The organism is Agreia sp. VKM Ac-1783, assembly GCF_900177765.1.
GTDB lineage: Bacteria > Actinomycetota > Actinomycetes > Actinomycetales > Microbacteriaceae > Agreia.
This window is the reverse complement of record NZ_FXWI01000004.1, coordinates 113,302-169,756: the sequence shown is the minus strand read 5'-3', so window position 1 is coordinate 169,756 and position 56,455 is coordinate 113,302. Positions and strand designations below refer to the sequence as shown.

Annotated in this window: 53 protein-coding genes (2 of these 53 running past the window's edge); 20 read left to right on the top strand and 33 right to left on the bottom strand. The window is 66.6% G+C overall.

The window, feature by feature from the left end; all coding sequences use genetic code 11:
• Together CCK87_RS14920 and CCK87_RS14915 are read right to left on the bottom strand one after the other, a co-directional pair.
• Positions 1–269 carry the 5' end (the start) of an aldo/keto reductase gene (locus CCK87_RS14920; protein ID WP_249273924.1) on the bottom strand. The gene continues 688 nt to the left of window position 1, outside the view, so only the first 269 of its 957 coding nucleotides appear in the window; its start codon is at positions 267–269; its stop codon lies beyond the left edge, outside the window.
• A 29-nt stretch (positions 270–298) separates the two neighbouring features.
• Positions 299–1,222 (bottom strand): cytochrome c oxidase assembly protein, encoded by a 924-nt coding sequence (locus CCK87_RS14915; protein ID WP_086462210.1) that lies wholly within the window; start codon positions 1,220–1,222, stop codon positions 299–301.
• Positions 1,223–1,336: 114 nt separating this feature from the next.
• Between CCK87_RS14915 and CCK87_RS14910 the strand changes: the two genes are divergently transcribed.
• The gene (locus CCK87_RS14910) at positions 1,337–2,014 is read left to right on the top strand and encodes an AIM24 family protein (RefSeq protein ID WP_086462209.1); all 678 of its coding nucleotides are present in this window, start codon (positions 1,337–1,339) and stop codon (positions 2,012–2,014) included.
• A gap of 109 nt (positions 2,015–2,123) precedes the next feature.
• Here CCK87_RS14910 and CCK87_RS14905 read toward each other — a convergent pair whose 3' ends face one another.
• Entirely contained in the window at positions 2,124–3,308 is a 1,185-nt protein-coding gene (locus CCK87_RS14905) for an epoxide hydrolase family protein (protein WP_086462208.1), read from the bottom strand.
• A 98-nt stretch (positions 3,309–3,406) separates the two neighbouring features.
• Between CCK87_RS14905 and CCK87_RS14900 the strand changes: the two genes are divergently transcribed.
• Complete coding sequence (locus tag CCK87_RS14900) at positions 3,407–4,648, top strand: cytochrome P450 (RefSeq protein WP_170927312.1); 1,242 nt, start codon at positions 3,407–3,409, stop codon at positions 4,646–4,648.
• A gap of 1 nt (position 4,649) precedes the next feature.
• Here the strand turns inward: CCK87_RS14900 and CCK87_RS14895 are convergent, their stop codons facing one another.
• Positions 4,650–5,663 (bottom strand): sugar phosphate isomerase/epimerase family protein, encoded by a 1,014-nt coding sequence (locus CCK87_RS14895; RefSeq protein ID WP_086462206.1) that lies wholly within the window; start codon positions 5,661–5,663, stop codon positions 4,650–4,652.
• A 20-nt stretch (positions 5,664–5,683) separates the two neighbouring features.
• Complete coding sequence (locus tag CCK87_RS14890; protein ID WP_086462205.1) at positions 5,684–6,874, bottom strand: Gfo/Idh/MocA family oxidoreductase; 1,191 nt, start codon at positions 6,872–6,874, stop codon at positions 5,684–5,686.
• Positions 6,875–7,001: 127 nt separating this feature from the next.
• Between CCK87_RS14890 and CCK87_RS14885 the strand changes: the two genes are divergently transcribed.
• The gene (locus CCK87_RS14885; RefSeq protein ID WP_140162881.1) at positions 7,002–7,664 is read left to right on the top strand and encodes a pentapeptide repeat-containing protein; all 663 of its coding nucleotides are present in this window, start codon (positions 7,002–7,004) and stop codon (positions 7,662–7,664) included.
• Between the two features lie 18 nt (positions 7,665–7,682).
• Here CCK87_RS14885 and CCK87_RS14880 read toward each other — a convergent pair whose 3' ends face one another.
• A complete protein-coding gene (locus CCK87_RS14880; RefSeq protein WP_086462203.1) occupies positions 7,683–8,036 on the bottom strand; it encodes a DUF4342 domain-containing protein in 354 nt (117 codons plus the stop codon).
• Positions 8,037–8,141: 105 nt separating this feature from the next.
• Complete coding sequence (locus tag CCK87_RS14875) at positions 8,142–9,197, bottom strand: SDR family NAD(P)-dependent oxidoreductase (protein ID WP_086462202.1); 1,056 nt, start codon at positions 9,195–9,197, stop codon at positions 8,142–8,144.
• A gap of 62 nt (positions 9,198–9,259) precedes the next feature.
• On the opposite strand from CCK87_RS14875, the gene CCK87_RS14870 reads away from it, so the two are divergent.
• Both CCK87_RS14870 and CCK87_RS14865 read left to right on the top strand, forming a co-directional pair.
• The gene (locus CCK87_RS14870; protein ID WP_086462201.1) at positions 9,260–9,850 is read left to right on the top strand and encodes a helix-turn-helix domain-containing protein; all 591 of its coding nucleotides are present in this window, start codon (positions 9,260–9,262) and stop codon (positions 9,848–9,850) included.
• 130 nt (positions 9,851–9,980) lie between these two features.
• A complete protein-coding gene (locus tag CCK87_RS14865; protein ID WP_086462200.1) occupies positions 9,981–10,307 on the top strand; it encodes a hypothetical protein in 327 nt (108 codons plus the stop codon).
• Positions 10,308–10,338: 31 nt separating this feature from the next.
• On the opposite strand, the gene CCK87_RS14860 is transcribed toward CCK87_RS14865, so the two are convergent.
• From CCK87_RS14860 to CCK87_RS14845, 4 genes are read right to left on the bottom strand one after another with little or no spacing between them, the layout of a single operon-like run.
• Positions 10,339–10,659 carry an SMR family transporter gene (locus CCK87_RS14860; RefSeq protein ID WP_086462199.1) on the bottom strand — a complete coding sequence of 107 codons (321 nt, stop codon included), beginning with the start codon at positions 10,657–10,659 and terminating at the stop codon, positions 10,339–10,341.
• Positions 10,659–11,027, bottom strand: coding sequence for an SMR family transporter (locus CCK87_RS14855; protein ID WP_086462198.1), 369 nt, complete (start codon positions 11,025–11,027; stop codon positions 10,659–10,661). Before CCK87_RS14855 ends, CCK87_RS14860 begins: the two co-directional genes overlap by 1 nt.
• A gap of 51 nt (positions 11,028–11,078) precedes the next feature.
• Positions 11,079–12,425, bottom strand: a complete 1,347-nt coding sequence (locus CCK87_RS14850) for an alpha-hydroxy acid oxidase (RefSeq protein WP_086462197.1) — start codon at positions 12,423–12,425, stop codon at positions 11,079–11,081.
• Positions 12,418–13,194 (bottom strand): FCD domain-containing protein, encoded by a 777-nt coding sequence (locus CCK87_RS14845; protein WP_249273923.1) that lies wholly within the window; start codon positions 13,192–13,194, stop codon positions 12,418–12,420. The genes CCK87_RS14850 and CCK87_RS14845 overlap by 8 nt, the downstream gene beginning before the upstream one ends.
• A 235-nt stretch (positions 13,195–13,429) precedes the next feature.
• Here CCK87_RS14845 and CCK87_RS14840 point away from each other — a divergent pair, with 235 nt between their 5' ends.
• Complete coding sequence (locus tag CCK87_RS14840; protein WP_086462196.1) at positions 13,430–14,428, top strand: hypothetical protein; 999 nt, start codon at positions 13,430–13,432, stop codon at positions 14,426–14,428.
• A 32-nt stretch (positions 14,429–14,460) separates the two neighbouring features.
• Complete coding sequence (locus CCK87_RS14835; protein WP_086462195.1) at positions 14,461–14,988, top strand: YbhB/YbcL family Raf kinase inhibitor-like protein; 528 nt, start codon at positions 14,461–14,463, stop codon at positions 14,986–14,988.
• Positions 14,989–15,007: 19 nt separating this feature from the next.
• Here CCK87_RS14835 and CCK87_RS14830 read toward each other — a convergent pair whose 3' ends face one another.
• Positions 15,008–15,370 carry a hypothetical protein gene (locus CCK87_RS14830; protein WP_086462194.1) on the bottom strand — a complete coding sequence of 121 codons (363 nt, stop codon included), beginning with the start codon at positions 15,368–15,370 and terminating at the stop codon, positions 15,008–15,010.
• Between the two features lie 74 nt (positions 15,371–15,444).
• On the opposite strand from CCK87_RS14830, the gene CCK87_RS18465 reads away from it, so the two are divergent.
• On the top strand, positions 15,445–16,077 hold the full coding sequence (locus CCK87_RS18465; protein WP_086462193.1) for an LppP/LprE family lipoprotein: 633 nt from the start codon (positions 15,445–15,447) through the stop codon (positions 16,075–16,077).
• 8 nt (positions 16,078–16,085) lie between these two features.
• On the opposite strand, the gene CCK87_RS14820 is transcribed toward CCK87_RS18465, so the two are convergent.
• The 5 genes from CCK87_RS14820 to CCK87_RS14800 form a co-directional block, all read right to left on the bottom strand.
• Complete coding sequence (locus CCK87_RS14820; RefSeq protein WP_086462192.1) at positions 16,086–17,624, bottom strand: HNH endonuclease signature motif containing protein; 1,539 nt, start codon at positions 17,622–17,624, stop codon at positions 16,086–16,088.
• Between the two features lie 121 nt (positions 17,625–17,745).
• Positions 17,746–18,036, bottom strand: coding sequence for a hypothetical protein (locus tag CCK87_RS14815; protein ID WP_086462191.1), 291 nt, complete (start codon positions 18,034–18,036; stop codon positions 17,746–17,748).
• Between the two features lie 45 nt (positions 18,037–18,081).
• Entirely contained in the window at positions 18,082–19,518 is a 1,437-nt protein-coding gene (locus CCK87_RS14810; protein ID WP_086462190.1) for a rhamnulokinase family protein, read from the bottom strand.
• Between the two features lie 142 nt (positions 19,519–19,660).
• A complete protein-coding gene (locus tag CCK87_RS14805; RefSeq protein WP_086462189.1) occupies positions 19,661–21,709 on the bottom strand; it encodes a bifunctional aldolase/short-chain dehydrogenase in 2,049 nt (682 codons plus the stop codon).
• 178 nt (positions 21,710–21,887) lie between these two features.
• Positions 21,888–22,649, bottom strand: a complete 762-nt coding sequence (locus CCK87_RS14800; protein WP_086462188.1) for a DeoR/GlpR family DNA-binding transcription regulator — start codon at positions 22,647–22,649, stop codon at positions 21,888–21,890.
• Positions 22,650–22,717: 68 nt separating this feature from the next.
• Here CCK87_RS14800 and CCK87_RS14795 point away from each other — a divergent pair, with 68 nt between their 5' ends.
• From CCK87_RS14795 to CCK87_RS14775, 5 genes are all read left to right on the top strand, one after another.
• The gene (locus tag CCK87_RS14795) at positions 22,718–23,596 is read left to right on the top strand and encodes an AraC family transcriptional regulator (protein ID WP_249273922.1); all 879 of its coding nucleotides are present in this window, start codon (positions 22,718–22,720) and stop codon (positions 23,594–23,596) included.
• 304 nt (positions 23,597–23,900) lie between these two features.
• Complete coding sequence (locus CCK87_RS14790) at positions 23,901–24,848, top strand: substrate-binding domain-containing protein (protein WP_086462351.1); 948 nt, start codon at positions 23,901–23,903, stop codon at positions 24,846–24,848.
• Between the two features lie 87 nt (positions 24,849–24,935).
• The gene (locus tag CCK87_RS14785; protein WP_086462187.1) at positions 24,936–26,435 is read left to right on the top strand and encodes a sugar ABC transporter ATP-binding protein; all 1,500 of its coding nucleotides are present in this window, start codon (positions 24,936–24,938) and stop codon (positions 26,433–26,435) included.
• On the top strand, positions 26,432–27,499 hold the full coding sequence (locus tag CCK87_RS14780; protein ID WP_212638247.1) for an ABC transporter permease: 1,068 nt from the start codon (positions 26,432–26,434) through the stop codon (positions 27,497–27,499). Before CCK87_RS14785 ends, CCK87_RS14780 begins: the two co-directional genes overlap by 4 nt.
• 68 nt (positions 27,500–27,567) lie before the next feature.
• Positions 27,568–30,519 (top strand): DUF5107 domain-containing protein, encoded by a 2,952-nt coding sequence (locus tag CCK87_RS14775; protein ID WP_140162880.1) that lies wholly within the window; start codon positions 27,568–27,570, stop codon positions 30,517–30,519.
• 23 nt (positions 30,520–30,542) lie between these two features.
• Here the strand turns inward: CCK87_RS14775 and CCK87_RS14770 are convergent, their stop codons facing one another.
• The 10 genes from CCK87_RS14770 to CCK87_RS14720 all read right to left on the bottom strand — a co-directional run bounded on the left by CCK87_RS14770 (position 30,543) and on the right by CCK87_RS14720 (position 44,279).
• Positions 30,543–31,259 (bottom strand): alpha/beta hydrolase, encoded by a 717-nt coding sequence (locus CCK87_RS14770; protein ID WP_086462185.1) that lies wholly within the window; start codon positions 31,257–31,259, stop codon positions 30,543–30,545.
• Between the two features lie 10 nt (positions 31,260–31,269).
• On the bottom strand, positions 31,270–32,985 hold the full coding sequence (locus CCK87_RS14765; RefSeq protein WP_086462184.1) for an MFS transporter: 1,716 nt from the start codon (positions 32,983–32,985) through the stop codon (positions 31,270–31,272).
• Positions 32,982–33,203, bottom strand: coding sequence for a hypothetical protein (locus CCK87_RS14760; protein ID WP_086462183.1), 222 nt, complete (start codon positions 33,201–33,203; stop codon positions 32,982–32,984). The genes CCK87_RS14765 and CCK87_RS14760 overlap by 4 nt, the downstream gene beginning before the upstream one ends.
• A complete protein-coding gene (locus CCK87_RS14755) occupies positions 33,200–34,033 on the bottom strand; it encodes an alpha/beta hydrolase (protein ID WP_170927310.1) in 834 nt (277 codons plus the stop codon). The genes CCK87_RS14760 and CCK87_RS14755 overlap by 4 nt, the downstream gene beginning before the upstream one ends.
• Complete coding sequence (locus CCK87_RS14750; RefSeq protein ID WP_086462181.1) at positions 34,030–34,815, bottom strand: YoaK family protein; 786 nt, start codon at positions 34,813–34,815, stop codon at positions 34,030–34,032. The genes CCK87_RS14755 and CCK87_RS14750 overlap by 4 nt, the downstream gene beginning before the upstream one ends.
• The gene (locus tag CCK87_RS14745) at positions 34,812–36,197 is read right to left on the bottom strand and encodes a threonine/serine exporter family protein (RefSeq protein ID WP_086462180.1); all 1,386 of its coding nucleotides are present in this window, start codon (positions 36,195–36,197) and stop codon (positions 34,812–34,814) included. The genes CCK87_RS14750 and CCK87_RS14745 overlap by 4 nt, the downstream gene beginning before the upstream one ends.
• The gene (gene fumC / locus CCK87_RS14740; RefSeq protein ID WP_086462179.1) at positions 36,197–37,660 is read right to left on the bottom strand and encodes a class II fumarate hydratase; all 1,464 of its coding nucleotides are present in this window, start codon (positions 37,658–37,660) and stop codon (positions 36,197–36,199) included. The genes CCK87_RS14745 and fumC overlap by 1 nt, the downstream gene beginning before the upstream one ends.
• A gap of 56 nt (positions 37,661–37,716) precedes the next feature.
• A complete protein-coding gene (locus tag CCK87_RS14735) occupies positions 37,717–38,433 on the bottom strand; it encodes an alpha/beta hydrolase (RefSeq protein ID WP_086462178.1) in 717 nt (238 codons plus the stop codon).
• Positions 38,434–38,532: 99 nt separating this feature from the next.
• A complete protein-coding gene (locus CCK87_RS14730) occupies positions 38,533–40,716 on the bottom strand; it encodes a LuxR C-terminal-related transcriptional regulator (protein WP_249273921.1) in 2,184 nt (727 codons plus the stop codon).
• 728 nt (positions 40,717–41,444) lie between these two features.
• Positions 41,445–44,279, bottom strand: a complete 2,835-nt coding sequence (locus CCK87_RS14720) for an AAA family ATPase (protein ID WP_086462175.1) — start codon at positions 44,277–44,279, stop codon at positions 41,445–41,447.
• 201 nt (positions 44,280–44,480) lie between these two features.
• Here CCK87_RS14720 and CCK87_RS14715 point away from each other — a divergent pair, with 201 nt between their 5' ends.
• Genes CCK87_RS14715 through CCK87_RS14705 form a run of 3 tightly spaced genes read left to right on the top strand, consistent with a single transcriptional unit; the run spans position 44,481 to position 47,252 of the window.
• Positions 44,481–45,878, top strand: coding sequence for a hypothetical protein (locus CCK87_RS14715; RefSeq protein WP_086462174.1), 1,398 nt, complete (start codon positions 44,481–44,483; stop codon positions 45,876–45,878).
• A 33-nt stretch (positions 45,879–45,911) separates the two neighbouring features.
• Positions 45,912–46,538 (top strand): hypothetical protein, encoded by a 627-nt coding sequence (locus CCK87_RS14710; protein WP_086462173.1) that lies wholly within the window; start codon positions 45,912–45,914, stop codon positions 46,536–46,538.
• A 57-nt stretch (positions 46,539–46,595) separates the two neighbouring features.
• Positions 46,596–47,252, top strand: a complete 657-nt coding sequence (locus tag CCK87_RS14705) for a hypothetical protein (protein WP_086462172.1) — start codon at positions 46,596–46,598, stop codon at positions 47,250–47,252.
• 40 nt (positions 47,253–47,292) lie between these two features.
• Here the strand turns inward: CCK87_RS14705 and CCK87_RS14700 are convergent, their stop codons facing one another.
• Both CCK87_RS14700 and rhaI read right to left on the bottom strand, forming a co-directional pair.
• Complete coding sequence (locus CCK87_RS14700; protein WP_086462171.1) at positions 47,293–48,825, bottom strand: DHA2 family efflux MFS transporter permease subunit; 1,533 nt, start codon at positions 48,823–48,825, stop codon at positions 47,293–47,295.
• A 243-nt stretch (positions 48,826–49,068) separates the two neighbouring features.
• Entirely contained in the window at positions 49,069–50,232 is a 1,164-nt protein-coding gene (gene rhaI, locus CCK87_RS14695) for an L-rhamnose isomerase (RefSeq protein WP_086462170.1), read from the bottom strand.
• A gap of 100 nt (positions 50,233–50,332) precedes the next feature.
• Here rhaI and CCK87_RS14690 point away from each other — a divergent pair, with 100 nt between their 5' ends.
• Positions 50,333–51,343 carry a LacI family DNA-binding transcriptional regulator gene (locus CCK87_RS14690; RefSeq protein ID WP_086462169.1) on the top strand — a complete coding sequence of 337 codons (1,011 nt, stop codon included), beginning with the start codon at positions 50,333–50,335 and terminating at the stop codon, positions 51,341–51,343.
• 559 nt (positions 51,344–51,902) lie between these two features.
• Here CCK87_RS14690 and CCK87_RS14680 read toward each other — a convergent pair.
• On the bottom strand, positions 51,903–52,097 hold the full coding sequence (locus tag CCK87_RS14680) for a DUF2795 domain-containing protein (protein WP_086462167.1): 195 nt from the start codon (positions 52,095–52,097) through the stop codon (positions 51,903–51,905).
• A gap of 50 nt (positions 52,098–52,147) precedes the next feature.
• On the bottom strand, positions 52,148–52,516 hold the full coding sequence (locus CCK87_RS14675; RefSeq protein ID WP_140162879.1) for a hypothetical protein: 369 nt from the start codon (positions 52,514–52,516) through the stop codon (positions 52,148–52,150).
• A gap of 181 nt (positions 52,517–52,697) precedes the next feature.
• Between CCK87_RS14675 and CCK87_RS14670 the strand changes: the two genes are divergently transcribed.
• The gene (locus tag CCK87_RS14670; RefSeq protein WP_086462165.1) at positions 52,698–52,970 is read left to right on the top strand and encodes a hypothetical protein; all 273 of its coding nucleotides are present in this window, start codon (positions 52,698–52,700) and stop codon (positions 52,968–52,970) included.
• A gap of 9 nt (positions 52,971–52,979) precedes the next feature.
• Here the strand turns inward: CCK87_RS14670 and CCK87_RS14665 are convergent, their stop codons facing one another.
• Entirely contained in the window at positions 52,980–54,242 is a 1,263-nt protein-coding gene (locus CCK87_RS14665; protein ID WP_086462164.1) for a D-arabinono-1,4-lactone oxidase, read from the bottom strand.
• Positions 54,243–54,460: 218 nt separating this feature from the next.
• On the opposite strand from CCK87_RS14665, the gene CCK87_RS14660 reads away from it, so the two are divergent.
• On the top strand, positions 54,461–55,324 hold the full coding sequence (locus CCK87_RS14660) for a carboxylesterase family protein (protein ID WP_170927308.1): 864 nt from the start codon (positions 54,461–54,463) through the stop codon (positions 55,322–55,324).
• Positions 55,281–55,757 (top strand): carboxylesterase family protein, encoded by a 477-nt coding sequence (locus CCK87_RS14655; RefSeq protein ID WP_086462162.1) that lies wholly within the window; start codon positions 55,281–55,283, stop codon positions 55,755–55,757. Before CCK87_RS14660 ends, CCK87_RS14655 begins: the two co-directional genes overlap by 44 nt.
• 123 nt (positions 55,758–55,880) lie before the next feature.
• Here CCK87_RS14655 and CCK87_RS14650 read toward each other — a convergent pair whose 3' ends face one another.
• Positions 55,881–56,455 carry the 3' portion of a Gfo/Idh/MocA family oxidoreductase gene (locus tag CCK87_RS14650; RefSeq protein WP_086462161.1) on the bottom strand. The gene runs 562 nt beyond the window's last position, so only the last 575 of its 1,137 coding nucleotides appear in the window; the start codon falls outside the window, past its right edge — the gene reads right to left on this strand; the stop codon is at positions 55,881–55,883.

The window sequence follows — 56,455 nt, the reverse complement described above, 5'->3', positions numbered from 1 at the left end:
TCGCGGTGCCCCGGATGCTCGGCGAGCCACGATCCGAGGAACTGCTCGGCGAGTCCGTAGGAGCGGGCCGCGTCGAGGTACCGGATGCCCAGCCACCACGCGGCGTCGAGCAGCTTGTGGGCCCGGGCTCGCATCGCATCCACGCTTCTCTCCGCGCCCTCGCCGAGGTCTTTCGCGCGACCACCCGTGATGTAGGCGGGGCGCCCGATGGCGGCGAGTCCGAGCCCCAGACGTGACGCGATGCTGTCTTCGATCTCGATGTCATCCACGATTCGAGCCTACGCGCACGTTCTCGCGCTCAGCCGCGGCGGTCGAGGTGTTCGCGGGTCAGGGCGTCCATCTCGTCGTCGCTCAGCGCATCCATCTTCTTCGCATCGCGGCGGTCGAGACGCGACCAGCGCACGAACAGCAGAATCAGAATGGGAACGTCGGCGATCTCGGCGATGAACCAGAGCAGGTCGCCTGCGAGGTGCTGATCGTGCAGCGGGTTCGGCCACCATCCGGGCAGCGCCTGTGACGCGACAGCGCCCACCCCGCTGGCGATCCCGGGGCCCACGCCATCCAGAATGCCGTCGTTCAGCCGCATCAGCACGCCCGGAATCGCGTCGAGAACCAGCTCCACGAAGGCCAGCAAAAACTCGGCCGTGATGAACAGGGTGCTGCGCGCCGCCGAATTCTCGACCAGGGGCAGAGCGAAGAGCAGCCCGATGGCGGGCACCAGGATGCCGATGGCCGGCTCCGCGATCGGGCTCAGTCTGAGCACGCCGGCGAGCGGGGTGAGGAACACGCAGAAGGCGAGCGCGGCGAACAGAGTCGCGAATGCGGCATTGCCGGTGACGCGCACGATCCAAGACGACAGCACGCGTTCGAGTCGGGCGGCGCCTCGAGGACCGAGCGAGCGTCTGGCGAGTTCGACGGGGCGGCCCAGCACCATCAGCGCGGGAACGACGAAGAGGAGCACCGCGATGCGAGTGGTGAAGGCGAGTCTGAGCTCCTCGCTGTAGGTGCCGAGAAAACCGAACGAGACCACGGCCCACGAGCCGAGACCGGCGACCACGAAGAAGACGGTTCGCGAGACCGGCCAGCGGCCGCCGCCGCGATGGATGCGTGAGACGCCGATCGCATAGAGCGCGGCGCTGGCGAGTATCGCCACGAGGGCCACGGGGTCGAGCGACCACGAGCCGAGCAGGATGTCGAGGGGAGGCGTCGGCGTGCCTTTCATGGCGAAGGTGCGTGAGGCGCAAGGCCGGGAACGAATCGGATATTACTCCGCGTCTCTGGGGGTGGCCCCTAAGCTGGGGCCACCACATTCCAACGCACGAGAAGGACACTCCCCATGCGCTCGACACTCTTCAGCCAAGAGAACAACGAGGTCGAATCCGACGCTCTGATGGCCCTGCAGAACCCCTACATGCTGCGCTCCCGCGTGAGCCCGGGTCGCGACATCATCACTCGCAAGGGCGCGATGGTCGCCTACCAGGGCAACGTCGAGTTCAAGCACGAGGGTGCGCGGGATGCCGGTGCCCTGTTGCGCAAGATGGTCTCGTCGGATGACCAGCCGTTGATGCGCGTCTACGGACACGGCGATGTGTTCTTCGCGCACCACAGCGCGAACATCCACCTGATTCAGCTCGAGGGAGAGGGCGTCACGATCAACGGCACCTCCCTGCTGGCCTTCCAGGCCGACCTCGGTTACGACCTGACCCGCCTCAAGGGTGCGAGCATGCTGGCCGGCGGTTTCTGGAACACGACCGTGCACGGCCACGGTCACCTGGCGGTCGCAACCCAGGGCACGCCGATGATCCTCGACTGCTCGCAGCAGCCGACGTTCACCGACATCAACGCCACCGTCGCGTGGAGCGCCAACCTGCAGCCGACAGTGAAGTCGTCGCTGAGTGCGGGCGCGTTCATCGGGCGTGGATCAGGCGAGGCGTTCCAGTACGCGTTCCACGGACCGGGCTGGGTCATCATCCAGCCGTCGGAGTTCACGGGCGCGACGACCGCCACCGCGTAGTGGAGTTCGCGCTGGTTGAGTAGGTCCCCCCGCGCTGGTCGAGTAGGTCGCCCAGCGACCCTATCGAGACCGGTGGGTGGTCTCGATACGCCCGCTCGTTCCTCGCGGGCTACTCGACCGGCGCTGATCGATATGGGCGGAAGAAGTCGCGCAGCTCCTGCGCGTAGAGCTCGGGCTCCTCGAAGGCCGCGAAGTGTCCGCCGCGCGGGGGTTCGCTGACGTGCACCGTATTCGCGGTGCGGTCGAGCCACTCGCGTGTCGGGTGCAGGATGTCGCCGGGAAACAGGGCGAAGCCCGACGGCACCTCGACGCGGCGCGCGAGTTGTTCAGGCGTGGTCGCGGAGTTCGCCGTGTACATGCGCATCGACGAGCCGATGGTGCCGGTGAACCAGTACATGCTGATGAGAGTCAGTATCTCGTCTTTCGAGTAGCTGCTCTCGAGGTCTCCATGGCAGTCGCTCCAGGAGCGCAGCTTCTCGACGATCCACGCGGCCAGGCCGGCGGGAGAGTCGGTGAGCCCGACGGCCGCGGTCTGCGGCTTCGTGCGGTGCATCGCCGCGTACGCGCCCTCGCTGAGATTCCAGGCTGCGGCCTCGTCGACGAAACTCCGCTCGCGCGGTGTGAGTTCGAGACCGGGAAGAGCAACGGGGATCCCGGCGTCGGTGCGGTGCACCGCCAACACCCTCTCGGGAAAGTCGAGCGCCAGGTAGCGGCTCACGTGGCTGCCGATGTCGCCACCGGCGGCGCCGAAGCGGTCGTAACCCAGCGCATCCATCAACCCTGCCCAGAGGCCGGCGACATCGATCGAGCTCAGCGGCGCACCGGCGGGTTTGTCTGAGTAGCCGAAGCCGGGCATATCGGGCACGACGACGTCGAACGCGTCGGCGCGGTCTGCCCCGTGCGCGGCGGGGTCGGTGAGCAGCGGGATCACCTTGGAGTAGCGCCAGAACGAGTCGGGCCAGCCGTGGCTGAGGATCAGCGGCATGGCGGGCCTGGCGCCGGTCCGGTCGGCGTCGCCCGACTGCGCCGCTCGTATGTGGGCGAAGTGGATGCCGAGGCCGCCGAGCTCGATCCGAAAGCGAGGGATGCGCGCGAGCGCCTTCTCCTGCGCAGGCCAGTCGAACTCCTCTGCCCAGTAGTGCACGAGCTCGCGCAGGTAGTCGACATCGGTGCCCAGCGACCACCCCGCGTCTTCGGGAGCGTCGGGCCACCGGGTCGCTCGGAGGCGCGTGCGCAGGTCGGCGAGCTCCTCGGCCGTCACCTGTGCACTGAAGGGTGTGGGAATGGAGGGCATGCGCGACACGCTACTCCCTCACCGCTCTCACGGCGATCGGCCGTGGATGACCGATGTCAAGTCCTCGAAATGCTCGCACCCGTTCTACATTCGGGCAGATGCAGAACCTTCGCAGCATTGACAGCGCCCTCTCCTTTCTCGCCGACGGCTACCTGTTCGGCACCCGTCGATTCGACGCCCTGCAGACCGATGCGTTCCGCACGCGGCTGCTCGGCGTGCCCGTGGTGGTGATGCGGGGCTCGGATGCGTGCCGTTTCTTCTACGAGCAAGGTCGCTTCACGAGGTCGGCAGCCCTCCCGCCCTCGATCACGCACCTGCTGCAGGACGTGGGCAGCGTTCAGACCCTCGAGGGCGCCGATCATCGCGACCGCAAGCATCTGTTCGTCGATGCGCTGATGTCGCGCGAGGCTCTCGACGGGCTCGCGGACGCGGTCGAGATCGAGTGGATGTCCGCCGCCGCGGACTGGGCGTACCGCGATCGTGTCTCCCTGAGCGCCGAGATCCCGAAGATCCTGTCGCGCGCCATCCTGTCGTGGTCGGGCATCGAATCCACGCCCTCGGGCGCCGACGAGCGCGCGAGCGAGTTCGTGTCGATGATCGAGAACGCGGCCCGCATCGGTCCGCCCAACTGGGCGGCTCGAGCGCGCCGCCGCCGCACCGAGAAGTGGGCCGGCAGACTCGTCGTCGACGCCCGGGCAGACCCCGCGGCGAGCGAGGGCACCGTTCTGGGCGCCGTGGCCGCGAAGACCTCACGTACGGGGTCGCCTCTGCCGGTCGAGGTGGCGGCTGTCGAGCTGATCAACGTGCTGCGGCCGTTCGTCGCCATCTCGCGTTTTCTCCTCTTCGCCGTGCTCGGGTTGCGCCGCCGGCCAGACCTGGCCGAGGCCTTTCGATCGGGCGACGAGTCTCTGCTCGAGGATTTCGCGCAGGAGGTGCGCCGGTTCTATCCGTTCTTTCCCGTGATCGCGGGTCGCGCGAGTAGACCGCTCGAGTTCGACGGGCATCCGATCGCTGCGGGCTCGCTGGTGATGCTCGATCTCTACGGCACCGACCACGACAAGGGCTACTGGGGCGATCCGGAGGTGTTTCGGCCGGAGCGATTCGCCGAGAAGGGGGTCGATCCCAATCATCTGATCGCGCAGGGCGGCGGAACGTACCTCGACGATCACCGCTGCCCCGGCGAGCCGGTCACGGTGCGAGTGATCATGCGTACGGTACAGATTCTGACGCAGCGCATGGACTACCAATTACCCCCGCAGGACCTGCGGGTGAGCCTGCGCGCCTTTCCGGCCATACCGGAGAGCGGTGTTCTGCTCTCCGGCGTGACCGTGCGGGCGTGAGTCAGTCGACCTTCGTCGAGAAGGCGGCGTCGAATGATGCCGTGGGCCGGTCCCAGAGCAGCGACCGAACGAAGGCGAGGGCCTCGGGCGCTCCGCGCAGGCGATCCATGCCGGCGTCTTCCCACTCCACCGAGATCGGTCCCGTGTAGCCGATGTAGCCGAGAGCTCGGAACGCGTCCTCCCACGGCACGTCACCGTGCCCGGTCGACACGAAGTCCCAGCCGCGGCGTGGGTCGGCCCAGGGGAGGTGTGAGCCCAGGACGCCCGCGCGCCCCGAATTGGCGTTGCGCATGCGGGTGTCCTTGCAGTCGACATGGTAGATCAGCTCGGCGAACTCGGTGATGAATTCCACCGGGTTGATGCCCTGCCAGACCATGTGGCTCGGGTCCCAGTTGAGTCCGAACGACGTGCGGTGGTCGATGGCCTCGAGGGCGCGCACGGTCGACCAGTAGTCGTACGCGATCTCAGACGGGTGCACCTCGTGAGCGAAACGCACGCCCTCGCCGTCGAACACGTCGAGAATCGGGTTCCAGCGGTCGGCGAAGTCCTGGTAGCCGGCGTCGATGACGTCTTGGCCCACCGGTGGGAACATGGCCACGTACTGCCAGATGCTCGAGCCGGTGAAGCCCACGACGGTATCGACGCCGAGCTTGCGCGCCGTGATCGCCGTCTTCTTCATCTCTTCGGCGGCCCTTTGGCGCACGCCCTCGCCGTCTCCGTCGCCCCACACCTTCGCCGACACCATGTCTTTGTGGCGGAAGTCGATGGGGTTGTCGCAGACCGCCTGTCCCTTGAGGTGGTTCGAGATGGCGTACACCTTGAGGTTGTTCTTCTCGAGGATGTCGAGGCGCGACTGCACGTAGGCGTCGTCTTCGGCTGCGCGCCAGGGGTCGAGGTGATCGCCCCAGCAGGCGATCTCGAGGCCGTCATAGCCCCACTCGCCGGCGAGTCGGGCCACCTCCTCGAAGGGCAGGTCCGCCCATTGGCCGGTGAACAGGGTTACGGGGTGCGTCATTGCTTCTCCTTCAGTGGTGATTAGAGCGTGATGGATGCGCCGCCTGCGGCGGCGGACTCCTCGACGGCGGCGAGAACCTTCTGCACCCGCAGACCGTCGGCGAACGACGGCTGCGACTCGGTGTCGTCGCGAATGGAGTTCAGGAAGTCGGCGAACTGGTGCACGAACGTGTGCTCCCAGCCGATGATGTGACCGTCGGGCCACCAGTGATTCACATACGGATGCCCGGCCTCGGTCACGAGGATGCGGCGGAAGCCCTGCTCCCCGGACGCATCACTGCCGTCGAAGAATCTCAGCTCGTTCAGGTTCTCGAGATCGAACGTCAGGCTGCCCTTCTCGCCATAGATCTCGAGCGTGAGTCCGTTCTTGGCGCCGAGCGCGAAGCGCGAGACCTCGAGCTGAACGATGCCGCCGCCGGAGAGCCGACCCGTCGCCCACGCGGCGTCATCCACGGTCACGTCTTCGAGCGCGACGTCGCCGGAACGCGACCCAGCGCTGCCGCCGATCGCACCGTCGCCGCTGTCGCCCGTGGGGCGCTGAGTCACGAAGGTATGCACTCCGCCGGTGAGGCTGTCGATGTTCTCGCCGGTGAGGTGCAGAACGAGGTCTGTGGCGTGCGAACCGAGGTCTCCGAGCGCTCCCGAGCCGGCCTCCTCGCGGCGCAGACGCCAGCTCATCGGTGAGTCGGGATCGCTCAGCCAGTCCTGCAGGTAGCTGATGCGCACGTGCCGGATCGGGCCTACGCGGCCGTCGTCGATGAACTTCTTTGCGAGGGCTATCGCGGGCACGCGCCGGTAGTTGAAGTTGACGATCGCGTGCTGCCCATTGGCGCGGGCCTTCTCGAACGCGGCCTCCATCTCTGCAGCCTCATCGACGGTGTTGGCCAGAGGCTTCTCCACGATCACGTGCTTTCCGGCGGCGAGGGCGGCGAGCACGATCTCGTGGTGCAGGATGCCGGGGGTGCAGACATCGATGATGTGCACGTCGTCGCGCTCCAAGACCGCGCGCCAATCGGTGGCGCTCTCCTTCCAACCGAACTTCTTCGCAGCAGCGGCGACCTTCGCCGCGTCGCGACCGACGAGCACGGTCTGCTCGACCTCGGGAACATCGAAGTACGCCGCCACGTTGCGCCAGGCACCGGAATGGGCCTTTCCCATGAAGGCATATCCGATGACGGCGACGCCGAGGGGTGTAGGGGGAGATGTGCTCACGTCTGCTCCATTCGCTTCGTTGCGGTTCTTGGGGATGAATCTATTCTGCAAGGTCGACGAGCTTGCCTAGACTTCAGCGGTGCGGTTCTTCGGCCGCCAATCCGATGCCACTCACAGAGAGGCCACCATGGCGCGCAAACCCGGTACGCAGGCTCCGAGACTGGATGCAATCGTGCTCGACGATCTCGTCGAAGGCGATTCCGAGACGCTCCGACCCCACGACGTCTACGAGGGTCTGCGCTTCGACGGCCTCGACATTTCGGGTCGGGAGCTGTCGGGCATCCAATTCAGAGAGTGCGTCTTCGATGACGTTCGGGCGCACGATGCGGTTCTGCGCGGGGCGACTTTCTCTGACATCGAGTTCACGCGGCTCAACGCGCCGATCTTCTCGGCTCCTCGCGCCGAGCTGCGCTCCGTCACGGTCGACGGCTCGCGGCTGGGGTCTGCAGAGCTCTACGAATCGGCGCTCTCGTCGGTGCACATCTCGTCGACCAAGCTCGGCTTCGTCAACCTCTCTGGCGCCAGTCTGCTCGATGTGCTCTTCACGGGCTGTTCGATCGATGAACTCGATCTCAGCAGCGCAAAGCTCAACCGCGTCGCGTTCGTCGACTGCACCATCGGCGTGCTGAGCCTCAACCACGCCACTCTGACGAACGTCGACCTGCGCCGTGCCGAGTTCTCGCGCCTCGACGGCTTCAGCGCCCTGAAAGGCGCCACGCTCTCGCACGGGCAGGTCGCCGACCTGGCCTCGGCCTTCGCCGAACACCTCGGCATCCTCGTCGAGGACTGACCGGAACGGGCATCGTGGTCAGATGGATGCCGCCGGGTCCTGGTCTGCGGAGCCGCCTGCGGTGCCGGCGGTCGGCGTCGTCGTCGGCGCGTCGACCGAACCCGCCGCATCCGCTCGCCGTTCGACGACAAGCGTGACCTGCGAGACGACCGCGGCGATGGCGCCGATGGCGAGCAAAACGGGGGCGATAGCAACCGTGAGCGCGAGGCCGACGAGGCCCGCGTTGACGGGGATCTCGAGCAGCGCGCTGCCGTCTTCGCGCTTGAGGATGATGCGGCGAACGTTGCCCTCGTGGATGAGGTTCTTGACCGTCTCGACCAGCTTGTCGCCGGCAACCTCGAACTGTTCGAACGTGGATTTCTTGTCGCTCATGTCGATGCGTCCTGTCTGACGTTGATGCTCGTTCGACGATCCGGTTCGGAGCGCCTCCCTCTCATTCTTGCCCGGACACTCCGAACGCGCATCAGTCTGCGGTGCCTAGGCCACCGACCAGCCGCCATCCGACGGGAGGATGACGCCGTTCACGTTGACCCCGTCGTCGCTCAACAGGAACGTGATGGAGGCGGCGAGTGCATCGCTCTCGACCGCTTCGGGCATCACGCTCATGCCCACGCGAACCCGCGCAGCGCCCAGCTTCGAGCCGAACTTCGCCTCGATGTTGGTGATCGTGGGGCCGGGGGCGACGGCGTTGACCCGGATGCCGCTGGGTCCGTACATGAAGGCGCTGCTCTTGGTGAGCCCGGCCACGGCGTGCTTCGACGCGGTGTAGGCCGCCCCTGCGGCGGAACCTCGGAGCGCGGCCTCGGATGCGGTGTTCACGATCGATCCCGACGCCTGGGCGAGCATCGTCGGCAGAACCGCGCGCATGAGCTTCATGGTTCCGTCGACGTTGATCGAGAACACGCGCTTCCACACCTCGTCGGACATGTCGCCGACGGGGGTCATGTCGTCCATGATGCCGGCGATGTTGGCGAGGCCGTCGATGCGCTCGCCCGCAGCAGAGATGATCTGGGCCACGGCCGCGTCGTCGGTGATGTCGGCCACCACGGTCACGATGTCGGCGCCGGGCGTCTTCGCCACGAAGTCGTCGAGGCGCTCCTGCGAGATGTCGACGGCGACGACGCGGCCGCCCTCGCGGGCGATTCTGGATGCCGTGGCGCGTCCGATGCCCGACCCCGCTCCGGTGACGATGATCGTCTTGCCCGAGAAGCGGCCGATGTCGATGCGTTCGATCCACTCGGGGATCGCGACGGTCGGCTCGTCTCCGCCGCCGACCACGACAGACACCGGCGTTCCCTCGGGAACCTCACCAGCAGCGGCGCGGCGCACGAGGTCGTCGATCAGTTCCTGGCTGAAGGCCCCCTGGCTCATCTCGACCAACCGGTCGAGCGAGAGCTTGCTCACGGTGCGCAAGGCGCTCGCATCCTGACCGGCCTTCGCGAGCAGGTCGTTCATGATCGGCCCACCCACGGGGTGCGAGAGCCACGTGCCGATGGTCGACGAGCTGGTGAGGGGCGTGTTTTCTGACGTCATGGGGTGCGCTTCTTTCTTTGGGAACATAACCGGACAACAGTGTCCGCACGTAGGCTACACCCGTGACATCACCCGACGCTGAGCCGCGCAAGGCCAATCGAGGACCCAGTGCGGGGCCCGAGAATCGACGCGCCCTCATCGCTGCGGCACGGGAGGTGTTCGCCGATGGCGGCTACAACGCCCCGCTCAGTTCGGTCGCGAAGCTGGCCGGCGTCGGACAGGGAAGCCTCTATCGACACTTTCCCGATCGGCTGTCGTTGGCGATCGCGGTCTTCGACGAGAACCTCGAAGAGCTGGAGCGCATCGCCGAGCGCCTCGACAGCACCCTCGACGAGCTGCTCGGCTCGATCATCGCTCAAGCGCTCGTATCGACGGCCATGATCGACATGATCACCGCCGATCTCGACGACCCCCGGGTGCAGCACCTCGAGACGCGTATCGAGGGCGTGGTCGGGATCATCGTGCAGCGCGAACGTGTGGCTGGCCGCATCGGGGACGGTGTCGAGACAGCGGATGTGCTCCTCGCGATCTCGATGCTCGCGGGAGTGGTCGCCCGGACGCCCGCCGACCGACGCGACGCTGTGGCGCGCAGAGCGTGGTCGCTCTTCCACGTCGCATTCGTGCGCGACGAGATCGGCTCGAACGCGCCCTAGAGCGACTCAGGTACTACGCCGGCGGTAAGAGAAGTCATCCCTGCGCAGGATTCGCGCGGCGCTCGGAGCGGGAAAGCTGAGGTCATCGCCTCGAACAGGCGACCCGCGAACAGCCGAAAGGACGCGACAGATGACCACCATCCCCTTCCTCGCCCGCCCCACCGACGACTCGGCAGAGCCGCTCACGTGGCTCTCGCCCGAGGCGAAGCTCTGGGTGGCGTCGCGCGACGGCGACTTCGCGGGGTTCGTCGAGTTCACCGATGGTCACTACAGCGTGACGGATGCGCGCGGCGCGACCATCGCATCCTGCGGCACCCTCAGCCAGGCCCAGGACACGGTCGAGTTGTCGATGCGACGCGCGTCGACCCTCAGAACGCTCGCGTATGTCGCCGTCGGCACGGGTGCCGTCGCCGTGAGCGCGCTCGCCATCGGATTGGGCATGATCAACCTGAGCTGACCGCCAGCCAGGTCAGTGCGCGGCGGTCGGGTCAGTGCGCGGCGCCCGCCTCGACCAGAAGCACACCGCCCATGACCAGGGCGATGCCGACCGCCATGACCCAGGTGAACGGCTCGTTGAAGATGAGCCGCCCTGCCACGGCTGTGAGCGCGACGCCCGCCGCAGCCCAGATGCCGTACGCCACGCCGAGGGCCATGCCGTTCTGAAGGGTGAACGAGAGGCAGGTGAAGGCGATGCCGTAGCCGAGTGCGACGGGGATGTACCAGAGCTTGTTGCCCGTGACCGCCGCCTTCAGGGAGAGCGTGGCGGTGACCTCGGTGAGGATCGCGCCGATGAGGAAGACCCAGGCCATCAGTGAGCCTCTCCGCTCTTGCGAGGGCGCGCTTCGCGGATCGTCTCAGCTCGCTGTCGGCCGAGCTCGATGCAGAGCACACCGCCGATGATCAATAGCAGTCCCGCTCCCATGATCGGAGTCAGCGGCTCGCCGAACAGCAGCGCCGACAAGAGAGCGGTCAGCGCGACTCCGAGTGCGCCCCAGATGCCGTATGCGACGCCGAGCGGCAGCCCCGCCCGCAGCACCAGCGAGAGAAACACGAAGGCTCCCGCGAATCCGAGCGCCATCAGCGCGTACCACCCCGGATGCTCGAGCGCGGCTTTCAGTGACAGCGACCCGGTCACTTCGCTCAGGATGGCGCCGGCCAGAAACAGCCACTTCTTCACGATCGGGCCTTCGTCATGTCGCCAGTGTGCCAGAGGGCGGCCTCGTCGAGGTTACGCGTCGGCGGGCGTCGCCTCGACCTTCTTCGCGGCGGCCTTGGCGACCGCTGAGGTGCCTCGGGCCGGCCGAGAGGCGGCCTTCTCTGCCACGGCGGCGGTCTGCGCCGACACCGCACGCGGGGCGAGACGCTGCAGCTGCGTGACGTGGGCCGGAGTCAGCTCGTCGATCGACGCGACCTCGAGCAGCTTCATCGTGCGCACGATCTGCTCCGACAGAATCGAGATCGTGCGGTCCACGCCCGCGCGGCCTCCAGCCATGAGTCCGTAGAGGTAGGCGCGGCCGATCAGCGTGAACTTCGCGCCGAGGGCGAGCGAGGCTACGATGTCGGCGCCGTCCATGATGCCCGTGTCGACCATGACCTCGACGTGGCCTCCGACCTCGCGGGCCACATCGGGCAGCAGATGGAACGGGATCGGGGCGCGGTCGAGCTGGCGGCCTCCGTGGTTCGACAGCAAGATGCCGTCGACGCCGAGGTCGGCGAGACGCTTCGAGTCTTCGAGGTTCTGAACGCCCTTGATCACGATCTTGCCGGGCCACATGCTGCGGATGAAGGCGAGATCGTCGAAGTCGATCGAGGGGTCCATCGCCGAGTCGAGCAGTTCGCCGACGGTGCCGCCGGTCGACGACAGCGAGGCGAACTCCAGAGGGGGAGTCGTGAGGAAGTCGTACCACCACCACGGACGGGGGATGGCGTTGATGATGGTGCCCGCGGTGAGCTGCGGCGGAATCGAGAAGCCGTTGCGCTTGTCGCGCAGGCGCGCGCCCGCCACGGGGGTATCGACGGTGAACATCAGGGTGTCGAAGCCCGCCGCCGCCGCCCGCTCGACGAGCCCGTACGAGATGTCGCGATCGCGCATGACATAGAGCTGGAACCAGTTGCGCCCGGTGGGATTGGCCGCCTTGACGGCCTCGATCGACGAGGTTCCGAGGGTAGAGAGCGTGAACGGGATGCCTGCGGCACCGGCAGCTCCGGCCCCAGCGATCTCGCCCTCGGTCTGCATCAGGCGCGTGAAGCCGGTGGGGGCGATACCGAACGGCATGGTCGAGGTGCCACCCAGGATCTGCGTGGTCGTATCGAGCTTCGACACGTCGCGCAGGATCGACGGGTGGAACTCGATGTCCTGAAAGGCCTGGCGCGCACGCTTGAGCGAGATCTCGCCCTCGGCTGATCCGTCGGTGTAGTCGAATGCGGCCTTGGGTGTGCGGCGCTTGGCGATGGTGCGCAGATCGTCGATCGTCAGCGCTCCCTGCAGCCGACGCTTCTTGCCGTCGAACTGCGGCTTCTTGAACTGCATGAGGGGCAGCAGCTCTGCGGGGTTCGGAAAGCGACGTTCAACCATGGGGCAGTCCTCTATCTGGTTCGGCGGGGGCGGAGATGAAGTTCGTCTCGGTGTAATAGCCGGTGATGTGGGCGTTCACGAGGTCGCGCGCCCGCTCGGCGTCGCCGGCCTCGATGGCGTCGACGATGGCTCGGTGCTCGTGGCGCAGGCGGCCGGATGTCTCGGGCCACGACGGCAGATTCGGCACGCCGGCCAGAACGTAGCTCTCGATCGAGTTGCGGAGGCCCGCCATCATCGAGGCGATCACGGCGTTTCCCGAGAGCTCGGCGAGGGCGAGGTGGAAGGCCGCATCGAGAGCGAGGAACTCGGCCTCGGAAATCCGGTCATCGGCATCCATCGCGTCGAGCAACCGAGTGGCGGCGCCGAGGTCGAGGGGCGCGGCGGAGGCAACTTCGGCCAGTTCGGTGACGACTGCCGCCTCGAGTACGAGTCTGGTCTTCACGACGTCGCGTACGTCGAAGCCCTGTGCCGCGACCTGCAGCCGCATCAGCGACGACATGCCGCCGGAGGGGCGAGCCACGATGATGGCGCCGGACTGCGGCCCCGACCCGGTCTGGGTGCGGATGAGTCCGAGCGCTTCGAGCACCCGCAGCGCCTCGCGAACCGACGATCGGCCGACTCCGAGGTCGGTAGAGAGCGTGCGCTCGGCGGGCAGATGATCGCCCGGAGCGAGTCGTCCCGCGAGGAGGTCGCCCTCGATGTGCTGCAGAACGACCTCCCACGCACGGCGCGAGTCGATCGGTGCAACAGAGGTGTCGACGGTGGTCACGTTGCGCCCTTCCCGATCGTCGGATGCCTGTGGTCAGGCCATGTGGTCAGACCACACTCTAAGACCTGAATGACACCCTGTCCAGCATCGAGCGGTAAAGGCTTTCGTCAGAGAGCACCGCATCGGCTCTGTTCGCCGCTACGGATTGCCGGTACTCTGATCGCCTGACGGGTAGGTGGGCACCGTCGCGAGATGTGCACGGCCGCTCGCTCCTCGTGAATCCTAAGGACCCCGTATGTCTCGTCGAACGGCAATCCTGCTGTCACTTCCCGTCGTTGTCGTGCTCAGCGCCCTGTCTTTGACCGTCGCTGCTCCCGCATCCGCCGCCCCACTACCCGATGGCGCAACGATCTCGGTCGTTCGTGCCGCTTCCGGTCAGGTCTACGATGTCGACCCGACAACGGCAGTCATGCAGACGGTCGGAGCGCCTAATCCTGGAGCCGAATCGATTTCGGGCCTCGACGCGGACGATACCGGTGCGGGATGGGCGGTCGGCGCACAGGGTCTCTATTCGGCCGACCTCGTGACTGGCGTTCTGACCTTCGTCGCTCCCGTCACCCTTCTCGACGATCCCGAGCAGCAACTCGATTGCCAGTCGCTCGACCTGAGCCCGAGCGGGATTCTTATGGCGTCGTGCGAGGGTGTCGAGTCGAGCGTGACGGGGACGATCGACACGAGCACTGGCGCCTTCACGACGCTGGTCGACGAAGCGCCGCTTTTCTACAGTCTTGCGACGAACCCGGTCGACGGCGTGCTGTACGGCCTCACGCTCGGTGGCGCCGCCTACAAGGTCGACTCGGCCAGCAACGCGGCGACACTGGTCGGCCAGATCTCCGAAACGAACGGCACCTACGACGCGGACTTCGACAGCGCGGGTCAGCTCTGGCTGACGAGTGAGGCCGGCGGCGTCGGGTCGATGTCAGTCTTCCACCTGGATTCACTCTTCACTGTCGACCCGGCCACCTGGAAAGCCACTTTCATCCGACAATTCACGAAGCCGGAATTTGGGACGGAGTTCAGAGCCATAGACAGCCTCTCGGTGTGGGGAACCACGACTTCCACGTCTGTTCCTGATACCGAGACGCCGGTTGCGCCCGCGGACGTATCGGTGCCGAAGCTCGCGGACTCCGGCCTGGATACGGGTCCTCTCGCCCTCGCAGGCGGCCTTGCGTTGATGCTCGGCTTGGGCCTGGTGGCACTTCGCCGAGTTCGCAGGTGGCGCGGTTACCGTTGACGGACTCGAACCTCGACACAAAGGATTGAATCATGAGCGCGAACCCCTACGATCAGCTACCGAAACTGCCCTCCTTCCAACTGACGTCGTCCGATGTGCGACAGGGTGAGCGGCTCTCGGATCCGCAATTGGGCGAGTCGGCGGGTGGCGGAGACGTGTCGCCCCAGCTCAGTTGGTCGGGCGCGCCCGAGGCGACCAAGAGCTACGTCGTGACGGTCTACGACCCCGACGCGCCCACGGCATCCGGATTCTGGCACTGGGCGGTTCTCAACATCCCTGCCGATGTGACGAGCCTCGCCGCCGGTGCCGGAACGCCCGGAAGCAGCGCGCTCCCCGAGGGTGCGATCACCCTGCGCAACGACGCCGGGGTCGCGGGCTTCGTCGGCGCGACGCCACCGCCCGGGCACGGCGACCACGAGTATTACTTCGTGGTGCACGCGGTCGACGTCGAGAAGCTCGAGGTTCCTGAGGATGCGTCGCCGGCCCTGCTCGGGTTCAACCTCTTTATGCACGCCGTGGGTCGTGCGGTTATCAGCGCCCCCTATGGAGTCAGCGCATAGCGCTTGCTCGCGTGAGCGGTCACGATAGCTGCGACCGCACGTAGTCGAACGACTCCTTGGCGAGCGCCGACCAGGTCTCGAGCGTTGTCGCCGGGTTGTCTGTGTGCAGGTCGTCGCCCGCCGGTACCTCGATCCATTCGCGCATTGTGCGTCTGCCCATCGAGAGACTGGCGGCGGCGCCCTGCTCGATAAGGGCGAGTGCGCGCTCGCGAGGCACCTTCACGATGAGGCGATCGTCGGAGCCGAGGAACGCGACGATCTTCGTCTCGGTGCGGATGCCGGGGCTGCGAAACATGGTTCCGAGCTCGACCGGCCCCGCCTGGCTCAGGCCGGCAGCGATCTCGTGCAGCAGTTCGACCGCCTCGTCGGATGGCTTGCTCATGGGGATCACGGTACTCCTGCGGGCAGACGCCGAGGCGGGTAGACGAGAACGGCTGTCCGTAGGAGGCTGGAGGCATGATGAAGGAGACAACAGCCCAGCAGCGCTCGCCGCGAGCCGTCGGTCGTGCATCAACCGGTCTGGCTCTCGTGGCTCTCGTAGCAACGCTGATGGTGGGGTGCGCGAGCAGCGCCGATTCGGGGTCGACGACCGCGGGGACCACTCCGGTCTCGAGCGGGCGTGCGACGCCAACACCGACACCGACACCGACGCCGACACCGACGCCGACGCCTGATGCGTGCGGCCCGTCGACGGGCCAGGAGGCCGCGGCGGGTGCGATCGCCCAGCTCCCTGCTCCGTCGGGCCTCGAGGGAGTTCCTTGGGACGCCGCGAACGCCGACTACAGCGGCTACGACCCTTGCGCGGCACTGTCGTGGTCGCTTGTGACGCTGCAGGGCGCTACGGCGAGCACCCCTACGGCGGTTCTCTTGTTCCACAGCGGTGAGTACCTCGGCACGGCAACCAAGACCGCCTACGGCTTCACTCCGACGGTTGAACGCACGGCCGACGATGCGATCAGTGTGACCTACCGATTCCCGCAGGGCATGGAGTCGAACGCCGAAGCCTCAGGCGCCGCGGTAGCGACCTTCACGTGGAACGCCGAGACCAGATCCGTCGACATGGCCGGTGACGTTCCGCCCACAGGCTAGCGATGGAATTACGGCGCTTCTCTGTGTCGAGCGGGCGCGCCATTCATCGTGCCTGCTAACCACGGATCCGCCGCGCGCTGCTTGTCGGCTGGCCTCGGTGTTCGGTGTGGGTTGATGCACGAGGGCGAGATGATGTGCGGTTTGCCACGGATCATCGTGAGTTGCCATGCCGACGAGTGGATCGTGGAGTGGTGGAACGCACACAGCAGCGCCATATTGTCGACGTCTGTGGCGCCTGCTGTGAAGTTCTCACTGACCCATGGAATGACGTGGTGCGCCTGACATCGTGAGGGCGGATGGTGGCACCCGGGGAACACGCAGCCGCCGTCGCGCGCAGCGAGGGCTCGCCGCTGTTTGCGGGTGGCAACGCGCTGTGTCTTGCCGTGGTTCAGGATTTCGCCATTGGTGCCGAAGAGGCTCACGATCGTGTCGCCTGTGCACTGGAGCATTGCGACTGTGCTGATGGGGATCGGTTCGGAGCTGCCATCGATCCAGCCGACTCCGCGCCCCGATTCGAGATCTTTCGCGGTCACATGAACGTTGACCGTGGGCGCTGCCCCATTGAGCAACGATGCTGACGGTGAACCAGCGGCCATCTCGATGAGAGTCATGACAGCGTCGAGGAGCTTTTGTTCGTAGCTGCGTTCGTCTGGAGGGTTTACCTCATCTGCCTCATCTGCCTCATCGGCATTGTCGGACTCGCGGGCGCTGCGGCGCTCGTCATGCCCGACGGTCACATCCGGGTGTGCGTCGTCATCCGTCGGAGTCTCGGGGCTGACCGTGCGGGGGCTGAGCACCGAGTCGACCGCCGCCAGAAAGACACCGAGTTGCAGTGGTGGGAGCGCGTATCGACCGCGGGCCATACCGTCTGAGCCGACTCGTGGATGGCTGAACCCGCGCAGCTGCTGTTTCGCCTCATCGCGTGGCTCGGCGCCATCGGGGTCGAGATTCTCGCGGATGCGTATGGCGAGCCGGGCGATGTCGTCGACCGTGTAGAGCCTCGCGGACGCCGCCTCTTCGGCGGAGTCGGCGAGGGGTAGCGACGTGGTTGCCGCGCTCACGAGATGCTGTTCGGCCTCATCGAGTCTTGTGTTGAAAGTAGTTCTGGCGGCGACCTCGGAGAGTGTGCGGCAGATGACCGATGCTGTGTCGGCATCGATTCGGCCGGCGAATAAGGCCTGCTCGACCACCGGGAATCGGCTGGGGCAGGGGAGGCCGGTGTTCGAGAAGTGAGACCGAATCTGCCGACCGAGCCGAACCCGTGATGCAGCAGTTCGTTCGGAGACGTTTGCGGTGGCGGCGATCAGCTTCTTGGACGTGGGAAAAGCATTCCGAAAGGCCAGGCCGTCGCCTCCGAGTTCGCGCCGGGATGCGTCGTCGACCTCGGCGGCGATCCAGATGCGCGCCGCGTCGGCGACGATACCCACCCGCTCCCAGTCGCTCGCGACCTTAAGGAGTTCATCTGAGGATGCGACGCGCCGGTCGGCTTCGAAGAGCTCGCGAAGGCGATCGACGATGTCGTCGATGGTCGCGGTCTCGAGGTTCATACGAGAAGTCAAACACCAACCACCGACATTGCTTCTCGCAATGAAATCAGGCTTTCATCAGGAATTTAACCTGTGGATAACCCCGAGATTGGGCACCCTGTGGAGGAAGAGATGGGTGAGTTCAGTACCGCCACGGTCGAGTGAGGAACAGCACCAGCATGCCCGCCAGCGTGAGCAGCATGACCGAGCAGACGACAAGGCTGACGATGGCCAGAGGAAGCCCTGGGGCTGTCCCGCGAGCACGTCGTGCTCCGGAGATTCCAGCAAAAAGTCCGATGAGAGCGCAGATCCACGCAACGACGGTGACCCCGAAGACGAACGCAGGAACGGCCACAACTCCGGCAGCGAGGGAGACCACGGCCGAGGTGATGCTGGGCTTCTGAGGTGTCTGAGGTGGAGGCCACTGCGTCATGCGCCCAGGATACGGTGCGGGGTACGGGCCGCCAACGCGCGGGCCCTAGCGCGAACGCGGCTCGTAGGCGACCGGCGCAAATGCCTGAGCGACGAGGGCGCGCAGGCTCTCGAGCGATCCGGTCACGAGACCCTGGGCGCGGGCCTGGATGAGCACATTGCCGATGGCGGTCGCCTCGACGGGGCCGGCCAGAACCGTGCGTCCCGTGCGGTCGGCTGTGAGCTGGCAGAGCAGGGCATTGAGTGATCCGCCGCCCACGATGTGAATAGTACGGATGCGACGGCCCGACAGCACGGTGAGCTGCTCGATCTTCGTCGCGTACGCATGGGCGAGACTCTCGATGATCGACCGCACGAATTCAGCTCTCGTGCGCGGAGCATCGAAATCGTTCTCGACGCACCAGTCGACGATGCGCGACGGCAGGTCGCCCGGCGCGAGAAACCGGGGGTCGTCGGCGTCGAAGACGGCGACCGGCGTCGTGACCTGGGAGGCCTCCGCGATGAGCGTGGGCAGGTCTATCTTCGTGCCGCCCGCCTTCTCCCAGGTGCGCACCGACTCGCTGAGCAGCCAGAGTCCCATGACGTTGTTCAGGAAGCGCACGCGGCCGTCGACGCCGCCCTCGTTCGTGAAGTTCGCCAGGCGGCTCGCCTCGCTCACCACGGCGCTGGGTAGTTCGACGCCGACGAGCGACCACGTTCCGCTCGAAATGTAGGCGAAGTCGTCACCCGTCGCGGGCACGGCGACAACGGCGGATGCGGTGTCGTGCGACCCGACGGCCGTCACGGTCAGCGTCTTCGTCGCTCTGTTCGACAGGCCGATTTCGGATGCGACGGCCGGCAGCAGCGTGCCGATCTGCGTGCCCGCTTCTACGAGTTCGGGAAACAGCCCGGGGGGTAGGCCGAGTCGCTCGATGAGCGCGTCATCCCACTCGCGAGTGTGCACGTTCAGCAGCCCCGTGGTCGACGCATTCGTCTTCTCTGCCCGGGCGACACCCGTGAGCCAGAAGTTGATGAGGTCGGGGATGAGCAGCGCGGTCTCGGCCTGGTCGAGCGAGCCGGCCACGGCATCCGCTGCGAATTGGTAGAGCGTGTTGAACGGCAAGAACTGAAGGCCGTTCGCGGTGTAGAGCTCGGCTGCGGAGACCAGCGCGCTCGTCTTCTCGACCCCGACCGCGGTTCGCGCGTCGCGGTAGTGATAGGGGTTTCCGAGCATGCGGTCGCCGCTCATCAGGGCGTAGTCCACGGCCCACGAGTCGACGGCGATGCTCTGTAACGACGGCTCCTCGCGCACAGCGGTGCCGAGCCCTGCGACGACGTTGCGGTAGAGCTCGAGGATGTTCCAGTGCAGCCCGTCGATCGTCGTGACAGGCGTGTTCGGAAACCGCGCGACCGGTCGGAGACTGAGCTCGTTATGCGAGACGAAGCCCAGCATCACTCGGCCGCTCGTGGCGCCGAGGTCGACGGCAGCGACGGCGGCGGTCATGCGGAGGCCGCCTCTGTGCGCTGGTCGAGTAGCCCGAGGCCGCCTGCGGCCGAAGCGTATCGAGACCACCGGGAGGTGACCTCGATACGCCGGCTCGTTCCTCGTGCGGCTACTCGATCAGCGCAGCTCTTCATGCAGAGCATCATCGCAGGAAGGCCGCCGCGACGCCCGCATCGACGGGAATGTGCAGGCCGGTGGTGTGTGTGAGGTCTTCGCCCGTGAGCACCGATACCGCGTTGGCCACGTTCTCAGGCAGCACCTCGCGGCCCAGGATCGTGCGCTTGGCGTAGTAGGCGCCGAGCTCCTCTTCGGGCACGCCGTAGACGGCGGCGCGCTTCGCGCCCCATCCGCCGGAGAAGATGCCAGAGCCGCGCACGACGCCGTCGGGGTTGATGCCGTTGACCTTCACCCCGTGCTCGCCGAGCTCGACGGCCAGCAGTCGCACCTGGTGCGCCTGGTCGGCCTTGGTGGCGGAGTACGCGATGTTGTTCGGGCCGGCGAAGACCGAGTTCTTGCTCGAGATGTAGATGATGTCGCCGCCCATCTTCTGCTCGATGAGCACCTTGGCGGCGGCCTTCGAGACCATGAACGAGCCCTTCGCCATCACGTTGTGCTGCAGATCCCAGTCGCCCTCGGTGGTGTCGAGAAGCGGCTTCGATAGCGAGAGGCCGGCGTTGTTCACCACGAGGTCGAGCCCGCCGAAAGCCAGCACGGCCGAGTCGATCGCGGCCTGGATCTGGTCTGCGCTGGTCACGTCGGCCTGCACGCCGATGGCGACGTCGGTCGAACCGAGCTGCGCGGCGGCATCCTGGGCTTTCTCGAGGTCGAGGTCGGCGATCACGACGCACGCGCCGTCTTTCGCGAGGCGGGTCGCGATGGCTTTGCCGATTCCGGATGCCGCACCCGTGACGAGCGCGACGCGGGTGGCGTGCGACTTCGGCTTGGGCAGCCGCTGCAGCTTGGCCTCCTCGAGGGCCCAGTATTCGATCGCGAACTTCTCGGACTCTTCGATGGGGGCGTAGCTCGAGAGCGACTCGGCGCCGCGCATCACGTTGATGGCGTTGATGTAGAACTCACCGGCCACGCGGGCCGTCTGCTTGTTCGCGCCGTAGCTGAACATTCCCACGCCCGGAACGAGCACGATCGCCGGGTCTGCGCCGCGGATTGCGGGGGAGTCGGCCGTGGCGTGCCGGTCGTAGTAGGCCTGGTAGTCGGCGCGGTACTCGGCGTGCAGCTCGACGAGACGCGCGATCGACTGCTCGATGGATGCGTCGGCCGGCAGATCGAGGATCAGCGGCTTGACCTTGGTGCGCAGGAAGTGGTCGGGGCAGCTCGTGCCCAGCGCTGCGAGGCGGGGCGCCTCGCTCGATGAGAGGAAGTCGAGCACGACCTCGGCATCGGTGAAGCTGCCGACCTTGGGGGCGTCGGTTGAGGCGAGTCCGCGAATCGTGGCGCCGAGGGCGGCTGCCTTGGCGCGGCGCTCCGCCTTCTCCAGGGCAGCGAAGCCGTCACGGGCGGAACCGAAGGGCTCCGCTTTTCCGTGCTCGGCGATGTAAGCGGCGGCGGTGTCGATGATCCAGAGGCTGTTCGCCTCGGTCTCGTCGCTCGTGTCGCCCCACGCGGTGATGCCGTGGCCGCCGAGTATGCAGCCGATCGCATCCGGATTCTGCCGTTTGATCTCGGCGATGTCGAGGCCGAGCTGGAAGCCGGGGCGACGCCACGGAACCCACACGACCTTGTCGCCGAAGATCTTTGCGGTCAGCTCTTCGCCGTCTGCTGCGGTCGCGATGGCGATGCCGGAGTCGGGGTGCAGGTGGTCGACGTGGGCCGCGTCGACGAGACCGTGCATGGCGGTGTCGATCGAGGGGGCGGCGCCACCTTTGCCGAAGAGGGTGTAGTCGAAGGCGGCGACCATCTCGTCTTCGCGGTCGACGCCGGGGTAGACGTTGACGAGCGAGCGCAGGCGGTCGACGCGCAGAACGGCGAGGCCCGACTCGGTGAGTGTGCCCAGGTCTCCGCCAGAACCCTTGACCCACATGAGCTCGACCTGCTCGCCCGTCACCGGATCGGTGGCGAAGCCCTTGGCCGACGTGTTGCCGCCCGCGTAGTTGGTGTTCTTCGGGTCTTGTCCGAGTCGATTGGAGCGGGCGATGAGCTCGGCTGCGGCGACGGGGGTCTCGGGGGAAGTCATGGGCGCTCCAATGCACGGGGTTTGTTGCGTTTTGTTAGATGTTACAAAATCTAACGCGCATGCACAACGCCGACATGCTCGTTCGCGGATGAGGAAAAAAGCGCGACACCCCGCACATGACTGCGGCAGCGGCGGCGAGTCGCAGGTATTTTCTCATCGGCGAAGGGGGATGGGCGAGTCAGAGGAGTTCTACGAGGTCTCGGTAGGGGTCGAGCGCCGCGTCGGCCGGATCGAGCTCGGTCACCAGGATTCCGATCTCGTTCCATGCGAATCCCACGGCGAGGGCCTGCTGGCCGAGCTTCGACGAGTCGACAAGCAGAACAATCTCGCGGGCGCGCTCCGCGAAAGCGCGCTTCACCTGGCTCTCGGCGAGCGATACTTCGGAGCTACCGTTGTCGGCATCGAGGGAATAGGCCGAGGCGAAGAAACGGCTGTAGAGCATGGCTTGGGCGGCTTGGCAGGCGATGAGCCCAACGAAACTGCCGGTGCGGTCATCGAGTTCGCCGCCGACCAGAACCGGCGAGAGGTCTTTGTTCGCGTTGAGTGCGGCGAAGTTCTCGTAGCTGTTGGTCGCGACGGTCAGCGGGCCGGTCGGTGCGAGATGGGCGGCAAGGCCTCCGGCGGTCGTGGATGCGTCGACCGCGATGGACCCCGCCCCGGGGAGGAGAGAGGAGGCCTTTTCGGCGATGCGCGTCTTGGCTGCACGCCCGGCGCTTCGGCGCTCACTGAAGGGCCGGGCGCCGGTGACGGGCACGGCGCCGCCGCGCACGCGTCGCAGAAGTCCCTCGGCGTCCAACTCATCGAGGTCGCGGCGCACGGTCATGACGCTGACGCCGAGCTGCTGGGCCGCGGCCTCGAGCCGGATGCCGCCGGTCGCTCGCAGAGACTCGAGGAGGATCTCGCGTCGGGCCTCGGCGCCGAAGCTGCGCAGCGTGCCCATACGTGCCCCCGTTATCGTGAAGTGAACAAGAATCTAACATAATCGAACATCGCGCTAGTATGGCGCGCGTGTTGATCCGCGATGGCTTCCCCGGTCAGAGATTGCGCGTGCTCCCGAGGCCGCGGGTCGTCGAGGCGCTTGCCGAGCCGATCACCGATCGGCTGTTGGTGACGGATGCCGGGCACTTTCCGCACGCGGCGGCCCACGGCCGGTCGCGGCCTCGCGGCGCCGACGAGGTCGTGATCATCCTCTGCACCGATGGAACCGGACATGTCGAACTCCGAGGGCAGGAATTCGGTGTCTCACGCGGTGACGTCGTCGTGATTCCCGCAGGCATTCCGCACAGATATCGCGCCGACCGGCTCGACCCCTGGACGATCTGGTGGATGCACGTCGTCGGTCTCGACAGCGACGCATTCGTCGCGGCGATCGCCGGCTCGTCGGCGGACTGCTCGCCGGTGATGCCGGCCCACGATCCCTACGCCGTGCGAGGCGCGCTCGAGCACGTCTTGGTATCTCTCGAGCGCGACGATACCGTCGCCAGTCTCCGCTCCGCATCCGGTGCCGCCTGGGGTGTGCTCGCGCAACTCGCGGCCGACCGCGCTCGCGGAACCTCCGAGGCGGGCGACCCGATTCTCGCCGTGCAGGACTATCTGCGCGAGAACCTCGACAGCACGGCGAGTGTGGCGGAGCTCGCCACGATGGCGGGGTTCAGCGACTCGCACTTCTCGGCACGGTTCCGGCAGGCGTCGGGAACCAGCGTGGTCGAGTACCGCAAGCGGCTCCGGAGCGCCCGTGCGCGTGAGCTGCTGATCACGACGAACGCATCGGTCGCCGAGATCGCCAATGCGGTCGGCTACGACGACCCCTTCTATTTCTCGCGCCACTTCCGCGCCATCAACGGAGCGAGCCCCAGCCAGTACCGGGCTGCGTTCCAGGATCGCTGAAGGCATCGAAAGACCTGGGCGACACAGGGTGACGTAATTCAGAGAATCGTCTAGGTGATTGCATCGATTTGTGCTCAATCCACGCGTGGCCCCAGTCATATCGTTTAGGTGCGGCACGACCGTCGGCATGGCCGACCCACTTCCGCCAGCACCGCACAGGTCACCCTCCGGCTCCGTTGCCGGCCAGTCAAAGAAGATGAGGAAATCACGGATGAACAGTCACACAGCAACGCGCTCGTGGAAACGGATTGCGCTAGTCGGGGCCGCCGCCGCGGTGCTGGCCCTCACCGCATGCACTTCGGGCATGGAATCCAGCGACACGTCCACGGGCGCAGCCGCGGGCCCGAAAGACGGACCGCTCACCATCGCCTTCCTTCAGAAGCAGGGCGACCAGCAGTACTTCATCGACGAGGCGAACGGAGCCAAGGAGGCGGCGAAGGCCGATGGCGACATCAGCATCAACGTCGTCGACCTCGGCACCGATTCGAACAAGGCGATCTCCGAGGTCGAGGCCGCCATCGCGCAGAAGGTCGACGGCATCATCATCGTCGTGCCCGATCAGCAGATCGGCCCGCAGGTCATGCAGCTCGCCAAAGAGGCGGGCATCCCGATCATGGCTGCAGACGACACGATCGAGGACGCGTCCGGTACCGCCGCTCCGTTCTCGGGCTTCGACGGCACGTCGATGGGCGAGAAGGTCGGCGCCGAGGCGGCACGTCTCTACACGGAGGCAGGCTGGACGGCAGCAGACACCCGCATCCTCTCGGCCTATAAAGAAGACCTCTCGGTCTGCACTCAGCGCGTCGACGGTGCAGCTAGCGCCTTCGCCGAAGCGGTCGCCGACGGTCCCGAGATCATCGACATCGGAACCGACAACTCGGCCACGGATGCTCAAGACAAGGCGGGTGCCGTCATCACGGCCAACGCCGGCGTGAAGAACTGGGTGGTCTGGGGCTGCAACGACGAGAGCGAGACGGGCGTCGTCACGGCTCTGCAGAACTCGGGCGTCTCGCCCAACAACATCGTCGGAGTCGGCCTCGGTGCATACCTGACCTGCAAGGACTGGAACGCCGGACAGGAGACGGGCAACAAGTCCGCCCTGTTCATCTCGGGCGTCGAGGTCGGCAAGGCCGCGGCGACGTCGATGATCGATCTGCTGCGCAATGGAACCGCCCTGCCTCCCAAATCGATCGCCAACACCGAGATCGTGGACGCCACGAACTGGGAAGCCAAGGGCGTCGTCTGCACCTAGCCGCGAATCGGGGCGAGGGCGGCACACACTCTGTCGTCCTCGCCTCGGATCGCCGCCCATTCGGCCAGCAACAACAAAGGACATGCAATGACGCACGAACCCATCGCTCTCCGCGCGACAGGCATCACCAAGAGCTTCGGCCCCGTCCGCGCTCTGCGAGGAGTCGAACTCGAGCTGCGCAGCGGCGAGGTCACGGCCCTGATGGGTGAGAACGGCGCCGGCAAGTCGACGCTGCTCAAGATCCTGAACGGCGACTTCCGGCCGGACGACGGTGTTCTCAGCATCGACGGCGTACCCACCGTCTTCGGCGATCCGGCCGACTCTCGCGCCGCGGGCCTGCGGGTCATCGCGCAGGAACCGGAGATCATCGCGGCAGTCTCGGTGGCCGAAAACATCTTCGTCGGCAGCCTCGGGTCGGTCGCGTACAACCGCAAGGCGCTGCTTCGACGCACGCGCGACGAACTCAAGCGATGGGGTTTCGACCGCACGATCCGGGCCGAGTCGCTCGGTTCCGAGCTGTCGCCCGCCCAACGGCAGATCGTCGAGATCATGCGCGCCGTCGTGAGCAAACCCCGGATCATCTGCTTCGACGAGCCCACCTCCTCGCTGGGCGATGACGAGGTCACGCTCCTGTTCGCCCTGATCCGCCAGCTGCAGGCCGAGGGCATCGCCGTCGCCTACGTATCGCACCGTATGGGCGAGATCTTCAAGCTCGCCGACCGCATCACGGTGCTTCGCGACGGTTCCTTCGTGGGCACCCAACTCGTCGCCGAGACGAATCACGACGAGCTGGTGCGCATGATGGTGGGCCGCGACCTCAGCCAGTTCTTCCACCGCGAGCCCGCTCCGCTCGGTAAGACCGTTCTCGAGCTGCGCAACGTGGGCAACCAATACGTCGACGGCATCGACCTCACCGTCAGGGCCGGCGAGGTCGTCGGCATCGCCGGACTCGTGGGCGCGGGGCGCAGCGAGTTGATGAAGACCATCGCCGGTGACTATCCGATCGCGAGCGGCGAGATCGTGGTCGACGACCGTGTCTGGCGAATCCGGCAACCCGCCGACAGCATCCGGGCCGGCATCGGCTTCGCCCCCGAAGAACGCAAGGCCGAGGCCCTGCTGCTGCAGCGGTCGGTCCGCGACAACGCGGCACTCGTGGTGCTCCGTACCCTCTCTCGCTGGATCTTCGTGAGCAGCCGGGCCGAACGCGCCCTCGCCAAGACCTACATCGATCGACTGCGCATCCGCACGCCCTCAGCCGAACAGCTGGTGGGCAACCTCTCGGGTGGCAACCAGCAGAAGGTCGTGCTTGCCCGGTGGCTCGCCACCGCACCTAAGGTCCTCCTTCTCGACGAGCCCACTCGAGGCATCGACGTCGGAGCGAAATCCGAGATCTACGCGATCATCGACGAGCTCGCGCACCAGGGCGTGGCCGTGATCGTCGTCTCGAGCGAACTCCCCGAGGTCCTCGGAGTGTCGGACCGCATCTACGTGATGGCGGCCGGTCGCATCTCCGGTGAACTCACTCGTTCCGAAGCGAGCGAAGAACGCATTCTGGCCCTTGCGATGGACGAGGACGTCGCCGCATGAACATCGTCACCCGAAAGGACACCCCCGTGCTCTCTGCACAGACAGACACCCGACCACCCGCCCCGAAAGAGATGGAGGTCGAACGCGTCTCCACGTTCAGGCGCGTCATCACGGCCATCGGGGTGCAGAACATCTCGCTCATCTTCGCCATCGTGCTGGTGGTCGCCATCATCGGCATCCAGAACCCGCTCTTCTTCACCGTGCCGAACCTCAAGGTCATCGGCACGGCGATCGCGATCGTCGGGCTACTCGCGGTGGTGCAGACCATCGTGATCATCCTGGGTGCGCTCGACATCTCGGTGGGATCGATAGCGGGCCTTGCCTCGGTGACCTCGGCCATGATCTTCACATCGACGTCGTCGGCGGCGATGGGCGTTCTCGGAGCCGTCGCGATCGGCGTCGTCTGTGGACTCGTCAACGGGTGCATCATCGTGTTCGGCCGGGTCAATCCCGTGATCGCCACACTCGCCACGCTGGCAGCGTTCAAGGGCATCGCCCAGCTCATCTCCGATGGTCGAGCGCAGGGATACACCGGGGCAGACCCCTTCTTCGTCTTCCTCGCCCGAGGAACGCTGCTGGGCGTGCCGACGCTGATTCTCGTGCTCGTTCTGGTGGCCGTGCTCGCCCACGTCGTGCTGCGGTACACCACGATCGGCCGCAACATCTATGCCGTCGGAGGCAACAACATCGCGTCGCGACTCGGCGGCATCAACATCAACCGGTACATCATCGGGGTGTACATGGTGACGGGTGCGGTCGCTGCGATCGCCGGAATCCTGATCACGGCCCGCACGGGTTCGGGCCAGCCGATCTCGGGTTCCGAGGGTCTCGAGCTGCAGGCGATCACCGCCGCCGCTCTCGGAGGCGCGGCGCTCAAGGGCGGCAAGGGCGCGATCGCGGGAACCATCCTCGCCGTCATCCTGCTGGGCGTTCTCACGAACGGCATGACGCTTCTCGGAGTGAACACCTTCTGGCAGAACGTCGCACAGGGCACTCTGCTCGTCGTCGCAGTGGTCATCCAGCAGCTGCGGTCGGGCGAGCGACGCATCGGCATCCCCGGCTGATCCAGCGGCGTCTGAACTGCACCCCGAACCGCATCACCTCCGACTGCCGACATCGAATGAGGCACGAAATGACCGTCGAAACGACCATGCCCGCGGGCTCCGACCCGTCGTCCGAGCACCCGGGGGCCAAGATCGTCCTCCCCGAGGCGCCGGATGCGCTGCGGCCCACACTCGAGGCGGGCCGGCCCATCGCGTGGAGCGAGCCCCTCAGCATCCGCACCTACGAGACCGACGAACCCAGCGCGTACCCGATGTACCTCGACCGGAGGGTCTATCAGGGCTCGAGCGGCAAGGTCTATCCGATCCCGTTCACCGAGCACGTCTCCGATGAGGCGCACGATCGACAGTGGCAGGCCGTTCACCTCGAGAACGAGTACGTGAGACTCGTCGTCTTGCCGGAACTCGGCGGGCGCATCCACATCGGGTACGACAAGACCACCGGCTACGACTTCTTCTACCGCAACAACGTCATCAAGCCTGCTCTGGTCGGTCTGGCTGGCCCGTGGGTGTCGGGCGGCGTGGAATTCAACTGGCCGCAACACCACAGGCCGGCCACATACCTTCCCGTCGAGACGACGATCGAATACGGCGACGACGGCTCCGTGACCGTCTGGTGCGCCGACCACGACCCGTTCACCCGGATGGCAGGGCAGCACGGGGTCCGGCTACGGCCGGGCAGCAGCGTCGTCGAGTTGGCGGTGCGGCTGCACAACCGAACGAGCGAGCGTCAGACCTTCCTCTGGTGGGCGAACGTCGCGGCGCGGGTCAACGACGACTACCAGTCGTTCTTCCCTGACGACGTGCGCTACGTCGCCGACCATGCACGGCGGGCTCTGACTGCTTTTCCGGCGGCGGACCGCCCCTACTACGGCGTCGACTACGCCGCGCTCGCCGAGGCGGAACCGGGTGCCGATCGCATAGATTTCTACCGCAACATCCCCGTGCCGACCTCCTACATGATCGTCGACTCGCAGCAGGACTTCTTCGGCGGCTACGACCACGCGGCAGGCGCGGGCTTCGTGCACTGGGCGGAACGGCGGCTCTCGCCCGGCAAGAAGCAGTGGACGTGGGGCAACGCGGCCTTCGGCCATGCGTGGGATGCGCAACTCACCGACGACGACGGTCCGTACGTGGAGCTCATGGCCGGTGTGTTCACCGACAACCAGCCCGATTTCAGCTGGCTCCTGCCCGGCGAGACGAAGGTCTTCACCCAGTACTGGTACCCGCTGCCCGCGATCGGTGCCGCTCAGCAGGCGACGCCGGATGCCGCGGTGCACGTCGAGCGAGGCCCCCGGCCCTCGGCCAGCTTCGCCGTCACCTCGCCCCAGCAGGGCGCGACGCTTCGGGTGAGCGACGGAGAATCGATCACGGCATCGAGAATCGCAGACCTCGCGCCAGGCACCCCCGCGGTGATCGACTTCGATGCGCTGACCGATTCCACGGTGGTCGAACTCCTCGATGCATCGGGTCGGTCGCTCGTGCGGTGGTCGCAGACCGTCATCACCGATGAGGAGCCGTGGGTCGCCGACGAACCGCTCCCGCCATCCGAGATCGAGACGGTGGAGGAGCTGTATCTCACGGGTCTGCACCTCAGCCAGTTCCGGCACCCCACACGCTCACCGCTCGACTACTGGAACGCAGCACTCGAGCGCGATCAAGGCGACCTGCGCACCAACCTGGCGATCGCCGATCTCGAGTACCGAGCAGGCGAGTACTCGAGCGCCCTCGAACGGGTCGACGTGGCGTTGGCCCGATTGACCCGCCGCAACGCGAACCCGCAAGACACCGAGGCGTTCTATCTCGCCGGCCTGATCTCGCAGCGGCTTGGCCGTGTCGCCGAGGCCGAGGCGTACTTCGGCAAGGCTGGCTGGGACGGCACCTGGGCTGCGAGCGCCGGCTATGAGCTCGCCGCGTCGCTCTCGCGTCGTGGTCGCAACCGCGCAGCGCTCCGCGTACTGGACTCGCTGCGGTCGGTCGCGGCCCACGACAGTCGCCGCTGCGTACTCGAAGCGATCGTTCTGCGCCGCCTGGGCGACACCGCACACGCGGACTCTCTGCTGCGAGAGCAGGAAGCGCTCGAGCCGGTGAACCCGACCATTCGCACTCTTCTCGGACGGGCCGATGTCAGCGACCCCGGCCTCGCCCTCGACGTGGCTCTCGATTTGAAAGCCGCCGGCGATGTCGTCGGAGCACTGTCCATGCTCGACCGTGTCACCGCCTTGCCGGCCACGGCCGCGGGCAACCTGGTTCCGCTGGCGCACTACGTGGCGGCCGGACTGTTCGAAGAGGGCGGATTCCCCGCCGATGCCGCCGAGCAGCGCCGACGGGCGCGACAGAGCGACCTGACGCGAGCATTCCCCTACGGCCTCGATGCCCATGACGCGCTGGTCGCATCGCTCCAGGTCGAGCCGACGGATGCGACGGCGCGGTTCCTCCTCGGGATGCTGTTGTTCGCACACGGTCGGCGAAAAGACGCCCTCGACGAATGGGAGTCCGCGATCGAACTCGGGCTGGAGCATCCAGTGCTGTTTCGCAACGCCGGCCTCGCCGCCTACAACATCGCGCACGACGACGAGATGGCCTGGCGTCGCTATGAAGAGGCGGTCGAGCTCGCCCCGCAGGATGCGCGGCTCCTCTTCGAGCAGGATCAATTGGCCGCTCGGCTCGGGCACCCCGACGAGGAGCGGCTTGCCAGACTTCGAGCGCACCCCGATCTGGTGCTCAGTCGAGACGACTTCACGATCGAGTACGTCGGCCTGCTCGTGACGGGCGGGTTCGCCGACGAGGCATTGGAGATACTTCGCTCGCGCGAGTTCCATCCGTGGGAGGGTGGCGAGGGTCAGGCCATCCGCGCCTGGGATTCGACGATCGCGGCGCTCGGTCTTCAGCAGACAGATCCGCCCGCCAGTCTTGGCGAGGTTCGTCCCGAGTATCAGGCACCCCAGGCCGTTCGGGAAGACGGTGTGACCGACTACTTCGCAACGAGTCACCCCGAGCTGCTGCTGTTCGCTCGGGAGTAGTCGGCCACACCGCAGGGCGCGGACTAGCTCAGTTCGTCGATCGCGTCGGTGATGAATTTCGCGACCTCTGAGGGGTTGGTCTGCATCACGAGGTGGGGAGCATCGATTTCGATCACCTTGCGGACGCCGGCTCGTTTGTAGCCGAAGCGCTCGACATCGGGGTTGATGGTGTGGTCGGCACTCGAGACGATGCCCCAGCTGGGCTTGGTCTTCCAAGCGGCGACGGGAGCGGTTTCGGAGAAGGCGACGGCCGCGAGCGGGCGCTGGCCGACGGCGAGCACGCGAGCGGTGTCAGTCGGGACTCCCGCAGCGAAGACCTCGGGGAACGCGTCGATCTTCACCGACACATCTGTTCCCGGCTCTGCGCCGTCGATCGGGTAGGGCGAATACACGAGATTCGCGGCGAGCTCGGAGTCGGGGAAGCCGCCCTGCAACTGGCCGAGGCTTTCTCCCTCGTCGAGCGCGTAGCCCGAGACGTAGACGAGCCCGATCACGTTGTCGGCGACGCCGGCGACCGTGATCACGGCGCCGCCGTAGGAGTGGCCGGCGAGAATCACCGGTCCGTCGATCTGCTCGACGAACGACTTGATGTAGGCCGAGTCCCCGATGAGGCTGCGGTTGAAGACGGGCGGAACCAAGACGGTATAGCCCTGATTCAGCAGTTCGAGGGTGACGGGTGCCCAGCTGGCGGCGTCGGCGAATGCGCCGTGGACGAGAACGATGGTGGGGGCGGTGGTCATGATGTGCTCCTTACTTATTGGGGGACTTGGTGGGAGTGTGCGGGTGGTGCGGGAGGGCGGCCGAGACGAGGTGCTCGACCGTCGGGGGCGAGGCGGAGAGCTTGCGGGCCGCCTCGACGATCTCGGTGTCGTAGCCGGTCGTGCGGTTGTGGTGCTGGCTGAGGTGCTCTTGCCACGAGCCGACGTGGAATGCCTCGACGAGGAAGCCCGGATGCTCGCGGTCGTCGTAGACATCCCACGAGCGGGCTCCCGTGCGGCGCCTGCTCTGTTCGAGCGTGCGCATCGCGGCGAGGAACGCCGCGCGATCGCGATCGGCTATCTCGTAGCGCACGATGACGAGCGTGGCGCCGGCCGGGTCGAGCTCGTGATTGACGGCCGGAGTCGCAGGTGCATCCGCAGCGGCAGCCGCATCATCCGGGTTCGCGTCGTCATCGCCCGGCAGCGGTGTCGCGACCGGCGGCACATCGGTGAGCGGCATGGGCAACGCGGTGCGACTCTTGTCGGCGGTGGGGTGCAGCGGCCAGATGAGCAGCATGGCGGCGCCGACGACCACGACGATTCCTGCGCCTGCCATGGTGTGCGCTGTGCCGAAGACACCGCCGAGCGCACCGATGATCGCGGCGCCGAAGGCTGTTCCGCCGAAGAGCACGAGTTGATAGACCGAGAGTCCGCGGGTGCGCACCCACCCGGGGAGGAAGGCTTGAACGGTGGCGTTCAGCGTGGCGATCACGCCGATCCACGATAGGCCGACGAGGACGAGTACCGGCAGGGTGATCCAGAGCGTGTTCGATAGCGCCGTCGCCCCGATTCCGATGCCGTAGGCGGCGCTCGTCACGATGATGAGCCGGTTGGTTCCCAGAGCGGCTCGCGCCTTGGGAATGATGAACGCGCCGGCGATCGATCCGATACCCAGGGCCGCGAGCAGGATGCCGTAGCCGTTGCTGTCGAGCGCGAGTCGGCCACTGGCGAGCACGGGCAACAGAGCCCAGAGCGCGTTGGCGGGCATGATGAAGATGAGCAACTGGAAGTAGATGCGCCGAACGACGGCGGCGTGCATGACATAACGCAGGCCAGCTCGGGTCGCCGACATGAACGGCTCGCGGTCTCCGGTCGGCTGCTTGTAGCTCTTAAACAGAATGAGCACGAGGAGTAGGCCGGCGAAGCTCAGGGCGTTGAGCGCGAAGACGAAGGGGATGCCCCACGAGCCGATCACAACGCCGGCGATGGCCGGTCCGATGGCTCGGGCGACATTGACGCCGATCGACGAGAGGGATGCGGCGTCGCCGATGAGCGGCTTCGGCACGACGCCGGGAACGAACGCCTGGTACGCGGGCAGCTGCACGGCCGAGGCGACTCCGAGAGCGAACGTGAAAGCCAACAGCAACGTCGGGGTCATGGCGCCGATCGCGGTGAGAACGGCGAGCCCCGCCGCGACCAGCGCCTGGGCCGATTGCACGCCGATGAGCAGGTGCCGCTTGTTCGCGAACTCTCCGAGCACCCCGGCGGGGATTCCGAACAACAGCACGGGCGCGGCTGAGGCCGTCGAGACGAGCGCGATCACGGCGGGCGAAGCGTGCTCCTCGACGAGAAACCACTGCGCACCGACCGTCTGCATCCAACCACCGATGTTGCTGACGACGTCGGCGATCCATAGCCATCGGAAGATGGTGACGGCCAGCGGCGCGAGCGGGCCGGGTGGCTTGGATGCTGTCGACGCGATGCTCACTGCAGCCCGCGATGAACGACAGCGCCGCGCTCTGGTGAGTCGGAGACGAAAGCGTCCCTGTCATCGACCGTCCACGACACGGCTATCCCCATCGGAACGTAGCCGCCGAATTCGTCGACGCGACGGATGGTCACGCGGGCTCCGTCCACGAGGAAGGACACGCGTCGCTGGGTCTCCCCTGCTGCAGCATTCGGCGTCGAACCGGCGGCCGTCGTCATGACGAAGATGCCGCGGAGTCGGGTCGGCGCAGCGCATCGGCGAGGAACGCGAGCGAGCCGTGCAGCGCCTGCTGCAGGTAGCCCTCGGCGTGATGCGTACCAGGAACCAGTTGCAGCGTGCTGGCGACCCCGGCCGACGACAGGGCGTTCTGCAGCCCGGCGGCATCCGACACCGGCACGAATTCGGCGAGCGAATTGGCCAGGTAGACGGGGCCGGTCTTGTCGGTCACCCTCGGGGTCGTGGATGCCGCGGCGAGGGCAGAGCGGTCGCCGCCGACCTCCTGCAGAATCACCCAGCGGAGGAAGGCGTCGTCGCGGCCGGTCTGGTTGATGTCGGCGCTGCGCATGGCGTCGAGGTCCTGCGTCGTCGGCTCGGCGGCCGTCGCATCGGTCGCCGAGATGATGCCGGCGAGGTCGAAGATTCCCGACCAGCTCACTGCGGGGCATCCGGTCGCGATGGCTGCCTCGACCACCAGATTGCCTCCGGCCGAACCGCCGAAGAACGCCACGCGTCCGCGATCGAAGGCGTGCTCAGATGCGCGCGCCCACTCGGCGGCCGCCAGCACATCCGCGCGCCCGGCGGGAAAGATGTGGTCGGGCGCGAGGCGGTAATCGGGTACGAAGACCAGGTATCCGGCTTCGACCAGCAGGCTCGCGAGCGTCTTCTCCTTGACCTTGTCGCCGCGAAACCAGCCGCCGCCGTGCACGAGGATGATCGCCGCTCGAGTCGCATCGTCTGTGTGTTCGGGGTCTTCGTAGATGTCGAGCAGATGCATCGGGTCTGAATCCGTGCCGTAGGGAACATCGAGGGTGATGAGTGGAGCGGTCATGAGCATCCTTCTTTCGGCTGATCAGGAGTACGTTTTTCACGGGCCGGGCTCGAACGCCTCGACATTACGACGAAGAAGAGAATGCAGGCTAGTACTGCTGGGATCAGGGACGCACGATCGCTGAACGCGACGGCTCCGGCGGCGCCGATCAAGCATCCGCCGACGAAGCCCGCGAGCAGCGGCCATGCGCTGTGCCAGCGAGACCAGGCCGAGCCAGATGCGCCTCGGCTGAGCACGAGGTCGACGAGGGCGATCGTGCCGGCCACGAGATTGCCTGTCATGACGGCGGTCGAGGCTGCCTTTGGCGGAATGAGATGCAGGAACGCGTTCTGCGTGGCCATGGCGCACACCGCGCAGAGACCGATGATGACAGCGAGAGGCTGGGAGGGATCCGCCGACGCTCGCGTGGCGAACGACAGCGCGGCCGCCAGTACGAGCAGCAGGGTCTGCGCGCCCAGCAATACCGTCGTGAGCATCTGTGCTGACATGCCATTCAGAACCAACCGACGTGATGCGAGCGTCGCCGCGGCCGTGATCAGCACGAACACCGGGATGGCGAGGACCGAGGCCACACCCGGCGCACGGCCCGCAACGACATCGGCGGCGATCACGACGAGGTTGCCGGTCACGTGGGCCGAGAAGAAGCCTCCCAGCAGAAGCCAACTGGTCACGTCGGTCGCTCCGGCGAGCAGGCTGAGGGCCGCCGGCAGGGCGACGCTCGCGGAGGCAGATGCAGGCGAGAGCGCGCGCGTCGTCGCCGGGATAGGAGGCGGGGTGTTCATCGGGCCGTCTCCTTCGATGTCGGAGCTGAGAGGCTCCGCGCTGAGCGGTGCCGGATCCAGCCGTAGACGCCCGCAGGCAGGATGAATCCGATCGCCATGGCGAAGACCGTGAGCCACGCGACGTTCGCGTCGTTGATCGTCGAGACGAGAAGGTGTTCGGCGGTCGTGCCCGTCGCCGTCTGCAGCTGAGCGAGCCCTGCGAGCGAGCGGAAGATCAGCACTCCCGGCATCAGGGAGACGACACTGGCGAAGCCGATCGCCGAGAACGGAAGCTGGAATCGGCGGGATACCGGAAGAAGGATCGTTGCAGCCACGAGGCAGGCCAACCCGGCGCCCACGTAGGACTCGAGGTGCCAGATGTCGAGTGCGACCCACCGCAGGGCATGCACGGCGGCCCCGACGGCGAACGGCCAGATGAGGATGCGCAGGGGAGCGGAGTAGAAGATGCCGTAGCAGACGGCAACGATCCCAGCGGCGCCGGCGTCGAGCCAGAGCGGGATGTCGCGGCCCGCGGGATCGACGACCAGCTCCGCCCCGCCGAGGGTCAGGCCGGCGAGCAGCCCGGCGGCGATGGAGAGCAGCGTCAGGGTCGCGAAGGTGAGTCGTGCCAGGCCGAGCGGGATTCGGAGCGCCGCGAGATCGAGAGAGCCGTTGAGCAGGTGCGGACCCGGCACCAGAATCATGCAGGGACAGACTGCGGCGAGCCGCAGCGACGAACTGATATCGCTGTTGGTCGCTATCGCCCCGAGCAGACCGGCGAGCAATGCTGCGACTCCCACCTGCCAGAAGTTCGAACCGCCCAGGCGGCCGATACCGCGGCGCAGAAATGCTCCCGCAACGGAGCTCGCAGCGATGAGCAGAACGGTCTGTACATGGTGGATGCCGAAGATGATCGCCAGGCAGCTGGCGCCGACGGCACAGGCCGCAGCGAACAGAAAGATGTTCGCGGGCTTGAGGGTTGCAGCCTGTGCGACGGCCTTGCGGGCTGTCGCTAGCGTCGTCGTGCTCGACGAGAACTCGTTGATCGCGCGGTCGACGGCGAGTACTCGGTTCATGGCGACGGCAGACGGTGTGGCAGCGAAGCGCAGCGTCGTTCGCGGTTGGTCGAGCGGGACGCTCGCGGCCGTGTCGAGACTACTGAGTGCGCGCGCCTCAAGGTCGATCGACGATGTGTTCCAGCCCAGGTCGAGTCGACCCTCCACTCCCAGTGCCGCTTCGAGCTGGGCAGCGCGTTCCTCTGACCTCTCGGAGCCCGCGCCGTTTCCATGGAGCGCGGCGATCGCGTCCACCAGGAGCTGCTCACCGTCGGCGGCCTCGGCCGACGCCGCCTCGGAGGAGCGGCGCGGCGCGGAGGCGGCGTCGACTCCGCGCCGCGCAACCATCAGGCGCCTCCGACGCCCGAGCCGGTCAGGGCAGCGGGATTGACGATCTTGTCGAACTGCTCGGCCGTGACCTCGCCGGAGGCCAGGGCGGCCTCGCGCAGAGTCTGATCGTTGGCGAGCGCAGCCTCGGCGATGTGCGCCGACTTCTGGTAGCCGATGACGGGGCTGAGGGCCGTCACGAGCATGAGGCTCTCGCCAACGTACGACGCGATCTTCTTCTCGTTCAGCTCGGTGCCCTTCACCGAATAGGTCAAGAACTTCTCGACTCCGTCGCCCAGAATCCGGGCGGAGTGCAGGAAATTGTTGATGATGATCGGCCGCATCGCATTGAGTTCGAAATTGCCCTGCGACCCGGCGAAGGCGACGGCGGCGTCGTCGCCGATCACCTGGATGGAGATCATCACGATCGCCTCGCACTGGGTCGGGTTGACCTTGCCGGGCATGATGGATGAGCCCGGCTCGTTCGAGGGCAGCACGAGTTCGGCAAATCCGGTTCGTGGGCCCGAGGCGAGCCAGCGCATGTCGTTGGCGATCTTCATAAGCGACACGGCGACCCCGCGGAGGGCGGCGTGAGCGCGCACCATGGCGTCCAATGACCCTTGGGCTTCGAACTTGTTCGGTGCCGTCACGAACTTCTTGCCGGTGAGCTCGGCGATCTTGGCGGCGACTTTCTCTGAGAAGCCGGCCGGGGCGTTGAGCCCCGTACCGACGGCGGTGCCGCCGAGGGCAACTTTCAGGAGGCCTTCGCGAGAGTGCTCGATCTCGCGGATGCATTCCTCGATCTGCGCGGCGTAACCCGACCACTCCTGCCCGACGGTCAACGGAACGGCGTCTTCGAGGTGGGTGCGTCCGATCTTCACGACGTCCATCCACTTCTTCGCCTTGGCAGCAATCTCGGCGTGCAGGTCACGAAGGCGGGGAAGCAGACGTTCGTCGAGCTCGGTGATGGCGGCGATGTGCATGGCCGTCGGGAAGGAGTCGTTGCTCGACTGACCCATGTTGACGTCGTCATTCGGGCCGATGGGAAGCTGGCTGCCGAGCGTTCCACCGAGCAGTTGGATGCCGCGGTTCGAGAGCACCTCGTTGATGTTCATGTTGCTCTGGGTGCCAGAACCGGTCTGCCAGACGTAGAGGGGGAACTCATCGTCGAGCTTGCCGTCAATCGTCTCGTCGGCAGCCTGAACGATGACCTTCGCCTTCCAACCGGGCAGGCGGCCGGCCTCTTCGTTCACCAGGGCCGCGGCTTTTTTCACGACGCCGTAGGCGCGATATACCTCGATCGGCATGTGGTCGTGGCCGATCGAGAAGTGCTGCAGTGAGCGCTGGGTCTGCGCTCCCCAATAACGGTCTGCGGGCACGTCGACGGATCCCATGCTGTCGAACTCGCTTCGCTTGCCAGCGGCATCGATGCCGATGGGAACATCGGTGTAGACGGGCGTCTCGGTGTCAATCTGGGTGGGCATTGGCTTGATCCTTTCGTCGGGGTGATGAGTGAGTGTGTTTCGTACGGACACGTCGGTTATCTGCGTGCCGCAGCGGCTTCGGCGATGAGCGCGACGACCTCGTCGGGGTTCGTGTGCATCACGAGATGAGGGGCGTCTACCTCGATGACTCGCCGCGCCCCGGCTCGCGCGTAGGCGAAGCGTTCCAGTTCGGGGTTGATGCTGCGGTCTCGCGACGAGACGAGGCCCCAGGCGGGCTTCGTTCTCCATGCGGCGCTCGAGGCGATGTCTCCGAAAGCGACAGCCGCGAGGGGGCGCTGCGACACGGCGAGAACCTCGGCCACGCCGTCGGCCACACCGGCCGCGAGAACCTGGGGGAACGCCCCGATGTCGACTGAAACGTCCATCCCCGGCTCCGTGCCGCCGCTCGGAAAACGCGCGTAGATGAGACTGGCCGCGAGGTCGGGGTCGGGGAAGGCCGCCTGAAGCTGGCCGACACTCTCGCCCGTATCGAGGGCGTACGCAGCCACGAAGACGAGGCCTACGACGTTGTCGGCTGTGCCCGCGACCGTGATGACGGCACCCCCGTAGGAATGACCGACAAGGAGCACGGGGCCGTCAATCTGCTCGACGATCGAGAGTACGTAGGCCGCGTCCGAATCAAGGCCTCTATTCGGTACCGCCGGTGCCAAAACCGAATACCCGCGGTCGAGCAGACGTCTGGTGACGGGTGCCCAACTAGACGCGTCTGCAAAAGCCCCGTGAACGAGAACGATTGTCGGCTCAGAACTCATGGTTTCACGCTAGAAAACGAGGCCCGGGTCGTCATCGGTCACGATGACGTAGATCGCCCTCCGCCTATGCGTAGTCTGCGCAGCGCAGTTATGCAGTGCTCAGTTCTGAGCGCGATACCGCTCGATGAGCGCACGACGGGAGCTGACGTTCCACTTCGTCGAAGCGTGTCTGATGTGCGTGATGACCGTGTGCGGCGACAGGAAGAGGTCAGCGGCGATCTGGTTGGTCGTGCGCCCGTCGGCCAGCCGCTCTATCACTTGCAACTCGCGGGTAGTGAGACCGGATGCGGTGGTCGACGTGGGAGGGCGGCGAACGACCCCGATCCCGCGGAGGTGACGGCGCAGGCGGCCAGCGTCGCGCAATGCGCCGCACTGCTCGAGGATGCCGAGCGCCTCAGACCAGGCCGCTGCGGCTGCGTCAGTGTTGTCGGGCGCAAGCGACAGGCCGAGGTCTTCGAGAGCGCAGGCGAGAACGAGCGGGCGTTTTGTGCCGCGTAGCGCCTCGGCGGCCCGCCGCAACTCGTCGGTCGACCTCTCAACCAGCCCTCGGGCGTGGTGGTGGATGCCGACGGCCAGGGCGTTGTTCGGGTTTGCAGCGGCGCGCGCTTCGACGACATCCATGATCGTGGGTAGCCGGTCGACCGCTCCTGCCCGCAGCGAGATGCGCACGAGATCAATATCGTCACCGAAGTCGGCTGGCGTCGCCATCGAGGGGATTGGATCCCGGAGCGTTGCGAACGCGTCGTTGGTGAGGGCCAGCGCGCTCGCGGTCTCGCCTGAGTCATCCGCCGCGATGGCCGACAACCAGCGCCCTACCTTGAAGAGGCCCGGGCCATCGGACATGGCCTTCACGAAGCCTCGGCTGCGCTCGACTTCGGCGGTGTCGCCTTGGTACAGCGCAACTCTGAAGACGACGTAGCCGGCCGTCGCGTCGGCGAAGTCGCCGAGCTGAAGATCTCCCGCGATCGCGAGCACTGCCTCTGCCTGCGTCTTCGCATCGTCGAGCCTGCCCAGGTCGAGCAACACGCGGGAGCGGAGCATCATCCAGAACGCCATCGCTGGGGCATCACGTCGCCGAGTAGTCTCGGCCAGATTTCGGTCGGCGATGCTGAGCGCCGTCTCCCCGTCGTCGAGGGAGCTCGATAGGAACGCGCGCCACAGTCCTTCCGGCAACCAGTGAGACGGGGTGAGTCCCGGTGCAATGGCCATGCGTTCCTCGGCGCTCTCGATGAGGCGGTATGCCTCGTCGAAGCGATTCTCGTAGAAACGGAGCACGGATTCGGTGGCTTCGACGGTAGCGAGCGCACCGTATTCCTCGGCTGCGATGGCTGCCGATGCGGCCAGCTCGAGCGTCGCGGCGAGCTCTGCGAACCGGCCGATGTTAGCGTAGTTGAGCGCTTTGACTGCGAACAGGTTCGCTCGAACGGCGTCGGTCACACCATCGAGCGCGAGTGCCGTGTCGCACGTCCTGATCGCTTCCTCGAACGACGACTCCGTCTCGAGTCGGGCGATCGACAGCAGCAGAAGAGCCTCGCGATCGACGGGCAGCTCAGACAGGATCGTCGCGGCCGTCGACCTGGCCACGGTGGTCTTGCCGCCCGCGTAGAGCACGGGCACGAGGTCGACGGCGAGCTGCGCAAAACAAGAATCGGCAGCCATGAGCTCAATGGCGCGCGCTGCGAGCTCGGCGGCGCTCAACGCATCGGTGGTGACAAGCCCGAGCGCTGCGTCGTGCAGAAGTTCTATCGCGTCGCGATCTGCTGTGAGGGCGGTCTGCGCCACGGACGCCGCGACGGCAAGCACGGGTTCGCCGGAGGCGATGCGAACGCGCCACGCATCACGCTGCAACTGCGAACGAAGATCGTCTGGCAGCATGCGGGCTGCTGCGTCACGGATCGCGTCATGACGAAAGGCCAATTCAGAGCCTTCGGTGATGATGTGAGCGGCGACGGCCTCGGCGAGCGGATCGACGAGTTCGGCGGCCGTACGGTCGAGCAGCGTTGCGGCGTTCTGCGCGGTGAACCCGTGCCCGAGAACCGCGGCGACCTGCACCAGGGTTCGCGCGGGCTGCGACAGGTGCATGATCCGTTCTCGAATCGACGCGCCGAAGCGTTCGGGCACCTCCGAATCCGCGAGAGCATCGGCCAGACCGGAATCGGTGGTGACGAGGTTCTCCTCCATCAGTCCCTGAAGAAGCTCGATCACGAGAAGTGGCACGTTCTCTGCGCGCTGCATGACCGCCAACAGGCTGGCTCCGGGTGGAGCGCCGACGAGGTCGGTCACGATGTCGCCGACGGCCGCGTCGCTCAGGGGGGGCGACGTCGATGATCGTCCCGGTCTTCGACAACTCGATCATGGTGCGCTGAACGGGAGCATCGTGCTCGCCCGACCTCACGGCCAAGACCCACAACAGCGGCAGATCGGTGACACGAGCGAGGAGCGACCGGAGGACTGCCAGGGATGCCGCGTCGAGCCACTGCATGTCATCGATCACGATGGCGACCGGATTGCTCGTCGTCGCCACTTCGAGGGCGTCGTGTAGCGCCTGCACCAGCCAGTAGCGCACATTCGGATCGCCTGCCAGCTCGTTGATATGGGTCTTGGTCAACAATGGCGGGTTCGTGCGGGCGACAGCGTCGAGCAGCGAGCCGAGCGGGATGAGATTGGAGTCGGGTTCGGTCGTCGCCGTCACCGTCTTCCAGCCCCGCCGGGATGCCTCGGTCAGTGCTTCGTCGAGCAGCCGCGTCTTGCCGACGCCGGGAATTCCACGCAAGACGAGGATGGCGGAGTTGCCAGCCTCGACAAATCGTGCCGCCTCCGCCAGCTGTTCTCGGAAACTCTCGCGTCCGCGCAACGGGGTTGTGAAAAGAACGCTGTCCGAGCCTGTGAGCCTCGCGCTCGTCGCCCCCGCCCCCGCAACGGGAGCGCTCTGAGCAAAGGACACCCCCTGATTCTCCCTCAGAAACGAAGAGGGTCGCCGCATCAGGGTGGTCCTGGCGGGGTGACCTTGGTCAGCCGTCCAGGCCCTTGAGCTCCGATCGCGACGTGATCTCGAGCTTGCGGAAGACCGCATGAAGGTGAGTTGCGACGGTGCGCGGCGACAAGAAGAGGCGTTCTGCGATCTCCTTGTTCGTGAGGCCCTCCGCGGCCTGCGAGGCCACTCGTTCCTCTTGAGGTGTGAGGAGCGATCCGCGGTCTGGGGGGCGGCGCGGGCTGTGCTCCCCGGCTGCCTCGAGTTCGTTCCGCGCCACGGTCGCCCACTGCACCACATGCATCCGGTCGAATTCGACCCGCGCGTGACGTAGGTGTTCCCTGGCTTCTGTGATGCGTCGCTGGCGACGGAGACGCTCGCCGTAGGCGAGCATCGATCTGGCTCGCCAATACGGCAGCACATTCGATTGCGGATGCATGGCCGCTCGGAACGCGGCATCGGCATCGGCATCGATCGTGTCGCTGTCGGTGAGGAGCGCCTGAGCCACGACGAGTTGCGAGCGGAAATTCTCGGACTCGACAAGACCGGCGCGCGCCTCGAGCTCGGTTAGGCGCTCGCGAGCCTCGCGGCGATGCCCGGATCGAACAGCGGCGTCGATGTAGTGGGAGAAGGCGAATATGAGGCCCCACCCCCAATGGAAGTCGGGATTGCTCTGATCGACCAGCGGCGCGAGCTGCACGTAGGCGTCACGGTGCCGCGCCTCTCCGGCCGCAGAGATTCCCTGGGCAAGCTGCATCATGAGATTGTACGGATTGGTGGCCAGGAGGGTAGATGCAGCGGGATACAGCTGGCGCACGTTGGCCATCGCGATGGTGTCGCCCAAGGTGGCTCTGGCGATCTGTCCATGCAGATAGCCCGCTATGCCGAGGAATGGCTGCTGTGCCTCGTCGGCGAGGCGCTGGGCCTCGTCTGCCGTGCTTCGCATCAGGCGGAACCGGCCCGTGAGGCTTTGAACCGCCGAATCCGTCAGCAGGGCCATCGAGAGCAGCGGCAACTGACCCTCGCGGCGCAGTCCCTCGATGGTCGGACGCATGAAGGAATCGACCCTCTGCACATCGCCGACCATGGTCGACGCATCGGCCAGCATGTTCAGCTGGTGCACTGTGAGGCCGCTGGAAGGATCGATCGACTCGAGCGCCTGTCGAACCTCCTGCGAAGCGGTGCCGGGAGAGCCAAGAGCTTTCATCCACAGAACGCGGGGATCGAGCACGTCGAGTCCGTAGCCGAGAGTGTGCTCGAGCATGCGGCGCCAGAAGGGTCCCTCGGCGACGGTCGGCCAGATCTGACGGCCGACCGTCATCAACACTGTCACGGCATGATCGGTGCGGCCCGCACGATGCAGCTCATCGGCAATTCGGATGGTGGCGTCGAACTGCCCTGTCTGCAGCTCACTGCCGGGGATCGACTGCCGAAGCCACTCCACTCGAGCGAGCAGGCCCGGGTCGGTGGTCTGATGGCCGATCTCTTCGATCAGCTGCTGAGCCTCGGTGAGCCGTTGCACGCGGATCGCGATAGCCGCCGAACGATAGTTCCGCCGCGCCCGGTCTTCGAGATGAGGGCTAAGTTCAGCCGCGCGCCGGAACGCGGTCATCGCGGTGACGGGTTCGCCCGCTTCGTGTACCCGCCCGGCACTCTGCTCGAGAGCATCGGCCAATTTCTCGTCTGGCAGATCGGCGACGACTGCAAGGTGCCAGAGCTGTCTGTCGGTGCCCACGGGCAGAAGCGACGCGATCGCACGATGCGCCCTCGCGCGTTCGGCGGGCGTCGCGGTCTGCACCACCGCCGAGCGCACGAGCGGATGACGGAAGGTGACCTCTCCGTGTGAGCGGTGCAGAAGATCGAGCAGGATCAGGGAGTCGATCGTCTGCGCGTCGACATCTTCGCCGACCAAGCGCGAGGCTGCGGCGAGGATCTCGGACTGCCGGTGCTCCGCGGTGACCGCAGCCACGAGAACCACGGATCGCTCGATCGACGACAGATCGAGCAGCCGGTGGGCGAATGCACTCTCCAGCTTCTTAGTGAGAGGGGTTGATGCTGCGGAGATGTCGCCTACGCGGTCGGCGACGGAACTCAGCTCGATGAGAGCGAGGGGGTTTCCGAGTGCCTCGGCCAGAACGCGTTCATGCACCGCCGCGGCCATGGGTCCGCGACGCTCGGCAAGGAGTCGACGGGCTTGCGGCTCATCGAGAGGCTGGAGACTGATGTGCTGCACATCGGGGCTGTCGGCCAGCTCGTCGGCGATCTGCGACGGACGGGCCGTCAAAATCAGGAGTATCGGCTCGGCCGCCATCCGACGGGCCAGAAAACTCACGACGGCGCGCGTCGCCGGGTCGACCCAATGGATGTCTTCGATCACGATCAGGAGGCCGGCCGACGTTGCGCGTTCGGAGAGGAGGGTGAGCGCGGCGACACCGGCGAGGAAGATGCTCGGCGACTCCCGGCTTTCGCCGAAGGCCGCCTGCAGTGCCTGACGCTGCGGAGTCGGAAGGTCGGCAACGCGGTCGCGCAGCACGTGGAGGAGCTGGTGCAGCGTAGCGTAGGGCACGTCCTCCTCGGCCTGAACACCGGATGCCTGCAGAACGTCGAGGCCCGACCAACGGGCGTACTCCACGGCCGCGGATGCCAGCGAGGTCTTGCCGAGCCCCGCTTCGCCAGAGATGAGAAGGGTCGAGCCGGTTCGGGCGGCAGCCTTGACGGCATTCCGGATGGCCGCGATCTCGGTCTCGCGCGCGATCAGCGCGGGTCGCCGGGAGGGAGCGTCGAGTGCGAGGTCCGATTCGCCGGAGCCAGAGCCGGAGCCGGAGACCTGGCGTTCTCGGCCCTCGGTGTGCGGGCCGACTTCGATCCGGGTCACGGCGCTGTGACCGCATGCGGCGTCGATCGATGATCAAGCATGCGGATTCCTCCTCATTTATTCCTCACTGTGAAAGCTACCGAGGCTCCGGCGCCGCCCACATCACCCGGCGAGCGAAAAGATCGCCCTCGATATCACTCGTCTGGACAGGAACGTCGCGACGCATGACGCGACCCGACAGTGCTCCAGAGATAATGAGGCATGGCTGCCGGACCGACAGAGGAATCGCAAGCCCGTGACCTCCACCTGCACGCAACGGCGTCGGAGAAGACACTCATCCGGCTCTGGGAGGCGGGATACGGCGGTCGGCTTCGCGGACTCGGCGACCAGTTTCAGGTGGTGTTCGACGGCGACGGAGTCAGGCTCTATGACATGGCCGCCCCTATTGAACCCGGCGTCGCCGCGAATTGGCGGGCATTCATTCCGTGGTCGGAGGTGGACCGCGTCGGTCTCGCTACCGTGACGATGCCGGGGTTGAGGCGTCGCTCGTTCATCAAGGAAGTGTTCGCGATCACCCCCCGCTCTCCGATCATGAGAGACGCGATCACGATCACGGCTCGCTCGGTGACGATTCCCCTGCTTGTATACCCGGCGTCTGTCAGCCTCGAGAGCATCGATTCCGGGCAGGCGTCGCTCGATACCCTCGGGGTCGCGCGGGCGGTGAACGCGCTGCGCGGCACACCCACCGCGCGGTTGAACCCGAGTGATCTGTGGCGCGAGGAGGTACCCGAGTTCGATCCGAATCGGAAGAGGCTGGCGGCAGACCCAGACCTTCCGAGCCGCACGGCCGACGAGCTCCTGGGCGACGCCGTGCGCCGAGAACCGGTCTACGGGTCGTCGTCGGCGCGAATCCAATGGATCTGGAGAGTTGTCGGCGGTCTGCTGCTCGTGAGCGGCATCGTGGTGGTGATCGGGTCGCTCGTGAACGGCTCCGAGTTCGTTCGAGGGCTGGCCATTGTCGCCGCGCTCGCCTGCGCTGTGACGCTTCGCACCATATCCATCCGCAAGCGCTCGCCGAGACGCATCATGCTGGAGGAGCTCGAGGCCGGGTACACGCTGTGGCGCTCCGGGCCTGTTCAGGTGGATCAACTGGATCCCGCGACCTCGATCGTGATCCGGCGTGCCGGTGAACGTGCGCTCACGCGCCGCGAGCAGAGGAGGGCGCGTGCGGCCGCGCGACTGCTGGATGCCGGCGGTCCCGAGTTGCCGGCATCCGAATGGGCGGTGTTGCGGGCGCGACAGATCGTCTCGGGCGGAGAAGATCCGGCGGTGCAGCCACAGCCGACATCTGAGCTTCGCGGCGAGAAAGCGGCGGGTACGCCGGTCTGGGGAACAGGGGCAGGCGAGCCGGTTCCTGCGCGCTATCCGCTGCTGGCCGGCAGGCACTCGCGCAGCATCGCCTGGTACCGAAGGGCGGACGTTCGGCGGCGCCGAGCCGCCGAGCACGAGGCCGGCTACACGGTGAGCCGCACCCTACGGCCAGACCTCGACCAGGTCGACCCGGTGACCGGCTACGTCATCCGGCCTGCCGGGCAGCCAGCCCTCACGCGAGCGCAGGAGCGCGCGGCCGCCGCTCGAGTGAGGATGCTGCCGCGGTGAGGTGAGACTCGAGCGGGGCAGCATGATTGAGAGATGACGTGGCGACAGCACATCACCCGGGTGGGGAGGGCAGCCGTCCTCTCGGTAGCCCGAGCCGTTCGAGGTGATTCTGCGGAGGGCGCGCGTGCGCTTGATCCGGCGGATCATCCCGCTGCGGATGCGCCGGTCGTCGATGCCGTGACCGCGCAGCGCATGCAGGCCGCCCAGTCCTCGGTTCCGGCGTGGGGGATTCAACCGTCGCAGATTCCCCCACGGGTGGAGCTGCTGCGCGGGCGCTCATCGATCGAGCTCAGAACTCAAGCCCGAGGCGTGGCGAAGCGAGTGCTTGTGGGCTACGTCATCGTGGTGACATTCGCCTTTCTCACGGGCGACGACAAGCTCTTGGTCGCCCTCCTCGCGGTGGTCGCTCTCGTTGCAGGCGCTGTTGTCTTCGTCAGGGCCCGGGGCGACTGGATCACGCGCTCGCGGCAGGAGCATGCGGAGGGCTACACGGTCTGGAGGAAGGGAGACGTGCACAGGCCGCAGGTGGATCGCGAGACGGGCTTCGAGATCCGCCCTGCCGGGGCCTCGCGACTCACCAAGCGCGAAGAGGCAGAAGCTCTCACGCGCGTGCGCGACGTCGCCCGCTACCTCGACGGTCAGCGGCGGGGACGAAGGTAGCGCGGGCCGGGGGTGACGTCTGCGCGCTGCGGCCGTGCCTTCCGGCCATAATGAGGCATGCCCCGGCAAGCACGATTTCCCCTGGCGCCTCGGCTCACCCGTGTCGTCTCGGGCCTCGCCCGCGCGATGAGAGGTCGGGCCGACGACGAGGGTGCCGTGCCCGTCTTGGGCCAGGGGGTCACGAGCAACCGCATCTGGAACAGCGCCGACGCGGCGGGCGCAGAACAGGCCGTGTGGGGCCGATCTGTCTCCGAACCGTGGGGCACGAGGCCGGATCCGCCGGGCGAACTCGTGATCGACGTCAAGCGCGATCCGCGAACCGTTGCAGGTCTCGCCGCGCTCGGCTTCGGCGATGAGGCCCGAAGGCTGGCCGATCCGTTCAGGCTCGTGGTGAACCGAAGCGGACTGTTCTTCTATTCATACGGAGACAGGAAGGTCTTGGACCTGTGGATCAGGTGGTCGACCCTGACGGGTCTTGCCCCGACCGTCGTTCGGAGCACCAGCATGTTTTTCGGGCCGCCAGACGGCATCCACGCCATCGCCGTCACGGGCGTCAGCCGTGACGGCACCGAGGTGACGTTTCCGCTCATCGCCCGCAAGCCGGGCAGCGGCTTCGGTGCTGCGATCGATCTGAGCTCGGTCGGAGCGCAGCAGGAGTTGATCGACCGCATGAACCGCTTTTCTACCGACAGGCCGACCGTCAGCGACTCGTGACCCGGCACGCGACATGCACTGCCGTGTGCGGCGCTGCCGCCTAGTGGCCCGCGGGCATCGCGTCGTGCACGCCTTCGGAGGACTGCGCGGGCGCCTTCACGAAGAACGAGATCGCGATCGCGGCGAGTGAGATGAACGCTCCGTACATGATGGCCGAGTGGATGCCTCCGGCCGTGTCGACCGCGCTCGGAGTGCCGCCGCCCGACAACGCGATCGCCTGAGCCGACATGACCGACACGAACAGCGCGGTTCCTGCCGCTCCGGCGAGCTGCTGCACCGTGCCCACCACGGCGCTGCCGTGGGAGTAGAGCTTCGGGGTCAATGAGGCGAGTCCGGCGGTGAACAGGGGAGTGAAGAGCAGCGCCAGGCCAAGGCTCATGGTGACGTGGGCGGCGAGCACCCAGCCCCATGGCGTCGTCGCCGTGAACAGGGTCATGCCCCAGAAGGCCGCGCTCACGATGATGGAACCGGGGATCAGCAGCACGCGCGGGCCGAAACGGTCGTAGATGCGACCGACGAACGGCGCCAGGATGCCCATCAGCAGTCCGCCCGGCAGCAGCAACAGGCCCGTGGACAGAGTGTTGAGCCCGAGGACGTTCTGCGTGTACAGGGGCAGGATGATGAGCGTGCCGAACAGGGCCATCATGCTGATCGCGAGCATGGCGATGGCCACCGAGAAGGTCGACGAGCGGAAGACCCGGAGGTCGAGCAGCGCCTTCTCGCGGCGGGCCAGCATGACCTGGCGAAGGATGAATGCGGCCAGTGCGACGATGCCGACGGCTAGCGGAAGCCAACTAGGCATGCCGCCCTCGCTCGCCCCGTGGCCACCGATCGAACTGAGGCCGTAGACGAGACCGCCGAAGGCGAAGGCCGAGAGGATGACGGAGAAGACATCGATGGGAGCCTTGCGCGGCTCGGTGACGTTGGGGATCTTGAGGAAGCCGAGCACCAACGCGCCGACGGCGATAGGCAGGACGATCCAGAACATCCAGCGCCAGTCGAGAACGCTGAGGATGAGGCCCGAGATCGTGGGGCCGATGGCCGGCGCGACCGAGATGACGATCGAGATGTTGCCCATGGTGCGGCCGCGGGTGGCGGGCGGCACGAGGTTGAGCACCGTGGTCATGAGCAGCGGCATCATGATGGCCGTTCCGCTGGCCTGGATGACGCGACCCGCGAGCAGCACCTCGAAGCCGGGCGCCATCGCGGAGATGAACGTGCCCGCGCTGAACAGCGCCATGGCGGCGAGGAAGACCGGGCGCGTGTTGAACCGCTGCAGCAGGAATCCGGTGATCGGAATGACCACGGCCATCGTGAGCATGAACGCGGTCGTCAGCCACTGGGCCGCCTCTGCGGCGATGTCGAGGTCTTTCATGAGCACGGGCAGGGCCACGCTCATGATCGTCTCGTTGAGAATCACGACGAACGCCGAGACGAGCAGCAGCGAGATCACGAGTCGGTTGCGCCCGGCCAGTGCGGGATCTTCTGCCCAGGGGGATGCGGGGGCGTCGTGCGCGGCGGGCGGTGCGGAGACCGGCACGGAGTCCGTGGGCGGGGCGAGGCGGTCAGTCACGAGAACTCCAGGGCTGAGAAAAGAAGAAGTGGGAGCGGAGGCGAGCGCAGCGATGGCTCACGGAATTCGCTTCGTCGGGAGAACCTGCGACCACTCTCCTCTATTCCCCCGACACCCGAAAGAGTCGCGGCGATCTGCGCTGATCGAGTATCCGCGCGACGAAGGAGCCGGCGTATCGAGATCACCCCGGTGATGGTCTCGACACGCTCGTGCCTCGCTACTCGACCAGCGCAGCCGTCTTCGCTACGCGCCCCAGCTCGCCTGGGCGCCGACGCGCTCGGCCGAGATCTTCTCCTGATAGCCGGATGCCTGGAACGCGGCGATCGGGTCGGCCGGAAGGCCGCGAGACTCGCGCCACTCGGCCAGGGGGCCGCGGACATCCGTGTAGAAGGCGTCCATGAGCACGGCGTTGGCGCCGAGCACGTCGTTCGACTCCTGCGCCGCGGTGAGCGCCGCGCGGTCGACGAGCAGAGCACGCGCCGTCATCTCCTGCACGTTGAGCACCGAGCGCATCTGACCGGCGATCTTGGCTTCGATGTTGTGGCACTGGTCGAGCATGAATGCCACGACCGAGTCGGGGCCGTAGCCGCCTCCACGGATGACCTCGTAGAGGATGCGGAACAGCTGGAACGGGTCGGCCGCTCCCACGATCAGGTCGTCGTCGGCGTAGAAACGCGAGTTGAAGTCGAACGAGCCGAGCTTTCCGAGGCGCAGAAGCTGAGCCACGATGAACTCGATGTTGGTGCCCGGGGCGTGGTGTCCGGTGTCGAGGCAGACCAGCGCGCGCTCGCCGAGGGCGGCGACCTGCGCGTAGCTCGTTCCCCAGTCGGGAACGTCGGTGTGATAGAAAGCCGGCTCGAAGAACTTGTATTCGAGCACCAGCCGCTGATCGCTGCCGATGCGGTCGTAGATGGTCTGCAGCGACTCTGCGAGGCGGTCCTGGCGCCCGCGGATATCGTCTTGCCCGGGGTAGTTCGTGCCGTCTGCGAGCCAGATCTTGAGGTCTTTCGACCCCGTCGCATCCATGATGTCGATGCACTCGAAGTGGTGATCGATGGCCTTCTGGCGCACGACCGGGTTCGACGAGGTCAGCGAGCCGAACTTGTAGTCCTCGTCTTGGAACGTGTTGGAGTTCACCGTTCCGAGCTCGACCCCGAGATCGTTGGCGTAGGCGCCGAGGGCCGCGTAGTCGTCGACCTTGTCCCACGGAATGTGGATGGCCACCTTGGGCGACAGGCCCGTGTACTTGTTCACCTGTGCGGCGTCGGCGATCTTCTCTTCGGGGTTGCGGGCCGTGCCGGGGGTTCCGAAGACGCGAAATCGCGTGCCCGAGTTGCCGAACGCCCACGACGGCAGTTCGATGGACTGCCCCTCGAGCTGAGTGGCGATGTCGCTGAATTGCACCATGGCGTTCTTCCGTTCTTTTTTGAATCGATTCAATACACCTCACACTAAAAGACAATGAATGGATTCACAAGGCCGCGGTTCTCGCCTCTAGGGTTGAGCCATGTCGGCGTCGAGTGTTCGGGATGTCGCCCTGCGGGCGGGCGTCTCTGTGGGCACGGTCTCGAACGTCTTGAACCACCCCGAGAAGGTCTCTCCGGAGACCGTCGAACGCGTTCAGCGGGCGATCGACGAGCTCGGTTTCATTCGCAACGATGCCGCACGGCAGCTGCGCAACGGTCGCAGCCGCACCATCGGCATGGTGGTGCTCGATGTGCGCAACCCGTTCTTCACCGATCTGGCGCGCGGGGCTGAAGATGAGGCCGCGGGCTCCGGCCTCACCGTGACTCTCGGCAACAGCGACGAGAACCCGGAGCGCGAGGCGACGTACCTCGATCTGTTCGAGCAGCAACGCGTCTACGGCGTGGTCATCTCGGCCTATGCCGACATCACCGAACGGCTCACGCGGCTCAAGCAGCGCGGAATCCCCGCTGTGCTCGTCGACCGGTCGAGCCCCGATTCGGCATTCAGCTCGGTGGCCGTCGACGACCTCGCCGGTGGCAGGCTCGCGGTCGAGCACCTCATCTCGCTGGGTCGAACTCGGCTCGCCTTCGTGGGCGGGCCGATGGGCATCCGCCAGGTGGCCGACCGACTCGAGGGCGCCCGCGCGGCCGTCGCGGCGCATCCGGACGTCTCGCTCGAGGTCATCGAGATCGACGCGCTGAGCGTCTTGGCGGGCCGGGCGGCCGGAGCCGACGTCGTCGGGCGCTCATCGGGCGAGAGGCCCGACGCGATCTTCGCGGCGAACGACCTGGTGTCGATGGGGCTGCTGCAGGCGTTCGCGATGCAGGGCGCCGACGTGGCGGTGCCGGGGCAGATAGCCCTCATCGGTTACGACGACATCGACTTCGCCAGTGCCGCCGTCGTGCCGCTGTCGTCGATCCGCCAGCCCAGTGCGCTGATCGGAAAGACCGCGGTCGAGATTCTGCTCGCCGAGGCTCAGGACCCGGCCGCGGCCCCGCGGCACGTGGTGTTTCAGCCCGAACTGGTGGTGCGCGCGTCGACGCAGGCCTGACATCCTAGGCGGCCCATTTCGCGGCGCGTGAGTTGTCGCACATGGCGGGTTGAAACACGGATGACGTCGCCATTTGTGACATCTCGGCTGACGAGGCGAGAACCTCGGCGTCGGTAGCCGCGACCCGCGATACTGGGGCTATGACCGATGCCTCCACCCGTCGCTCGGTAGCCGGATGCGCCGGGCGATGTGGGCGAGATTCGCCGCGTTGTGCAGAGGCCAACGATTGAAAGCGGGTGAGTCGCGCCGCACGCGCTCGGGTTCGACTCTCTCGCGCCACAACTCGAAACCCACCTGCTGACCGCGTCTCTCGTCGTCGATGTACGACAGGCCCTGCACCGCCTCGCCGACGAATCCGCAGCCCGAGGTATCGAGCGCGCTACTGAGCCGCTCGAGTTGGCCCGGCTCGAGCCATACATCGTCGTCGAGGTAGAGAACCGCGGGGGCGCTCGAACACTCGAAGAGGTACCCGACCGACGGTCGGAATGAGGACGTCGATGTCGACCGGTGGGTCGAGCCGAGGCTCGGCCCACCGATCGGAGGTCACCCGACTCGGCATTCAGCCGCCCGAGACGGCACTGCTCACCGCGGTTGGCCCGTCGAACTCGTCTTGGTCGACGCCGTTCAATGCGCTGAGCACGTCGTCGGGTGCGCCCTGATCTCGGGCGGTCTGGAGCAAGTCAGCCTTGCTTACCGGGTAGTCGACTCCCGAGAGGTACTTCTGCAGTTCGATGGGGGTGGGCTTCTCCGCCATGGGTCTCCTTCTTTCGTGTCGGTTTCTTCTCTAGGGGTTCCGCTCGGCGTTCACGCGACAGAGCGCTCGGCGAAGTCGTGCACGCAGCATCCTTCGATGCGCTCGTTGTCGACGGCCATGCACCGGCCCCACCGAACGAGTGACAGCGTGCCGAGCGCTCTGTCGAGGGCCGCCCGACGAGCGGTCGGCTCTGCGGGCAACTCGATGCTCTGCTCTGCGAGCGAGGTGATCGACCCGAATCCATAGATCTCGAGGAGCCATGATGTCGATCCGCTGTACGTGTCGTCGAGGCGAGCCGCGAAACGCGTGATTCTCAGTCGCTCGTCGTCGGTGAGTTCGTCTACGCGCTTCGGTCGGTTGGAGCCACGGAGGGTGCGCATCCAGCTGATCACCTCTCGGGCGCCTGTCCGTGCGTTCATGCAACAAGCTCAGCACTCCGCCAGAGCGACGAATCTGGGACTTGCGGCTCTCGCGGAGAGAGGCGTATAAACCCCAGCGCGGAGCTGCGCTGCATCAGCCGCGCGGCGCCGTCAACCCCAGAAATCACCCGCGCTGCCGCCGAATACTCTGCTGCACAGATCGATCGCGAAAGGACCGGCCATGACCAGATATGCGGCAGCCGCAGAAGCGACGACCGACCTCGAGGTCGTGTGTCTCTGCGAGGGCGAATGGAGACTCTGCGACGCGCGTATTCCTGCCACCGACTCCCGTCGGCTCATCAGCTATGTCGAGAAATCGAAAGACGGCTACGAAGTCCTCTGGCTTCCGACTCTGTCGGTGCAGCACGTGTCCTCACTCGACGAGGCCATGTCCAAGGCGAGGGAGTATTGCGCACGACGCCGGGCCAGCGAAGCAGAGTTGCTGCCGAGCTGAGCCGCGGCGCTACTCGCCCGTGAAGATCAGCCTGTCCAGGTAGTCGTTGCGGAACGCACCGGTCGGGTCCCACTCCGCTGCCAGAGCCCGGAACTCGGGGAGCCGCGGGTACAGGCGCTCGAGAGTGGCGGCATCCACGGTGTTGAGCTTGCCCCAGTGCGGCCGTGCGTCGAACGGCGCGAGCGCCTCTTCGATCTGCGGCAGGAGCGCCTTCACGGCCTTCGGCTCGTTCTTCCAGGTGAAGTGGATGATCAGCGAGTCGCGCTGGTAGGCCATGCTCAGCCAGAGGTCGTCGGCGGCTGCGGTGCGCAGCTCGGTGATCATGAGATGCGGCGCGATCTTCGCGCCGAGGGCACGAACTGCCCGAATGGCGTCAGCGCCCTGCGAGCGCGGAACGAAGTACTCGGTCTGGATCTCGTCGCCGGCTGACGGAACGCGGTCGAGCCTGAAGTGCGGAAGCCGCTCGAGCCATGGCCCGGGCTTGCCGCCCTGCTCGTTGAGATTGTCGTCCGACGTCTCCCAGAGGGCGCCCGCCGACACGATGTCGCGCTTGGCTCCGCGCCATTCGTCGACGACCTCGGTGTCGGCATCCATGCGCGTTTTCACCCAGAAGTTCGCGATCGTCTCCTCGACCCAGTCGGTGAACACGCTCACGCTGTAGCCGAGGCTGGTGACGCCGTCGAGGTCGTCGAGCAGAACGTCCCAGGGCAGGCCTCGGAAGACATCCTGCCGAACCTGAAACGACGGCTGGATGTCGAGGGTCACCCGAACGACGACGCCGAACGCCCCGAGTCCCACGACGAGACCGTCGAAGCCCGGCTCGCCGCGACGCACGGTGCGGCGCTCACCATCGGAGATCACGATCTCGAGGGCTGATACGGCGGTCGAGAGAACACCGTTGCCGTTGCCCGAGCCGTGCGTTCCGGTGGCGATGGCGCCCGCGATCGAGATGTGCGGAAGCGAGCCCATGTTGTGCAGCGCCCAGCCGTGGTCTTCAAGGAATCGGGCGAGGATGCCGTAGCGCGTTCCGCCGCCGACGGTGACCGTGCGGGCCTCCTCGTCGAGCACGAAGTCGGGCTCGATATCGGTGACCGTCACGAGCAGAGCGTCGGTGTCGGCGATGTCGCTGAACGAGTGCCGTGTTCCGAGAGCCCGGATGCGCTCCGCGCCGGCGACGAGGGAGGAGACCTCATCGATCGTGGTGGCGTCGATGATGTCGGCGGCGCTGTACTCGAGCGTGCCCGCCCAGTTCAGCTCGGAGTCGTGGCTCACGGGGATCCTTCTGTGTAGATGGTCTCGTCGCCCTCTTCGAGCGATGCGGTCGCGGCCGACGCATCCGGTGAGATGGCAGAAGCCGGCTCATCGTCGACAGCCACCGTTGTAGCGTACGCGGCGAAACGGCGGCGTGGCACGCGTTTTCGCACGTCGTTAGCATGAGCTGGGTCCACCACCCGGTGCTTCCCAGCGCCGCCGAGATCGAGGAGTCATCCATGCCGACATACGAGGTCACCTGCGCGGCCGGCACCATCGTCGGATTCACCGACGGGCTGGAGGCGCGTTTCCTCGGCATCCCGTTCGCCGAGGCCCCCACCGGCTCTCGTCGCTTCGCCGCGCCGGTGCCGCGGGGCGTCTTCGCCGAGCCGTTCTCAGCATCCGCTTTCGGCGCGACGCCGCAACGCGGCCAGCCTTACCCGGTCACGACGATCCCCGAGCCGTCGATTCCGGGCGACGACACACTCACGCTCAACGTCTTCGCTCCCCGCGAGGCGATCGAAGGTGAACCAGCGCCGGTGCTCGTCTGGATCCACGGCGGCGGCTACACCGCGGGATCCGCCGCGAGTCCCTGGTATGGCTGTGCGCCCCTCGTCGGCGACGGCATCGTGTTCGTTTCGTTGTCGTACAGGCTGGGCGTCGACGGCTTCGCCGTAGTGGATGGCCAGGCGGATCGCGGTGTCGCCGATTGGATGTTGGCCCTCACGTGGGTGCGCGACAACATCGCCGCGTTCGGCGGGAACCCGGCTCGGGTGACCGTGGCTGGGCAGTCCGCCGGAGGAGGCGCTGTGCTCGCCCTGTTGGCCAGTCCTCAGGCCCAACCGCTCTTCCATCTGGCCATCGCGGTGTCGCCCGTCGACATCTCGATTCCACTCGATGAGGCGAGCCGGCGCGCTGCCACGCTCGCACAGTCGCTTGGGGTCGAGCCCACGGCAGAGGGCTTTGGCTCGGTAGACCCGGATGCGCTGCAGGATGAGGTGATCCACCGGGGTGAGCGGCGGCGAGCTACTGCCTCTCTCCATTCGCGACGGACTCGCGGTGAACGGACTCGACAAGCCCCTTCTCATCGGGTCGACAGCTGACGAGTTCGACAGCCCCGGCGCCGGTGGCGCGGCAAAGCCGACCGTCTTTCCTCGAGAGACCGACACTCTTTTCAGAGCCGCGGTTGTGCGCACGGCCCGCGCTCGGGCATCCGACTCAGCCGGCACCTGGCTCTACTCGTTCGACTGGGAGTCGCCGATCCTCGGAGGGGCCGCTCACTGCATCGACCTACCGTTCTTCTTCGACATCTTCGGCGCGGAGGGTGTCGAAGCTGTTCTCGGAAGTGAGCCGCCCACCGCTCTGGCCGACCGGATGCACCGCGAGTTCGTCGCGTTCGTCAAGGGAGAGGAGCCCTCGTGGCCTGCCGCGCGAGGAGTGCGGGGAGATCCCGCGCTGGTCTTCGGTGCTGACTCGACGGCGACGACCCGCCCAGTCGAGGGTGCGTACGACGACGTGCTGCCGCTGATCCACTAGCCGCTCCTGCGCCAGTCGAGTAGCGGTCGCAAGGAACGAGCACCGCGTATCGAGACCATGGCGAGGTAGTCTCGATACGCTCGTTCCTCGCTACTCGACCAGCGCTGGGGCCGCGCCGCGCCGCTACAGCGTGCGGGTGGTCGGATCCCACGACTCTGGGAGGACAGGGCTCGCGGGGGCCGTGCTCTCGACGCGCACGAACTGTCCGCTCTCCGAGGACTCCTCCATCGCGGTCATCACGTCGAGCACGTGGTAGCCGAGCTCGGCGGGCAGCAGATCTGCGCCGCCCGAGCGGATGGCCCTGGCCATCTCCAGCACGGCCGATCCGCGGCCCCCGGCGAATCCGATCTCGGCGAGCTCGATGCTCTCGTCGCCACGCACCAGCGTGCTCACGCCCTCGAACATGTTCGGATCCGGGAGCACGAGAGTTCCGGTCTCGCCGGTGATCTCGACGAGCCCCGAACGGCGAAGCGGTGAGTCGAAGCTGAAGATGCTCTGCGACGATTCGCCGCCCGCGAAACGGGCGAGCGCGCTCACCTGCGTGTTCACGGTCACGGGCAGCTCGGTTCCGGCGCGCGGGCCCGATCCGATGACCCGGATATCCCGGGCGCGCGAGCCGATCGCTGCCACCTCGGTGAACGAGCCGAAGATGCAGGCGAGCGTCGTGAGGTAGTACGGCCCCATGTCGAACAGCGGAC

Excerpts from the sequence above, each read along its gene's own strand:
- CCK87_RS14915 (WP_086462210.1), bottom strand. The coding sequence starts at position 1,222 with ATGAAAGGCACGCCGACGCCTCCCCTCGACATCCTGCTCGGCTCGTGG.
- CCK87_RS14910 (WP_086462209.1), top strand. The coding sequence starts at position 1,337 with ATGCGCTCGACACTCTTCAGCCAAGAGAACAACGAGGTCGAATCCGAC.
- CCK87_RS14905 (WP_086462208.1), bottom strand. The coding sequence starts at position 3,308 with ATGCCCTCCATTCCCACACCCTTCAGTGCACAGGTGACGGCCGAGGAG.
- CCK87_RS14900 (WP_170927312.1), top strand. The coding sequence starts at position 3,407 with ATGCAGAACCTTCGCAGCATTGACAGCGCCCTCTCCTTTCTCGCCGAC.
- CCK87_RS14895 (WP_086462206.1), bottom strand. The coding sequence starts at position 5,663 with ATGACGCACCCCGTAACCCTGTTCACCGGCCAATGGGCGGACCTGCCC.
- CCK87_RS14885 (WP_140162881.1), top strand. The coding sequence starts at position 7,002 with ATGGCGCGCAAACCCGGTACGCAGGCTCCGAGACTGGATGCAATCGTG.
- CCK87_RS14880 (WP_086462203.1), bottom strand. The coding sequence starts at position 8,036 with ATGAGCGACAAGAAATCCACGTTCGAACAGTTCGAGGTTGCCGGCGAC.
- CCK87_RS14875 (WP_086462202.1), bottom strand. The coding sequence starts at position 9,197 with ATGACGTCAGAAAACACGCCCCTCACCAGCTCGTCGACCATCGGCACG.
- CCK87_RS14865 (WP_086462200.1), top strand. The coding sequence starts at position 9,981 with ATGACCACCATCCCCTTCCTCGCCCGCCCCACCGACGACTCGGCAGAG.
- CCK87_RS14860 (WP_086462199.1), bottom strand. The coding sequence starts at position 10,659 with ATGGCCTGGGTCTTCCTCATCGGCGCGATCCTCACCGAGGTCACCGCC.
- CCK87_RS14850 (WP_086462197.1), bottom strand. The coding sequence starts at position 12,425 with ATGGTTGAACGTCGCTTTCCGAACCCCGCAGAGCTGCTGCCCCTCATG.
- CCK87_RS14840 (WP_086462196.1), top strand. The coding sequence starts at position 13,430 with ATGTCTCGTCGAACGGCAATCCTGCTGTCACTTCCCGTCGTTGTCGTG.
- CCK87_RS14835 (WP_086462195.1), top strand. The coding sequence starts at position 14,461 with ATGAGCGCGAACCCCTACGATCAGCTACCGAAACTGCCCTCCTTCCAA.
- CCK87_RS14830 (WP_086462194.1), bottom strand. The coding sequence starts at position 15,370 with ATGAGCAAGCCATCCGACGAGGCGGTCGAACTGCTGCACGAGATCGCT.
- CCK87_RS18465 (WP_086462193.1), top strand. The coding sequence starts at position 15,445 with ATGATGAAGGAGACAACAGCCCAGCAGCGCTCGCCGCGAGCCGTCGGT.
- CCK87_RS14820 (WP_086462192.1), bottom strand. The coding sequence starts at position 17,624 with ATGAACCTCGAGACCGCGACCATCGACGACATCGTCGATCGCCTTCGC.
- CCK87_RS14815 (WP_086462191.1), bottom strand. The coding sequence starts at position 18,036 with ATGACGCAGTGGCCTCCACCTCAGACACCTCAGAAGCCCAGCATCACC.
- CCK87_RS14810 (WP_086462190.1), bottom strand. The coding sequence starts at position 19,518 with ATGACCGCCGCCGTCGCTGCCGTCGACCTCGGCGCCACGAGCGGCCGA.
- CCK87_RS14805 (WP_086462189.1), bottom strand. The coding sequence starts at position 21,709 with ATGACTTCCCCCGAGACCCCCGTCGCCGCAGCCGAGCTCATCGCCCGC.
- CCK87_RS14800 (WP_086462188.1), bottom strand. The coding sequence starts at position 22,649 with ATGGGCACGCTGCGCAGCTTCGGCGCCGAGGCCCGACGCGAGATCCTC.
- CCK87_RS14790 (WP_086462351.1), top strand. The coding sequence starts at position 23,901 with ATGGAATCCAGCGACACGTCCACGGGCGCAGCCGCGGGCCCGAAAGAC.
- CCK87_RS14785 (WP_086462187.1), top strand. The coding sequence starts at position 24,936 with ATGACGCACGAACCCATCGCTCTCCGCGCGACAGGCATCACCAAGAGC.
- CCK87_RS14780 (WP_212638247.1), top strand. The coding sequence starts at position 26,432 with ATGAACATCGTCACCCGAAAGGACACCCCCGTGCTCTCTGCACAGACA.
- CCK87_RS14775 (WP_140162880.1), top strand. The coding sequence starts at position 27,568 with ATGACCGTCGAAACGACCATGCCCGCGGGCTCCGACCCGTCGTCCGAG.
- CCK87_RS14770 (WP_086462185.1), bottom strand. The coding sequence starts at position 31,259 with ATGACCACCGCCCCCACCATCGTTCTCGTCCACGGCGCATTCGCCGAC.
- CCK87_RS14760 (WP_086462183.1), bottom strand. The coding sequence starts at position 33,203 with ATGACGACGGCCGCCGGTTCGACGCCGAATGCTGCAGCAGGGGAGACC.
- CCK87_RS14755 (WP_170927310.1), bottom strand. The coding sequence starts at position 34,033 with ATGACCGCTCCACTCATCACCCTCGATGTTCCCTACGGCACGGATTCA.
- CCK87_RS14750 (WP_086462181.1), bottom strand. The coding sequence starts at position 34,815 with ATGAACACCCCGCCTCCTATCCCGGCGACGACGCGCGCGCTCTCGCCT.
- CCK87_RS14745 (WP_086462180.1), bottom strand. The coding sequence starts at position 36,197 with ATGGTTGCGCGGCGCGGAGTCGACGCCGCCTCCGCGCCGCGCCGCTCC.
- fumC (WP_086462179.1), bottom strand. The coding sequence starts at position 37,660 with ATGCCCACCCAGATTGACACCGAGACGCCCGTCTACACCGATGTTCCC.
- CCK87_RS14735 (WP_086462178.1), bottom strand. The coding sequence starts at position 38,433 with ATGAGTTCTGAGCCGACAATCGTTCTCGTTCACGGGGCTTTTGCAGAC.
- CCK87_RS14715 (WP_086462174.1), top strand. The coding sequence starts at position 44,481 with ATGGCTGCCGGACCGACAGAGGAATCGCAAGCCCGTGACCTCCACCTG.
- CCK87_RS14710 (WP_086462173.1), top strand. The coding sequence starts at position 45,912 with ATGACGTGGCGACAGCACATCACCCGGGTGGGGAGGGCAGCCGTCCTC.
- CCK87_RS14705 (WP_086462172.1), top strand. The coding sequence starts at position 46,596 with ATGCCCCGGCAAGCACGATTTCCCCTGGCGCCTCGGCTCACCCGTGTC.
- rhaI (WP_086462170.1), bottom strand. The coding sequence starts at position 50,232 with ATGGTGCAATTCAGCGACATCGCCACTCAGCTCGAGGGGCAGTCCATC.
- CCK87_RS14690 (WP_086462169.1), top strand. The coding sequence starts at position 50,333 with ATGTCGGCGTCGAGTGTTCGGGATGTCGCCCTGCGGGCGGGCGTCTCT.
- CCK87_RS14680 (WP_086462167.1), bottom strand. The coding sequence starts at position 52,097 with ATGGCGGAGAAGCCCACCCCCATCGAACTGCAGAAGTACCTCTCGGGA.
- CCK87_RS14675 (WP_140162879.1), bottom strand. The coding sequence starts at position 52,516 with ATGAACGCACGGACAGGCGCCCGAGAGGTGATCAGCTGGATGCGCACC.
- CCK87_RS14670 (WP_086462165.1), top strand. The coding sequence starts at position 52,698 with ATGACCAGATATGCGGCAGCCGCAGAAGCGACGACCGACCTCGAGGTC.
- CCK87_RS14660 (WP_170927308.1), top strand. The coding sequence starts at position 54,461 with ATGCCGACATACGAGGTCACCTGCGCGGCCGGCACCATCGTCGGATTC.